Raw genomic sequence first — 57,671 nt, forward strand, 5'->3', positions numbered from 1 at the left:
AACAATATGAGAGATTTCTTGAGCCATTATCTCATCTTCATGTCCTGCTTGATAACGATTGCCTATACTTGCCTCTGTGCTTGCACCACTAGAGATTAAGCCTTGAGTTGAGCCTTCTATCTTAATATATGCTGGTTGTGCCATGATAAGTCCTTTGTGCTGATATTATAGTAAGAGGATTATAACATAAAAAGGGTTGAATGATGATAGATTTCTGAATAATAAGCTTCTTATAATAATCTTTTTTTAATGAAGATTCTTGCGAATAGATTTCTTAACAAGAGAGTCTTACAGATAAGCTTCTTGTGATAGACTTTTATAAGAAGCTATTTACAACATTATTGTGTTAAACTCTATCGCTTTGATAATAGATTCCGTAGCCCAATACTTACTTTACCACCATCAAGTATAGCTTGAACTTCAGAAGCAATAGGAGTATAAAGATTATGTTTTGTTGCAATCTCTGTAATGGATTTTGCACTATACACTCCTTCTGCAATTTCCCCTAACTCCTCTAAAATATCAGATAATTTTTTGTCTTTTGCTAAAGCAAAACCTACGCGATAATTACGCGACATAGTAGAATTTGAAGTAAGAAATAAGTCTCCACTGCCAGATAATCCTAAAAATGTTTTTGTTTTTGCTCCAAAAAACTTACCAAATCTTGCCATTTCTACAAGCCCACGAGATAAAAGCGAAGCCTTAGCATTATTACCAAGTCCCAAACCATCGCAAATCCCACCAGCAATAGCAATTACATTCTTATATGCACCACAAATCTCAGCACCAATAACATCATGTTGTACATAAGTTTTCATAAAATTTGGAAAGCAACTTGCATATTTTTTGCTTAAGACATCGTTATAAGAGTGAATAACAACAGCACAAGGAAGCCCAGCCATTACCTCTTTTGCAAAGCTAGGACCAGCAAGATAGCAAAGATTTTCTTTTGTAAAATAAGCTTCTAAAATGTCATTAACAAATGCACCGCTACCTTGTTCTATACCTTTACATGCAACAAGAATTTTCATATCTTCATAAAAAGGTTGCAAAAACACAGCATTTTCCAAAAAGGAACGCAAAAAAGCACTTGCAATAGCAATCAAGCAAAGCGGATTCTTAGTTTGATTGTAATATTGTCCAAACTCATTATAATCTAGTTGGATTGGCATATTTTCATTTTCTTTGGAATCTAAATCTAATTTATCCATAATTGTATTGGACATATTTTGTTTCACTGCGGATATTGATTCAGGTTGATTAGATAGTTTGCATTGAGTGTTTTTTATAATATTGAAAGATTCTGATGGTTTTTTCGTGTTATTTAAATTTTGAGAGTTGAAATTATTGAGTAGGTTGTGATATTTTTTAGCAGATTCTATCCCAAAATGACTAAGATTCCTACGAGATAAAATAAAAACCCTATTTCTTTTGCTAAGTGCAAATGCAAGAGCCATTCCCCATGCACCGCCTCCAAATATAAAAATACATTGCATTATTGTTCTCCTATCTCCAACAATAAATGTTTATCATTAATTTTTTCGATTTCTTGTTGCAAACGCATATTTTCTTCATACAAAAGATCTTTTTCTATGGTAAGTTTAGATATGGCACGACTTGTATAGTAAATATTGTTTGAGAGATAAATTTTTGGTATAAACACACTTAAAATTAAGAATAAAACACAAAATGCCATAATAAGATGAAATTTTGCTAATCCTTCCTCATTATGTGTAAAATTCATCAGCCCTTCTTTTTCATCATTTGAGATTCTCATGGAATCATTTTGAGAAATATCATTGAAAGAATGCTTTTGTTTTTCTTGTGTCACATATTCTTTTTTATTTTGTTTTTTAGAATCTTGCATGTTTGCATGTTTATCATTTTGTCGCATAATAGTTCTTAGCATTTTATTTTAGTGATTTTACATAACGCCACTATTTAATTATTTTTTTGTATTATAGTAGAATATTATTATTTTTTCTAGAATCTTTTTAAGAATAAAGTTTTTAGCAAAAAGATTTTTAAGAGATAGAGATACAATCAATGACTTTGCAAGACACTTTGATTGTATGATAAATGCTTTTCATATCCTAAAAGGCATGTAAAAGCACATATTATGTTCTTCTTAAGGAAGAAATGTTACTAAGCAAGCTGGGCTTTCAACATCCAAATTGCTTTTTCTAGATGTGCGATTTGTGAATCTGCATATCCCTGCGTTGTTACATCATCTTTGCTACTTGCGGTTTTTGAAAGTTTTTGAAATTTAGAGAGAAAATATTTATAATCTTCTAAAATTGCCTCTAGAACTTCTTTTGATTTAAAATCTGATTTACTCTCTTCTTTAATCTTTGCAACACCAAGTGCCTCTTTAAGCGTTACGCACGGAATCTCGCCAAGTTGAATAATCCTTTCTGCTAAATCATCAAAAATTTCTGCAAATTCCTCATAGATTTTTTCTGTTGCACTATGCACTTGAGGAAAATCCTTGCCCTTTACATTCCAATGAAAATTATGTACTTTCATAAAAAAGACCAGAGAATCGGCTTGCAACTGCTTTAAAATTTTCATTTGTTCCATAAAAACACCTCGCATAAAATTAAAATATCTAGAAGTTTAACATACTTTCTGTAACTTTGCTATAATCTCTTTTATTCTTATTGATATTTTTTCAATAAGGCATTAGTATATTTTATAATTTCTTGTCTAAAACATAAAATGTCATTTAAAGTTTGGGGATATATCTCTTGTTCAAAATATAATAAAGCTTGTGGTATTACTTCAATAAATGCACCAAATGGGATTTTTGCATTTAAGAATAAATCTTGTAATATTTCATTGCTTGTGTTTAATACAATGCCTAAATGTGGTTTCTCAAGTAATAAATTCTTGTATCGCCATAATGGGTAACGATTTGTATCAATTTCTTGAAATTGAATACCACATAATTCTTTTATGCCAATTTTTTGAATATTAAAATGTTCTTTTGCTTTTTTTGTGTCGAGTCCATACGCAATGGGCAAGCACATATCAGCATAGCTTATATAAGCATCTAAAGATCCATCATTACTTTCAACCAATGCATGCACGATGGAGCTTCGTTCGATAAGAGCGTGAATTTTAGTTGTGTTAAAGAGCCAAAAAGCTTCTAATGTTTCATAGAGTTTATTGACCAGACTCGCAGAATCTATTGTAATTTTTTTTCCCATATTCCATGTTGGATGTTTCAAAACATCATTTAACATTGCATGTGGAATTCTTTCAAGTGGAACATCTCGCAAAGCACCACCAGAAGCTGTAATATAAAGTTGATAAAATTTCTTAAAAGAGTGCCTCAAATCGCGACTTATTTTATTTTTGTTTTTATTTGTAATACCATTGTTGCGGGTTATATTCTTATTGTGATAGAGAGAATCTAAAGAATCATGCACCATATTATTGTGTAGCAATGCATACAGGCTAAAATGTTCGCTATCAATGGGAAAAATCCTTTGTAAAAGTAATGTATCCCAGCAATCATGCGATAAAGAATCTTGAAAAGTAGTATTATGTTTTTTAGAATTATGATTTATAGATTGTGGCACAAAATCTTGCAAGATTTTTTCTCTTAGTAATCCTCCAGCAATAACTAAAGATTCTTTATTAGCTAAGATAAGATTTTTTCCCAAGTCTAATGCGTTTAAACTAAATTGTAAACCAGCATATCCGACAACAGCGTTGAGAACCTTATGTGATTGACATTGTTGTAGCATTTTTATAATGCCTTCCTGCCCAACAAAGACTTTAGAATCAAATGGTTGCAATAAGTGTAGGGCAGATTCATCATTTATGCCAACAAACTTTGGATGGAATGTCTTAATTTGTTCATTTAAAAGTTTGATATTATTTCCACAAGATAGTGCTTCAATATTTATTGCAAATTGTTTAGCAACTTTTAAAGCATTCACACCAATGCTCCCTGTGCTACCAAGTATAACCATTTTTTGCCTTTAGATTTTATAATTTTTAATTATTTAATTATTTATAACTCTATATTGTGCCACATTAACCAAAGAAAATCAAGTTTTTCATATCAAGTCTGAAAAGTTTAATAAAATATTTAATAGGTATCAAAAATAAAAGTATTCTCAATTTTTATAGGATAAAAAATCCCATTTCTTTTTCTTTTTTCTATTATTTCTATCAAAATACGATACAATTAGTATTTATAGAATCTCAAATAATAGTTTTTTGTCTTTAGATAAAATAAATATTATAAATATTGCAATATATTGAAAATGTAAAGGTGCAAACATCCTTATGAATAAAAAAATTTCATACAATTTTTGCAAATATATAACCCTTTTTTACTATGGTATAATATGCAACGATTAATCTTTAGTTCTTTTGCGATTATCTTTTTTTTTCTTATTTATTTTCTTTTAAACTCCACAAACTTTGAACGTATTAATCCCACAGTCCAACTTTCTGTTGTTAAGGATAAGTATATCACTTATTTGGTTGATACTTCATTTTATAATCCTGAAAATGACATTAAGTTGAATGCTTTTGATTCAAGTGGTCTTTCTTCATATAGCGTGAAAGTTACTAATAGTCGCGGTGAAGTCCTACTTGAAAATAAGGAGATTTTATTAAGGAAGTCCAAAAAGCTTGAAGTAACACTTCCCAAGCTTTCAAACCTCAAAAATGGAGATGAAATACTTTACAGCGTAAGCGTATATGATTGGAGCAATGCAAATTTTTTTAAAGGCAATAAAACTAATATTACAAGAAGACTTATTATTAATACACTTGCACCACAAATCCAAATTGTTGCAACTTCGGAGCAAATTACCCATGGTGGAAGTGCTTTAATTGCTTTTACAGTAAGAGATTTAGCCCAACATAAACAACAAGATGATAAGCAAAATGAGGGAATCGATAAAGTTATTGTAAGCAACGGACAAAATAACTTTGAAGCCTTTCCATTTATTAATGCACAAGGAAAACTCATTTATATTTCACTTATTGCATGGCCAATTACAAATACTTTCTTTGAGGGAAAAATACAAGTATTTGATAAAGCAATGAACGAACAAAATGTTATGATACCAATTAGCACAAATATTAATCAGATGCGTAGAAAATTGAATTTTGTAATTAATGAAAAATACCTTAGTAAAATTATCAAGAAGCTTGAAGAAAATACAATGATTCCAAATGATTTGGCTACGGATATTGAAAAATTCCAATTTTTTAATGAATCTATTCGTTCTCAAGATAATCAAAGAGTAGTAAGCTTTTTTCAAATTCTCAAACACACAAAAGTTAAAGAAAATATTACTCGTTTGAATGCTTTTGTTCCAATTTCAAACTCAACAATAAGTGGAAGATTTGGTGATGAATATACCTACAAATATCAAAAAGATATAGTGGGTACCAGCACACGTTTTGGTATTGTTCTGTTTAACAATGAAGATTCTGCTGTGATAAGTAGTAATAGTGGCGAAGTAGCTTTTATAGGAAATCTCGGAGAATATGGTAACCTTATTGCACTCAACCATGCTTTTGGGCTTAGCACGATTTATGGTTATTTAAAAGAGTTACCAAATATTCCGGAAAATATAGAATCGCTTGATACTATTGGTTATACTGGGCAAAGTGGATTTGCAACAACTAATAGTGTATATTTTGCAACTCTTGTGCAAGGATATTTTGTTAATCCACAAGAATGGATGAATCCAGAGTGGGTAAATACGAACATTAATCATGTGTTAGAAAAAGTACAACACTTTGGGGTAAGAAATTAGATCAATTCTTTATTACAGATTGGCTTTTTATACATTTTTAGATTCTGTGGAATCCCTCAGAATGTCCGATATTATCAAGGGAACATAGCAATATTCTTAAGTGCTTTATTTTCATCATAGCCAAAACGTAAATTAAGATTTTGTATAGCCTGTCCCGCAGCACCTTTAATGAGATTATCGATTGCCCCCATCATAATTACGCGTTTATTTCGAGAATCTAATCGCACACTTACATCAGTAAAATTACTTCCTCTTACCCATCTTGTTTGCGGTGGTGTGCCATTTTCAAGAACTCTTACAAAATATTTATCATAATAAAATTGTTTGTATATATTATCTAAATCTCTCTGTGTGATTGAAGCATAATGAGATTCTAAATTAGCATATGCAGTAATTAAAATCCCTCGATTCATGGGTATTAAATGTGGTGTAAAACTTATTGTAATGTCGTGTTTTGCAATATTTGAAAGATTTTGTTCTATTTCTGCTGTATGACGATGATTAATTAAACCATAAGCTTTTATATTCTCATTTACTTCACAAAATAAATTATCAAGTTTTGCACTTCTGCCAGCTCCAGAAACACCACTTTTTGCATCAATGATAATGCTTTTTGTATCAATAATCTTTTGTTGTAAGAGGGGGGCAATGCTAAGTGTGCTACAAGTTGGGTAACAACCCGGATTTGCTATGAGTTGTGCATGTTGTATCGCAGTTTTGTTTAATTCGCATAAACCATATACAGAATCTGCCAACAACTCAAGATTTTCATGAACAAAATGATAATACTCTTGATATTTCAATGGATTTTTCAAGCGAAAGTCTGCGGAAAGGTCAATTACAACGCACTGCTTGAGAATTTCTTTATGAAGAATTTTTACAAGAAATTCATGTGGTGTTGCAGTAATAATACAATCGCACTGCGTGGCGACTTCATGAAGGCTAAGATTTTGCATTGTCATATCATTAATGTCATAAAAATTTCCAAGTGTTGTGCCAATAGATTGACCTGCATTTGTGTTGCCACCAAGATAGACTACTTCTACTTCATCATGAGTCTGCAAGATTCTCAAAACTTCGCTACCACCATAACCACTTGCTCCAATGACTGCAACTTTTGTCATATCTCCCCCCTTTTTTCTTTTTATAGTTAGGTTTTTTGAAATACGAATTGAATTTTACTCGAAAAAAATAAAAATTTTCTAAAAATTAGGAATATTTTTGAGCTTTGGGTAGAGAATCTTTTTACCCAAATGTATTCTGTGGTTTATTAAAAATGCAAAAGCATAGTATTTTTGAAAAATAAATATTGTAAAACAAAGAAAAGTTTGTTAGAATCACCACATTGAGTCTTGTAAGATTCTATAAGTTAGTAGAATCGAAATTATACAAAAGGGAAACAATGCAACAAATACTACATAGCATCAATGATTTTAATGAAGCAAAGCAAGTAATTCCAGGTGGGGTAAATTCCCCTGTTCGTGCATTTGGTAGTGTTGGTGGTACACCAAGATTTATTAAAGAAGGTAAAGGTGCATATCTGATTGATGAAGATGGAAACTCTTATGTCGATTTTGTCCAAAGTTATGGTCCTTTGATTCTTGGGCATAGTCATGAAATTGTTGTTAGAGAGATTGTTAAAGCTGTTCATAAAGGATTAAGCTATGGTGCACCAACAGAACTTGAGACAAGTCTTGCAAAAGAAATTATTAGTGTATGCGAAGGTGTTGAGAAAATTCGCCTTGTCAATAGTGGCACAGAGGCAACCATGAGTGCTATTCGCCTTGCTCGTGCTTTTAGTGGGAAAGATGATATTATTAAATTTGAGGGTTGCTATCATGGACATAGCGATAGTTTGTTGGTAAAAGGTGGTAGCGGACTTGCTACATTTGGTGAAACAAGCTCTAAGGGTGTTATAGCTGATATTACAAAACATACACTTGTAGCAAAATATAATAGCTTAGATTCTGTGCGGGAGTGCTTAAGGTTAAGCAAAAATGTAGGGGCAATCATTGTTGAACCAATTGCTGGAAATATGGGATTAGTTCCGGCAACAAAAGATTTTTTACAGGGACTTCGTGAATTATGCGATAAGGAAAATATCGTTTTAATTCTTGATGAGGTTATGAGTGGATTTCGTGCGAGCTTCAAAGGTTCTTACCCATTTTATGGTGTGCAAGGAGATTTATGCACACTTGGTAAAGTCATCGGCGGAGGTATGCCACTTGCCGCATTTGGTGGAAGATCAGACATTATGGATATGCTTTCACCTGTTGGTGGTGTATATCAAGCAGGGACATTAAGTGGAAATCCAATTGCAGTAACTGCAGGACTTGCTACTCTTGGGGTGATTAAGCAAGATTTAAACCTTTATACACATTTAGAGAATCTTGCAAATCGTTTTGTTAATGGATTCCAAGAAATTGCAATGCAATATCATATTGCATTGCAAACATCTGTTCGTGGGAGTATGATAGGATTCTTTTTTGCACAAGATTCTGTGTATGATTGGGATAGTGCAGCAAAAGCGGATACTCAATTTTATTCAATTTTTCATGCAAAAATGCTTGAGAAAGGTGTGAATTTCGCTCCGTCTCAATTTGAAACAAGCTTCCTTTGTGCACCATTTAATAATGATATTATAGATTCTGTTTTAGTAAAAATTGAGGAATCTTTTAAGGAGATAAAGGCAGGGCAATAAAATTGCATAGTTTATTTATTCCATTAAAGCAGAATACTAGATAGCTACAAGAGAATTTTTAAGATTTTCTGTAACTATTACATTAAGTTTTTAGGATAAATTAAGACAAGATTTCAGCAAATATGCTTACATAATTTTTAATGTATTCTATAATTATTTGATATGAGATTTTACATCATAATATGACATTATTTGCAGGAAATAAAGAGTTTTTGCATTGTAGGTAACTCTTATTTACAATACAACCTCTTTCAAAGTATGCTATAATTTGCTTATTTTATTAGGATTATTTTAAGTAAAGTAGCAGCTCAATTTATTCTTTAATAATGCTAAAAAATTTAAAAGTTCTTATACAAAAATTATGGTAAATAGTATTTGTAAAAAATGGAATATAAGTCTTGCAATAGAGCAATGAGGATGATAATGAAAAAAATAATAATGCTTTTATTGTGCTTGAATTGTTTGCTCCTTATTGCAAAAGATTCCTATGCCAAAAAATCTTCTCAATCTAAGCAAGAAAAACAAACACAAGATTCTACACAAAAAGCTCAAATCCAACAATTAAAGCTTCCAAATTTTAATAAATCAAAAGAGGCAAAGGAAACTCTTTATCAAAGTATTTCTCTTCAATTTGGTAACACAAAAAAGAAATATAAGATTCTCAAAAAGGGCATTATTGCAAGCAAGATGACCCATAATCTTTTTAAGGATTCTACAAAAACTTGTAACGAACTTTTACTGATTGCACTTAAAGATATGCAAGAACAAGCAATCAATACAAATGGAACAAAACTTATAAATATCGTAAGTAATTTCCCAAATACTTCTCATAATAGCTCTACAACATTTCAATGTGAAGTTGGTAGCGTTTTTACAATTATTATGCTAAAGGCAAATATTGCACGATAGAGGTAATGGGGAATTAAGATTCATATTATAAGATTTATTTGTCATTTAGAAAAGCAAGATTCTTTGAAGAGTAAATTTCTCATTTTTTCAATTCACAGAATCAATAAAATATACATTATAATAATAGCTCCAATAAAGGAGTGTTATGATTCATTACCCATTTTTGCATACTCAATTTCACAAAGATTCTAGAATACTGATACTTGGTTCATTCCCTTCTGTCAGTTCAAGGAAGTTAGGATTCTATTATCAGCATCCGCAAAATCGCTTTTGGAAAGTGCTTTACAGAATCTTTTCTCAACAAATGCCTTATGATACAAATACAACAAAACTAGATATAATACTTCCTTGCACACAATTTGGAAATCCAAAGAAATATCTTTTTGCAACATCTCAATGTATAGATTCTCAATCCACAATAGCACAACAAAAGGCATTTTTGCAAATTCATAATATCGTGCTATGGGATATTATAAAAAGTTGTGAAATCATAGGTTCGAGTGATACAAGCATTAAAAATATTATACCAAATGATATACGCACACTTTTAGCCCAAACAAACATTGATATAATAGCACTTAATGGCAATAAGGCGGGTAAGATTTTTGCAAAAATATATCATCACACAATCGATCATGCAAAAGACACACATTTTTATAGAATCCTTACACCCAAAAATCATGCTTATACGCTTAAGCCAAATCTTAAGATTTTTCTCCTCCCATCAACAAGTCCTGCAAATGCAAGGTTTGGACTTGAGAATCTCATAGAATCTTGGTGTATTATAGCTACTAAAAAATAGACTTGTTAACAAACTAATAAAAATTTCTTAGGAAATATTCAAGGTTAAAATACATAAATTTAAGAAAAGTATATGGAATCTATAAGGTTGCATTGTGGCACTCTGTCATAAAAAATTAAGAGAGTGAAAAAATAAAATCAGACTCAAAATTTAATAAAAGCAGTGAAGCAGACAAAATTTTTGTTTGAATCCCAAATATAAATGTTATCATTGCACCATAATACCATGTAATGTGCTTCCAATAACCTCATTAATACGCACATTGATAACCTCGCCTATGTCTATAAATTCGCGTATCTTTACCAGGCGGTTCGTATCACTTCGCCCTTCGCTATAAGTTTCATTGAGCAACATTCTATTATTTTCAATAAGCACTTTATGAATCTTTCCAATTTCATTTTGACTATTTTCTTGTAAAATTACTTTGTGCCTCTCTTGCAGTCTTGCCAATCTCTCTTTTGCAATTTCTTTTTTTATGCTTCCTTTATTACCCCATGAATGTGAAAGCGTATTTGGACGTGGTGAATAAATAAAACTATAAAGAGTATCAAAACGCACTTTATCTAATACTTTCATTGTTTCCTCAAAATCTTCATTTGTCTCACCCGGAAAGGCAACAATAATATCTGTGCTGATACCGACATTTGGAACTCTTTGTTTTAAATACTCAATGCGATTAAGATACCAATCTTGTGTATAACCTCGCTTCATGGCTTTAAGAATCTTATCAGAGCCACTTTGTAGCGGGATATGAATACTCTTGCAAATCTTTGGATTTTGTGCGAACTCATCTAAAAATGTATTATCCATGTGTAATGGATGAGGACTTGTAAAACGGATTCTTTCTAAGCCATCAATTTTGCTTAATTCTTGTAAAAGCATAGTAAAATCAATTTTTGGGTGCGGGTTGCTAAAGCGGATTCCGTAGTTATTAACATTTTGTCCAAGCAAGAGAATCTCTTTTGTTCCACCTTGCACTAATTTATGTGCTTCTTTTAGGATTAGGTCTAATGGAATTGATATTTCTTTCCCGCGTGTAAAAGGCACAATACAATATGCACATTTTTTGTCACAACCAATAGAAATATTTAACAATGCCTTGAAATTACTCTTTTTAGAATCTGCAAACATATAAGTGCTATCATCATAATCAATGCCTACTTCAACAGCTTTTGACTTATGGATAATGCTTGTAATTTTTGAGATATTGCGTGCACCAAGGACAAAATCTACATGTGGAGATTTTTTAATAATTTCCTTGCCCATTGCACTTGCCGTGCAACCACATACTCCAATTTTTGCACCATTTTTTTTATATTTTGCAAAATGTCCTATTTCACTAAAAAGCTTTTGCTCAGGCTTTTCGCGTACAGAGCAGGTATTAATCAGAATTAAATCTGCCTCATGCAAATTTGGTGTAAGGGTATACCCCTCTTTTTTTTGTAATTCTGAAATAATATGTTCGCTATCACGCACATTCATTGCACATCCCAGCGTTTCAATATAGAGTTTCATTGAAGATTCTCTCTCCTTAAAATTCATAATAAATATATTGGAATCTGAAATTATAACAACAAGTTTTTAAGAATTTGTAATGTTATTTGTGTCTATACATAAACAATAAAGATTCTGTAAAAATTATTGAAATTTCCATAAAATTGATACAATAGAGTTTATTAATTTATAGCAACTTGGGGAATTATATTTTCTATAAAATTTTTCAAGAGATTGTTAAACAACTTTAGTTTCATTGGTTTTATTATAAGATTTCAAAAGTGTCTTTTATTAAAATGAATGCCTTATATCCCTAGAATCTTGTAGCCATTTTGGGATGAGCTTCATTGGTGAATGATAAAATATCCCCCTTGTATCGCAGTTTTTTGGGGGATTCCACGCATTGAGATTCCCATTAAAGTTACTCCATGCAAACGCCGAATTGAGATTTTTGACTTTTTCTACACGCCAAGTGCTTATATTGCCATTAAACGCCCACGCACCATAAAAAATCCCACGCATATTTACTACATTTCGCGTATCCCATTTATCTAGCGGTTGATTGAAGTTTGTGAGGGCAAACATCGCATTCATATTTTTGACTTTCGCGACATTCCAACCATTGAGAGGTTCATTAAATCGTGCATTGCGATAAAACATCGTGTTCATATCAACAACATTACTCGTGTCCCAAGATTCTATGCCTTTGAAGTCCTTTCGCTCAAACGCCGAATCCACACATTTTTCTAGCCCATCATACACACAAAAGAGATAGCTCATATCCATAATTTGCGAAGTATTGATAGAATCTAGCCTTATTATTTCATTCTTAAGAAGCACGAGCAATTCTTCCTTATTTTTAGGAATATACTGATTATTTTGTCGCGCGATATTTGATAGTATTTTTTCATAATATTTGCTATCTCGAAATACGCCCTGATACCAAATCGGAGGCTTACGCAACCCGCTATTTTCAAACGCCCCTTTATCCTCGATATTTGTAGGCACTTGCATAGAATCCAAATTTTGATTCAAACTCTTTGCCCCCTTGAAAAGCCACGAAATACGCTTCACACTCCCCAGCTTCCACGCATTTATATCTTGATTGAACGATTTAGCGAATGCAAACATTGCGTCGATGTCCTCCACACTCCTCATATCCCATTTATCTAGCGGTTGATTGAAGTTTGTGAGGGCAAACATCGCATTCATATTTTTGACTTTCGCGACATTCCAACCATTAAGCGGCTGATTAAAAGATTTTGCAAGGGTGAACATTCCACGCATAGAGATGACATTACCTGTATCCCACGCACTTATATCTTGATTGAAAGATTCTGCCTCGCGAAACATCGCACTCATACTCTCCACTTTCGCGACATTCCATTTGCCAATGGGTGCATTAAAATCGCGTTTCGCATAAAACATTGCAGACATATTTTTGACATTTGAGGTATCCCAAGATTCTATGCCTCTAAAATCTTTGCGTTCCTTTGCTGAGTCATTGCATCGTGTCCAAATACTCGCACAAAAAAGATAGCTCATATCATCAATCGCATTTGTATCAATAGAATCTAGCTTGATTTTTTCATCTTTGAGCAAAGTGAGAAGTTCGGTTTTATTTTGTGGGAAATATTTGTGCGTTTTAGAATCTTTTGTATGCGATAAAGCCTTAGATTCCGCAAAATCTAAAAGCATAATCCACGCAAATAATACTGCAACAATCTTTTTCATTTCAATCTCCTTTAAAAATCCATATTGACACTAACCCAATAATTCCTACCTTCTTGAATGTAGTTGTAGGTATTATCAACTGATGCACTTGCATCGTTATTATTGCTTTGCCATGCGTATTGACGATAATCGATAAAGCTTTGATTGAGGAGATTGCGAATAGCAAAATTTAATCTCAACTGCTTGTTTATTTTATAGTTTGTTCCCAAGTGAAGCAAAAAATAAGGTTTATAATAATCCCCCAAAATAGCTCTCCTATCCGCACTATCATTCCTGAATCGTTTGCCTTGATACTCACCACGCAAATAGATTCCTAAATCCTTATAAGCATAACTTAAGCGGAATGAAGCAATGTGATTGGCAATATTTGCTATTGGATAACCCTTCATACTGCCACTTAATTGCTGACTATCAATAAAGGTATAAGTCGCATCGATTCCAAAACCATAAAGAGGCTTCATTCCTATAAAAAGCTCTAAGCCCTGTGTATAACTTTTATCGATATTGATAGCTTGATAACATGAGTTAAAACTTGTGCAATTTGCATTATTAGCAGGATTTATGGCTACTTCACTAATTTTATCTATAAAAAGATTATAGAAATAAGTCGCCCCCAAATCAAAATAATCATTATCGCTTATGATACTAAGCTCCGCACTTAGGCTACTCTCTGGCTTGAGGTTTGGATTCCCTACAAGCCCTGCCTGCCCCCGCCTTGTGCTGCCATAAAGCCCCTCAATTAACATATTCATCGCTGGAGCTTTATATCCCATACTCACGCCACCCTTCAAAGTGAGCCACTCGGGAATCGCCTCATAGACGACATAAGCCTTTGGTGAAGTATGGAATCCAAAACGAGAATTCCAATCCTCTCTCACGCCAAGCGTGAAAATGATGTTATCAAGTGCCGCCCATTCATCTTCAGCAAAAAGTGAAAGTGTATGATAAGAAAATTTACTAGGACTAGCGACTTTATCCTGCATATGTGCAAACCAATAACTCCCACCGATAGTCAGGAGGTTGTCTGCAGGAAGTAGGACGAAGCTCTTAGATTCTAGCACAATGTCTTTTCCTTGCAAATCACGAGAAGTTTGAGAATCTTTCATCATGCCATCATTCCATGATTGATTGAATTGAATTGAATTGTCCATACTAAAACTCTCATATTCCCCCTTATGTGCGAGGATATAATTGTTTCGACGGACGACATATTGGCTTGCTACAATATCGTGATTTGCAATTTGTTGAGAAGCATTATCATAAAATTGCTGGGCATAAGAAATATCGAGATAGAGATTGTTTGAAGCGTTTGGATTATAGAGGATTCTACCACCTACATCATAGATATGTGCTTTGCTAGGGCGTTTATCATTACCCTCTATCATTGTCCCTATGCTTGGGAATCCTGTGTCGTTTGTAGGAGGAGGCAAACTGATAGGGTATGAGTAATTGAGATCGGTCGGCTCACGGAATTGATAGCGTCCGCGAAGCTACATACCTAGCGTGTCCTTGATGAAAGGCAATGTCGCAAAGAGATTTGCTGTATAATTTGAGCCATAAGAGCGATTTTCAGTTTGCATTGTCTCTAACCCCATGCTTACGCCGTATTTATCAAGCTTTTTCTTGAGGATAATATTCACTACCCCACCAATCGCATCACTTCCGTAAAGTGTGCTCATCGGTCCTCGTATGACTTCGATTCGCTCAATAGCTGATAATGGAGGCATAAAACTTAAATCGCTTTGTGAATAGCCTGAATTTGTCGTAGCCATATTGCCCGCCACGCCCTGTCTCTTGCCATCTATCAAGATAAGCGTGTAGGTGCTAGGCATACCGCGTATAGAAATTCCTAAGCCCCCCATTCGCCCTTGCTCTGTGCCAATATCGACACTGGGAATATCGGCGAGTGCCTCTGCTAAGTCTTTATGTGGTTTTTTCTCCAAATCCTCCCTCCCAATCACACTGATTGAAGCTGGTGCGTCGATTAGTAGTTGTTCTGTGCCTTTTGCAGTGGTAACAATTTTATCGAGCATGTAAGTTTTTTCTTCTTTTGATGTGTTTGATTGATTGGAATCTTTTGCATGTATTAATTCTTGCGCATGTATTGTGGTAATCATTAACATAATGACAAGAGATACTAAATATTTATTATATTTTTTTATTTTCTTGATAGTTGTCATATGAATCCTTAGTCATCTAAGCATAAATTGTAAGTTAATAGATATTTTGTGGTATAAAATTCATTTGCATTAAATTTCTTTTAATAATTATAAATACTGTCATTATAACTTAAATAATAAATTATAGATTAAATAATAAATTATAGAAAAGTTATAAACTTTATTATTAAAATAAGTTTTTAATATGTAACCAATAGTAATAAATAATATTGTAATTAAGATTCCAATCTCTGTTGTCAAAGCAATGTTTGATATATTTTAGATTCTATAACATTAATAAAGTTTTTATAATTATATTTAGCTTTCTAGCAAGGTTTAGCAATAATGCAAAAAATATAGTATAATTAAAACACTATAAAATGCTTATAATTTAGAGAAGAATATATGCAAAATTTTATCAAATTTTTACAATCACATAATGAGTTAAAAGTTATTGATGAGCCTTTAGATATTGAACTAGAAATACCACATTTGGCATATCTTGAGGTAAAGAAAAAAGACTCAAAAGCCCTCCTTTTTACAAATCCAATTTCTAAAATGCCGAGTTTGACTACAAACAATTCTTTCCAAAATTTATCAAAATCAACTCACGACAAACACTCTATGGAATCTCTTTTTGTTGCATACAATGATAGTGATAAGATTCAAAAATTTCACATTCCCGTATTGATGAATGTTTTTGGGTCGCAGAGACGATTGGAACTTATTGCAACGCATTATCAATGCGATATAAAGGCTCGCTCTTTGGAATCTATCGCACAAGAAATAAAAAATCTTATGAATTTTGCATTACCAAAAAGTTTGAGTGCAAAAATTGCAAAGCTAAAAGATTTATGGAAAGTAAGACATGTGTTTCCAAAACGATACAAAGGTTCTCCTCCATGTCAGACAAAAATCTTTCAAGGAGATACCATCGATTTATTCTCATTGCCAATCTTGAAAACTTGGGAAGAAGATGGTGGTAGATTTATCACAATGGGACAAGTTTATACACAAGGTTTCAATGGTGAATCTCGCAATGTTGGCATGTATCGTTTGCAGGTAAAGTCAAAAGATGAACTTATTATGCATTGGCAAATTCATAAAGATGGTATGCATTTTTTTCATGAGTATAAAAGAGCAAACAAGCCAATGCCTGTTAGCATTGCTATTGGCGGAGACCCTCTTTATATTTGGTGCGGACAAGCTCCAATGCCACCAAAAGTTTTTGAACTTATGCTTTATGGGTTAATTCGTAATAAAAATGCCAAACTCGCACAATGTGTCAGCAATGAATTAAGTGTGCCTTATGATTGCGACATTGTGATTGAAGGATTTGTTGATACTAATTATTTTGCACCAGAGGGAAAATTTGGTGACCACACCGGATTCTATACACCCATTGAATCTTATCCCGTAATGAAAATTAAAGCTATTACAACAAAGCATGAACCTATTTATCTCGCAACAGTCGTTGGCAAACCACCACTTGAAGATAAATATATGGGTTACATGACTGAAAGGCTTTTTTTGCCGTTATTACAGATGACGACACACGGCTTAATCGATTATGCTATGCCTGAAAATGGCGTATTTCATAATTTGATTTTTGCAAAAGTGCAAGTAGATTATCCCGCACAAAGCCTACAAATTATGCATGCTTTTTTTGGAATAGGACAAATGAGTTTTGTAAAACACGCCCTCTTTCTGAGTCATCATGCACCAAGTTTGCATAATGACTATAAGATTCTCACAGATTATATTCTTAATCGCATTGGGACAAAACAGCTTTATGTTACACAAGGGATTTGTGATGCACTCGATCATGCATGTGAAAATTTTGCAATAAGCGGGAAACTTGGTATTGATGCGAGTGGTGAGGAAATTTCATTTGGTTTTAAATCCATAGATTCTGGATCATTATTACAAAAAATGCAAATCATCGCACCAGAAATCAAATCTGTGCATATTTATCCACATAAAAATCCTATTATCATTTGTGGTATTCAAAAAAACACAAAACCAATTTTTGCATATCTTGAGAGATTCTATGGAGAATTATATGAATATGGACAATTTTTTATTTTTGTAGATGACACAAATGATTTAGAAAATTATTATATGTTAGTATGGAGGATTGTAAATTCTATTGATGTGCAACGCGATTTAAAAATTATTTCACACAATACTTATGCCAATTTATCCCAATCTAATCAGAAAAATTCTCACATATTGGATTCTAAAGATTCTATATCACAAAGTTCACATGAACCACAAGTAGCCTTTTTAGATGCTACTGCAAAAAGTAATCTCGAGGGTTACAACCGAGAGTGGCCAAAAGATACCAACTGCACAGAATCTATAATTGTATCATTAAAAAATCGTGGTTTGCTTGATGGTATTGATGAAACATTTTTTAAAAGATTTGGCATTTTAAAATAAAATCGCATGATATTTTTCATTACTTTAATAAAATGAAAGATGAGAAATCCTCAAATATTTTAAATATTTATTAATCAAGAGATATGTCCAAATTTGTAAAGAAAACTAAACGAATATTTTATGAATTGATAGGGGAACTTACCGAATTTGAGAGGAAAATATAATAAATTAATTATTATAATATCCCTAAAAATCTAAAAAATTGGAATTTATTTTATTGTTAATTAAAATCAAATCCACCACTTTTACCTTTATTCATATTCTCATACACATTTTTAACATAAGATGTACGTATGTTGCAATTAAGCAACTCTGTGCAACCAAGACATGAAGTTATTTTTTTATTTATTTGACATTGTTGCAATGTGGTCTTTGCCTGTAAAAATCGTGCGTAATATTCGTCATTTTGATAATTTTGTGTATCCATAAAAATCCCTTGTATCATTAAACTTAAAAAAGAATATTACAATAAAATTCCTAAATCTTAATACTTTTTGCGTGATAATTTCTTATGAATTCAATAGACTATAAATTTTTAGTTAATTATCTAAAATAATCCCGACAGGGCAGTGATCGCTCCCAAAAATGTCGGGATAAATCATCGCTTCTTGCAGACGAGATTCTAGACATTTTGAAAGCAAAAAATAATCGATTCTCCAACCTGTATTATTTGCACGAGCTTTTCCCATGTAGCTCCACCATGTATATGCACTTTCTTTATCGGGATAAAAATAGCGATAAGAATCAATAAAGCCAGATTCTAAGAGCTGACTCATTTTTTCTCGCTCTTCATCGGTAAAACCAGCATTTCTGCGATTTGTTTTAGGGTTTTTCAAATCAATCTCTTTATGTGCCACATTAAGATCACCACACACAACAACGCCTTTTTTGTATTCTAATTGTTTTAAAAATGCACGAAAATCATCTTCCCATTCTTGTCGATAAGATAATCTTTCAAGCTCTCGTTTTGAATTTGGAGTATAAACATTTACAAGATAAAAATCTTTATATTCTGCCGTGATAATTCTTCCTTCTTTATCATGGTGGGAGATTCCCATATCATTCACAACATTTATTGGTTGTTCTTTTGTCAAAATCAATGTGCCAGAGTAACCCTTTTTTTCTGCACTATTCCAAAAGTTATGATAACCTTGAAACTCAAAAGTTGCTTGCTCTTTTTGCATTTTTGTTTCTTGAATACAAAACACATCGGCATTGATAGAATCAAAAAATTCCATAAAGCCTTTTTCCATACAGGCTCTTAAACCATTTACATTCCATGAAATTAGTTTCATTTTGTAACCTTAAATATTTTCTATTAGAAATTTTATTCTAGATTATTTATATAGCATTATTATATTTTTTGAAAATAGTAGTGATTCAGATAAAACTATAAAATATGTAATTATAGATTATAGTAAAAAATATTGTGTAAATAATGATATAATATTTTTTACTACATCAAAAAATTGGATAAATTTCCGCTAAACAATAAACCACTTCGCTAAAATAAATAGTATTTTCGCAAAGAAAAAAGATACTTTTTCTAAATTTTTATTCAAGTAACTTGACAATTGATAGTATTTTTTATATTATTAAACCTAATGTTTTGTTATTAATATTCTATATTCTAGTATTTTAATTTGCAAATAAATTTATTCATTAGGATAAACATTTGAAAAATATATCTTTTAAAATGTGTATTGTTGCTATTATTGCATCTAAAAGTCTCACACAAGTTTTTGCCGATGAAGTTGAAATTATTCAATCACCTGGTTCTACACATATACAAAAGCATAAGCCAAAAATATTTTCTTATGATGGGATGCTTGCAAGCTTTATCAAGGCAGGATTTAATAATGCCAAAGTTGATACAGCAATAGGACAGTATCCAACAGAAAGTTTTGGAACGATTTTTGGTCAATTTAATACCCATTATGATTTTACAGAGATTATTTCTAATGAAAGTGTTAATGTCCTTAAGATTGGTTTAGGAGTTTCTGCTGGTGGATTGTTTATAGATTCTACACTTCGAGATGGTGCATCATTTAATGGAAGTGGATTGAGCGGTGGAAGTGGATTAAACAATAATTATTTTGGTGGGTGGAATGGTTATCTTGGTAATTTAAATGATGACGGTTACCCATATAAACACAATCGCAATTTCGTTGTTCAAAATGCTTATGTTGATTTGCAAACAAAGTATTTTAATTTTAAGGGTGGTCGATATGAGTCAAGTATGGATTATCATAGTGGATATACACAAGGTGTGAATCTTGATGTTCATTTTGGTTATGGTGATAAAGCACGGAATCCTGATAATGAAATAAAAATATGGTGGTTTAGTTCTTTTGGTCGTGCATTCGCATATTCAGAATGGTTTCTAGATTTTTATGCAGTAAAATTTGCTAATATAGATGGTAAGCTAGTGAATCTTGGAATTCATGCGGCAGGGGTAGATATTAAATATGGTGGGCTTGTTGATTCAAATAATTATAAAAAAGGCTCTAGCCTCCTTGTGCGTCCATTTTTGTATTTTTATGCGGGACTTTATGAAGCTCCGGGTTTGAAATTAGTATATGAAAATCAATTTGGCAATGGTTTTGGATTGAAAACTACTTTGCAGGGTTTCTTTTTGCATATACACCCCGCTAATCAACTTAATGCTGATAAGGGTGCAGGAAAAAGCCGTTACAATGAATATATCGATGAATATTCTGGGAATTTAAATTTTATTCTTCAAGCGTTTTTCCATAATCATAATGCACGTGTTGGCATTTACAAAAACTTTGGAAGTGGGAACGCACATTTTGGAACTTATGGTAATCCAATGGGATTTGATTTTTGGACTGCAAGTGTATATGATATAGGTGCTAGTATCAGTGATGTGATTAATAGAAATGCAATTACTGGTTATTTTTCTGGTGGTGGATCATATAATCTTAAATATGGAACGCTTACTTGGGATATTCTTGCAAGGCTCACAAGAAGCCCAAGAAGTGATGAAGAAAGTGTAGCTCTCTATATTTCCCATGCCTTTAAAAACAATATTGCTCTTGGTTTAAAACTCGAATGGTTTCGAGATACAACAAAAGCCGGATATAATCCGGGGGCTACTTTGCCGAAGACTGAAAACTTGACAGTAGCTCGTACAGATGATAGAAGCCATGCGTTTATCACTTTTGATTATAAATTTTAGGTAATAAAACATTGAGAGAAAATTATATTCATTTATTTTGTTAAATATAGAAAAGTTTATATTTTTTGGCATTACATTTGGAATACATAATGTTATGCGATATGTCACACTTCAACACCATTCGACAATCACAACATATTGGCTCACATAGAATCTTAATATAAGCAAAGTAATTTGCTATATTAAACCAAGAGAAGTTTATAATCTAAAAAGTTCTTGTGCATTTTGTGTTGTTTGACTACATAGTTTTTGTTCTGGTATATTGAGGATTTCGCTTATTTTGGTTACAACATATGGCAGAAACTTCGACTCATTTCTTTTTCCACGATGTGGGATTGGGGCAAGATATGGTGCATCAGTTTCTAATAAGATTCTATTTAATGGAATCTTTGGTAATATTTCTACTAGTTTTTTAGCATTTTTGAATGTAATGATACCCCCGATACCATAATAAAAATCTTCATAAAATTCCAATAAAATCTCGTTTGCATTAAAGCAATGAAAAACTCCCCTGAGCTTTGACTTTCCTTGATTTTTTTGATATTTCTTTAAAATACTCGCAACCATTTCACTTGCTTCTTGATTGTCTTTAGAATCTCGCACATGTAGAATCAACGGTAAATCATATTTTAAAGCCTGCTGTATCTGGATTTCAAAACACGCAATTTGAGCTTCTTTTTCTCGTTCAGGATATTCTCCTAAACGGAAAAAATCAAGCCCACATTCACCAATTGCACAACATTTTTTTGTCTGCATTATATATTTAAGATTATAAAGTCGGTTTGTATTGAATTGTTGTGATGTTTTATCATATGTATTATCTGTTATAGAATCTTTTTGATAATCTAATAAAATTTCATCAATATGATAAGGATGGATTCCAACTGCATAAAAGATTTCATCATGTAAATCTGCAATACGTACTGCATATTCCAATGTTTCTAATGAAGCACCTGGAATAATAAATCGGCTAACACCATAGAGTTTTGAACTTGCAATTACCCCTTCTAAATCATTGTAAAACTCCACAGAATCTAAATGTATATGTGTATCAATTAATGTGTTCATGAAATCTCTTTAAACGAAATATTTTGGCAAAAGCCCTATGAAATTATTGATTCATTCTTTGGTAAAAATCATTTGTTGCTCTTACAAAGCCATCGATACTACCACAATCATATCGAATCCCCTTAAATTTGTAACCAATAACACGTCCTAATTTCGCTAATTCTAAAAGTGCATCTGTAATTTGTAATTCCCCATTGATTCCAGGTTTTGTGGTACGTAGAATGTTAAAAATATCCGGTGTTAAGATGTATCTACCAATAATAGCTAGATTTGATGGGGCTTCTTCTTTTTTTGGTTTTTCAATCATATCATAAACCTTATAAACACCATCTTCTACTTCATTTGCGGCTATCACACCATATTTATGCACCTCATCATTATTTACTTCTTCGATAGCAACAACACAACAACGGAATTTTTCGTAAATTTTCATCATTTGTGTCAAAACCCCAACATTGTCATTATAACACAAATCATCAGCTAAGATAACTGCAAAGGGATTATGTCTAACAAGTGTTTCTCCGGTCAAAATTGCATGTCCTAAGCCACGCATTTCTTTCTGTCTTGTATAACTGAAAGTTGCTGTTTCCATAATATTGCGAATTTCTGTTAAGAGATTTTCTTTTGAGGTATCCTTGATTTGGTGTTCTAGTTCATAACTAATATCAAAGTGATCTTCAATACTTCGCTTTCCTCTTCCTGTAACTATAGCCATCGTTCTACAACCAGCATTCAGTGCTTCTTCAACACCATATTGAATGAGTGGCTTTGTGAGGATTGGTAACATTTCTTTAGGCATTGCTTTTGTTGCTGGAAGGAATCTTGTCCCATATCCTGCAGCCGGGAATAAACAAGTCTCTATCATTTAATCTCCTTGTAATAACAAAAAAATAATAAAATAATTTAAGCTATAATTATACAAAAATAAAATAAATTCTATTAAAATAAAATTTTAATAGAATTTACATTCTGTGTAAGCGTTAAAAAAGCCTCTCGTTTATATTAATCAAGGTATCTTAAGTGGAGATGAAAACAAATCATGCAAAAAATATTGTTATCATATTTTGTATTTTTATTTATTCCTTTTAATGCTATTTTGATTTGGGCAACAACGAATGTTATGCAATTTGCAAATTCTAATGATTCTCACAATATCGTTAGTGAATTACAATCAAATGTTCAAGAAAAAAAGACAGATTCTATCAATAAGGAATCTCAATCCAAGTTTAATGATGTGAAATATTTCGCTCGAGACAACCAGCAAATTTCTGCACAGCCAAAAAACACTCCAAACATACAAAGAAATAATAGAGAAATTTCAAAAAGAAATAAGACAGATATACCACATAAAAATATCACTCAAGAACAAAAAATAAGTCCAGAAGCAATGGCAAATAACGAGGAGATTCAGCAATATATCCATACGCATTCATGCAAAACTAAACAAACCCAAATTTGCATAATAGCTATCGATTTGCTTACGAGTTTGAATATATTAGAAAAGATTCAATATAACAATCTTCTTTTGGCATTACAAAAAAAAGAATCCAATCTTAGCACCAAAAGCCTCAAAAAACTTCAAGATAATGTCCGAGCACGTCAAGCACTACAAGAGAAAAAGCGTCTTAATTTACATTCTGTTGGTGATACTGGCGAAGAAATATTGGATTATCATAGGCTGCAAAGCAAGGAAATTGTAGTTGTTACATCTGAAGAATATGGGCAACTTCATGAATCTATGTTAAGATTCTGTGAGCATTTTAAAACTTTGAAAAACTATGACAGAGATATACTCTTTTCTCTCACATGGCACAATAATTTGCTTTTTAAAGATGAAAAAGCGGTAAAAAAATTTTGTAAGAAAAAATTTGATATTACAAAAGAATAAAAGGGATTTATTTCAAAAATGAATATTATTTTTCCATAAACTCACGCACAACGACACCAAGTTTTACCCCCAGAATTTCTTTATGAAGAAGTTCCTCATAAATTGCCTCTGACCCATTCACTAAATCTGAACTACTTACACCATGCAAGATTGATATTCTTGCCTCCAAAAACGCGGTAAGTTTATCACAAAATTTTAGCAATTCACCACAAATAGTATCAAATCTGTTGTGATTAAAATTTGTAAGTAGTGTTGTGGAATCTATATTATATATAACTTTATTATCAATTTTATACTTATTATGAAATTCATTTTCTGTCCAATAAATAATATCTTTTTGAATAAATTGTGGTAGCTTATTGAGGATTTTGCTTTGCATTTCTTCTTGTTCGATTATTTTTAGAAGTTCATCAAGCCCCTCAACAGATTTCTTGATTGGAGAAATAATATCACGCGTTAATATTTCTGGTAAATCATGAAAAAGCCCTGCAAAAAAATGGTTAATTTGTGTTCTTTCACATAGTTGTAAATCAAGACTTAACAAATATCCACATATTGCCACCATAAGTGTATGCCCTAGAACAGATGTTTGAGGGATTCTTGGGGTTTGACTCCATCGTTTTTGAAAACGCAATTCCGCAAACATACCTACAACTTCGCGTATATCTTGATGCAAAATAAGGTTTTTCATACCAATTAAATCATAAAAGTTTTCATTTTGAGAATCTATAATATGTCTAATATTTTCAACATCATAGAGTTTTGGATTGAAATGATAGATAATATCAAATTCCCATTTTGAAGCATAAAAATGTGCTGCATGTAAAATTTTTGTTTCTATTTTTTCATTTTTATTTGCAAGATAATCTCGCATAGAATCAAAAAATGCAAAATTCCCAAGATCATCTTTTAATTGAGATTCAACAAATTCTGCAAGTTTCCCACCATGCACTTTTTTTAGTTTATGGAAAATTGGCGGTTTAATATCGGTAAGAACAACACGTTCAAAAAATTCAAACAAAAATTGCTCAATGAGTGTTGTATAATTAATTTTTATTCCCTCATTTTCTTCATATTTTGCAAAGATATAGGCAAGAATAATTTTATGTGCTTGTTTATCCAGTTCAACAAACTCAAGAGGTGTTGCCTTGTCGTTCCAACGCTGAATAGACGCACTAATAAAAAGCCTTTGTAAAAGCTTTTTATTTAAGTTTGATTGTTTAAGTTGTCTATTTTGTTTCATAATATTGCTCCATATATCCATAAAGTTTTTATTACCAAATAAATTCTAAAAACTTTAGTAATCTATTTGATATTTTCTTTAAGAATCAAGATATAACACAACCCAATACTCGCATTCTTCATGAATATAAATCTATTGCATAGGTTTTATCAGAGGCAATTTAGAGGTAAAGTTTTAATTTTTGCTTATTAAAATCCGGATAATCCATGATAGAAAGTGGGATCTGTGCTGCAAATTTTGTTTCAGTGTTGAAAACGATAGGGAATAGATAGTTAATTTCAGAATGTTCTAGGGGGCTATTAAGATCGAGAGGACAATATACAAGAATTTTACTTTTTGGAGTGATATTTAAAATAATTGTAATGTATTCTGGTATTCCAAAAGAATAATTACGCAATTTGTATGGATTGACAACAACCAAAGCATTTTGTTCTTTCACATTTTCTTTTTTTTGTATTTCATGGTTGGTATGTATTTGTATAGAATCTTTGTTGTTTGCTACTTGTTTGATTGTTGTGTCTGGTGCAATGAGATTTTGTAGCTCTGTAAAATGTGTTTTTAACTCTAAATTATCTTGCGTGAAATGACTATGATTTGCCGAATCTTCTTGAAAAAAATCTTTATTGATTTGATTTGGTGTCCAGCTTGGAAGTTTATTATTGGTAGAATGCAAATGTTTTGAAAGAATTTGTGTTTGTTCTTTTTGTTCTTGAAGTGCAATTTGATTGAAAAATTGTTCCTGATTTTGTGGATTTGTATTTGCTTTTTGATTATATTTTTTAATTGCCTCATCATCACTATAATTCATAAAAAGACTTTTTTTGCTTAATAGATTTAAACCCTTTACATGTGATAAGATTCCTTGTGCTTCATGAGTTTTGTTTCCATTGTTGTAAAGAATCTTAGCAAATACAGAATCAATGTGTTCTAAAATAATCTCACTATTGTCTTGACAAATGATTCTGTGGTCATTATTAATGCTCGATTTAAGAATATACCTATTTTTCATTTGTAACCTAAACTACTAAAATTTGAAAATTCCACATGTTAAAGCAAAATATGTGCCTTTAATTATAAAAAAGATTTATATATGATAATATATTCAAGATTATATTTTATTAATAGAAAAAGTAGATATATTAATGTAAAAAATATATAATATTAGATTTTAAAGGTATAATATATGCGATATGTAAAAAAATTTTTTATTGGAATATCCATATATTTATTTTTCATTTTATGTGGTTGCACATCAAATGATCGTTTGAATTTAGGCACACTACAATCTTTTATTCCCTCACATAGCCCTCAAAGCAAAAAACCAAAAACACAAATTGCTAAAATTTGTTATAATTATAGTATCTTTAAACGAGATAAAGTTTATGAAATTCTTACACTAGAAAATCTCTTGAAAGAGGCTTTTAGACAAACAGGGAAAAATATTTTTTATAATGTTGGTATATGGCAAAGTAGCATTAATGTGATTTATCTCTGGCAAAGAAGATGTCTCATACTGGGAAAATGAAATGAAACACTTTGTAATTATCTTTTTTCCTCTTGTTGGCTTTTTATTAAACTCTTGCTCCATACCAATTACAAACTTTGAAACTATTAGCATACAAAATGAGGAAGATTCTCTATCATACAGTGAGGATGCCCCAAATAATTTAATATCGAATGTTCATCAAATAAAATCACAATCTCATCTTATACCATTTTTACTTTATCGCGAATGTACTAAAAGTGGTGGTGCATGGCTTTTTATTTGTCAAAGTGTTGGTCTGCGTTCTCTCTATCAGACAATTCTTTTAACAAATCCGCAGATACGAGAGATTAAAAATATTAAGATTTTTTATTACCCTAAAAAATCATATCTACGTTTTGAAATGTATGGAGATTTTAGCCATTACTAAGATTTAATACACACAATGAAGAGAATCTAAGTTAAGATTTTAGTTTGATATAGACTTATGAAATTTTGCAATCAATGTTCTATCAATTATTGATTGCTGATGTTTTCTGTCGTAAAAATCGAGAATCTTCATAAAGATTCTATAAATAAACTTCTAAAATGTAAATCATGATTTGTGACAAATTATAGAAATGGTGTTTATATTGATTATGATGAGGTATAGATGATTCTTATTATGAAAGAAAAGAGTTGCATAACATATAAACGGTTTTATATGGAGTAGTTTTAAAGTTTTTTGAACATTGAATACAACAAATGCTCCCTAGTAATTAACTATAACGTATATTTGTATATTCCTTTGGAATAAAGTGGTCCTGAAGTTTCAATAATGATGGATAAAAACCAGCATTATAACCAATTGCGTAAAGTTTTTCTAAAGCTTGTATTTGTATATCACTCATTGTGTGCGAATGTTCATTTGCATAAAGTTGTAAATAAGTGTCTAATTCTTGTGCATTGACACGTACAAGATGATTATCAAGAAGCATTTTTGAAAGCAGGGGCTTATAACGCAAACCAATTTGAATAGCTTTTGTTAGAATCTTTTCTAATACAATAGCACGATTTAATGGGATAGAACGACGCAATGCCATACCACCTAGCGGCAGGGGTAATTGCTCTTTTGCCAAATCTTGCCACATATCCCATATAAAAGCTTCAACTTCAAGTTCATGTGAAAAATTGAGAATAGACTCATGTATTAAGACACCGGCATCAACAACTCCATTTAATACACCCTCTTCAATTTCTAAAAAATTCATATAAACAGGGTAAGCATCAGGATATGTCAAACGAAAAATCATTGCATTTGTTGTGTATTTTCCGCTTAGTGCAACTTTAAAATTACGTTTGAGTTTAGCACCTTTTTTTTTGATTAATTTTGGACCATATTGTTCACCAAAACTCATTCCTGTTTGAAGTAACACATAATGATTGCAGATAAAAGGATAAAGTGCAAATGAAATTGCACTAATGTCATATCGTGCTTCAAAGCACGCGAGATTAAGTGTTTCAATATCAAGAGCAAGATTATAAAGCTTGTAGGGCGTAGTAATCCAACCAAACTTAATAGCATAATACATAAATATATCATCAGCATCAGGGCTGTGTGCTATTGTATAGGCATTATCAATGTTTATGTTGCCCATGTGCTGAATCTGATTATGCATATTGAAATCCTTTATTACGGTTGCAATATTTCATTACATTGTATCTACATAAGTTTCTAAAAAATTACTGCATATTATTGGTAGATTTTAAATCTTTAAGGAATTGAAAGATTCTATAATAAATAAAGTTCAATAAACTAATATCTATAATTTAATTTATACTAACCTGCTACATTATACCTGAAAATAGAAGCACTTTAATCTTCAATAATTTAATGGATTATATTGCATGATATTATAAAATATGCACTTCATAAATATAATCTTTACTATCCATAGTGAAATGCAATTCACGCACAAGGACAGCACGTTTTTTCTTTTTAAAGAAAGCTTCGAGTTTCTTAATATCTTTTTCTTGATTATCTCTATCAAGATAAAAAACTGCACCTTTCTTCCCATTTTTTTCTATAATTTCTGCCATTTTATCAAATGTTATACTTTTGGTTGCGGTTTCGCTTTTAATCGAAGTCTTGGCAAGTTTCAGCTCTTTTAGTTCCATAATCTAAATCCTTCAATAATAAACCTTAAATTTGAGATTGCATATTATGCCAAATTTTTATTAAGAATTCATTTACTCTTCTTTAACAAATCCCACAACCCATAATCTACTCTTTGTCATAAGTGCTTTAAAATCCCTATATACTCACTCATATTAAGATTTTCTACACTCGCACTAAAAATGCAATATGGCTCTAGCACCTCACCGCCAAGATATTTAAAAGAACTCTCTAGCGGTGAAAGCAATGTCTTTATATCGTATCCGTGATGCCCATCATAGCTTGATTTTGCTCCTCCAATAGTCGTAATGACTTGAAATTTCTTACCCTTTAGTATCGTAGAATCCGCACTATATGCGATAGTCGTTAGCACTTCATCTTGCCATTCTTTCATCAAACTAGGTGTGCTAAACCAAAAGAGTGGGAATTGAAAGATGATTTTATCTGCATTTTTAAGCAGCGTGATTTCAGCTTCTTTATCAATCTTACCATTTGGATAAAGGGCGTTAAGATTGCGTATCTCTACATTTTTTAAGCTCTTAGCAGATTCTAAAAGTGCTTTATTGACTTTAGAATCTTGAAAATATGTGTGTGAAAAAATCAAAAGTGTTTGCATAGTTCTCCTTTAGGTTGTTATTTTAGAATCTCTAGTTTGAGGGTTTATGAAATCTTAGCATATTCTATTCATTATAATTATAAAATCTTTACATTTCTTTAGAATCCTATTTGGATTATGTTAGAATCTTATGAGAGAATAATGAGTCTAGCATAAAATAATCAAAAAGGAAAGAATATGGTAAAAATTACATTAGCCCATAAAGATTCTCTAATTGCTTTTTTAAGGAATGAAGTGGCAAAACGAGGATTTCAAAAAGTTGTGGTGGGATTAAGTGGTGGCATTGATAGTGCTGTGGTTGTAGCATTATGTCAAGAGGCATTTTCTCAAAAGGATAATATACATAATCAAAAAGCTATAAACAATAAAAATATTCATCAAGAATCTGTGCAATACAATGATACTCTCAAAGCTATCCTCATGCCTTCTCTTAGTTCATCAGAAGAAAGCATAATTGATTCGTTAGAACTTTGTCATACGTTGCATATTTGCTATGAGATTCTACCAATTACGCTACTTGATAAAGTCTTTTGTGAAAATTTAGCACAAAGAAATAGGGAAGAAATGGCTATTTCATGGTTAGATTCCATTCAGATGCAAACAAAAAATAAGATAAAATCTTGTCCTCAAGAAATAAGAATGAATTGTTCTACTACAACAACTATATCAGAGGAAGAATACATGCTTGCTCGTGGAAATTTTTGTGCAAGAATGCGTATGGCGACACTTTATCATATTTCACAAATTGAACGACGATTAGTTATTGGCACAAGCAATAAATCTGAAATTATGTTAGGATATAGCACACTTTTTGGCGATATGGCTTATGCGATAAATCCTATTGGGAATCTTTATAAAACACAAATTTATGAGTTAGCTAAACTCCTAAATATTCCTGAAACTATTCTGAAAAAAGCACCAAGTGCAGATCTCTATAATGGTCAAAGTGATGAACAAGATTTAGGATATAGTTACTCAGAAATCGATAAATTTTTAGAGGCGTATGAGTATTATGTAAAATCAAATCAAGATATTTACAATATAGAATCTCAAAAAGAATATTTAGAACAATATTTCCCTCACGAAATGGTAAGGAAACTCTCTCATAGAATATATATGAACGCTTTTAAACAGAATCCTCCAACTATCTTTCAAGGGGATTTCTAATCGACGAGTAAAAGCAAGATAAGAGTATAGCGACAATAAATCGTGCATCATCTACGATTTTTGTTAATATTATAAAATTTGGAGATGTGAGACTTAAGCGTTTCTATTTTAAAGAGTAATATAAAATTTTTGACAAATATAAACAAGAGAATCTTTTGATATTAAAGTAAATCTTTGAGGCTATATTTTTGAAATTCATGTATGAATGCATCTTTTGCTCGATGTATAATAGACTTTAGATTACATACATCGTGATATGGGCAATCAGTATGTTCTATATTGTGTTTAAGGCATTCTACAAAATCTGTATTTACTTCTGTATAAAGTAGCACATCGGAGAGTCGAATATCTTGTGGATTTTTGACAATTTTAATACCACCATCTCTGCCCTTAAAAGATTCTATAAAGTTTCCTTTTGAGAGCTTATGGATAATTTTTTTAAGATGATTTTGCGATATTTTTAGTTCATTTGCCATTTGCTCAATAGTTGTTAATTTGTCATTGTTTTTAGCAAGATAAATTAATGCTCGGAATGAATAATCACTGAATTTTGATAACTGCATATTTTTCCTTAATCATGCAATATAAAAAGCAAATTCTACCATAATCTCTTAAAAAATAAGTAAAAATTAAAAAACTCATTGTGTATAATTGATTATATTTGGGAGTTTATAATGCGTTCTCCAATTCATTTTTTATATATAAAATACTTTTTGTTAAGGAAACTATTGCTGTGATAAAAGATACATTTTTCTCACGATTCTTTAGAATCTGGGAATTTGTCATCAAGCATTTTACAGATTCTCATAGAAACTAGCACAACAAGCCACGACACATAAATCCACAGAAAGACAAACATAATGATTGATACAGAACCATAAATATTGCTATAAAATTTATTATATGTCATATAATAAAAGAATAATATTTTAAGCAAATACCATGTCCCTGCACCAAGAAAACTGCTGATAAGCAATACGATTGTATTGAGTGATTTATTTGCTGCGATACGAAAAAGTATTGCAAATGCAAGCCAAGTAGTAAGCATAGGTGTGGTGGAATAAAGCTGTCTTAGAATGTCAGAATATTTATCAGAAATCATTGTATTAAAATAGATAGAAGTTGCAAAGAAAAGTGGAATTAAAGTGATTAAGAGCCAATAAATAATGAACGAATCAAAGAAACTTCGTTTTTTTGCAGAAAATATCCTAGCAGAAATATCATCAAAATTACGGAAAAATATAAATGAACTAATCAATGAAACTAAAAAACCTAAAAACCCCATTTCTTTCCCATTAGATAGAAATCTATCAAGCATGATAGAGATATTTTCGGAATTATCAGGTAAAATATTTATAAGAATTGTTTCTTTGAAAGATTGAATGTGTCCCTGAAAGCTAGGGAAACTTGAAACAATCGAAAAAAGCATAAGAAATAGCGGGATAATAGAAAAAATATTATAAAAGCTTAATGATGAAGCATAATGAAAGATTTTATCTTTATCTGTAAGATTATGGTAGCATTTCTCAATTTTATCATAACATATATAATAAGTTTTTTGCAATATATGATATTGCCTTTTAAGCATAGACATTTTTGTATTTTTTTGTGTATTATCTATTTTGGGATTAAGCTCTTGAATAAAGTGGGAATTTGTAATTTCTTTTTTATTTTGTAGTTTGTTGGTTGTGATTTTTGTATGATTTCCCACATTCATAGAGAGCCTTTAAAGCCAAAATATCCAACAATAAAATAGCATCGGATTTTATTGATCTAAATATTTTTGTAATATAAGTTTTCCATAATAATATCTTAAAGCTTCAAGTTTCTTATCATCATAGAGCGTATAAAGCCAGTTATGTAATACACCCTTTTTAAAGTTTGCATGTAACGCTTCATCATATTGATTGTATTGCTTAAAAGAACCATCAAGCATACCATTTTTATAAAATCCTGTGAAATATATATTTCCATTTGGGTAAAAATGTGTGAATTTTCCATGTAATATGTTGTTTTTAAAATGCACTTCCCATGCTAACATACCATTTTTATGATAACCAATGAATTTTCCATGCTTTAGGATACCTTTACATGTTCCTTGTAAAGTAGTTTCATCAATGATGGTAGTACATGTTGGAGATGAGTATAGAAATGCTGTGTAAATACAAAGGATGGAAAAAAATCTTTGAAACATGAAATTCCTAATTCTACACGAGAGAAAATTAAATGAAAATAAGATTAAGAAGATTCTGCCCTATAGAATTTAAACTATATTGCAAAAATGAAGCTATAGGAACTTCAAAATGTAGTAAGGTTTTATCTTATTTCACCCTTAAGACAGCGTTTATGTCTTTAATCTTTTTATCTTCTAAAAGATAACGCAAATTGTGTTCATCTTGAAGATTTTTTCTAAGATCTTCTTGTTTTTTTGCAATTCTTGAGAGAATATCCATTGCTTTTGTTGTATTTCTCTCTGATTGTGCTTCTTCAAGATCTAATCTCAAATTTTTTATATCAAACTCAACAACACTGCGGTACTCTTTGTATTTTGCAGTTTGAGCTTTAATTGCTTTTTTAGTATCAAAATCAATTTGTAGAATTTGTCGTTTCTGTTGAATATTCGCTGTGTCGTATAGTTCTTTAAGGACGCCTTTTGGAGCTTTTACACTTACACCCTCTCCATGACCTTTCATATCAGGACATGCAAATAATAATCCTGTGGTTACAATAGAAACACATAATAACTTGTTTAAAACTTTCATAGTTTTCTCCTTAGCATTCGTGAAAATAAAAACTAGGTTGTATTCTATCGAAAATTTAGTTAATATTGTCAAGTTCATGCCTAAAAATTTGATAAATTATTTATTTTTTAAACAGAATATTGCGAATATTATTGTAATTTTCAGAGAAAGACTTATTAAAAATACTCAACGCCATATTATAAAACTTAATAATGGGGTTATCACAATAATGACAAACTATATTTGCATGGAAAGCTAATTACTAAAACATGAACAAATTGCATTATTTGAAAAATCTTTAAATTTTTTCGGTAAATTTCACAAATTATAATTTTTAGTTATTAAGGAAGATTCTATGAATTTTATTTTGATTGTTCTATCTGGGATTCTTGATATTTTTGCTAATCTTGCCTTACAGAAGTCTAATGGTTTTCGTAAAATGGCTTGGGGACTATTAGCCCTCGTGTTTGTTGGTGGTGCATTTTTGATTTTAGCTATTGCAGAGGAACGCGGTATGGACCTACCTATTGCTTATACTTTATGGGGTGCAATAGGAATTTTGGGCAGTGTTGCTGGAGCATATTATTTTTTTCACCAAAAATTAAAACCGATTGGATATATTGGAATCTGTCTTGTAATTCTTGCAGTGTTTTTATTGCAAGTTGAAATAAATTGGCAAAAATTTTTTAACTAAAATATTAAAAAATCTATGAAGATGAGATTTACACAAGTATATACACAGAAATATTTTAGGATAGTGAATATATCTTTATTTTAGTGTTGTATAATATAGTCTTGTTGCGTTACTAACGACACTTATAGAACTTAAACTCATCGCAAGACTTGCCATCATTGGATTAAGCACGATGCCAAGTCCACTTAAAGTTCCCATCGCAAGAGGGATACAAATAATATTATAAAGAAATGCAAAACCAAGGTTTTGTTTGATATTACGCAATGTAGAATTTCCAAGCGTAATAGAATCTGCTATATGTGAAAGATTTTGATTAAAATAGATTATATCACCATATTCAAGACTCATTTCACTACCACTTGCCATGACAATTGATACATTTGCTTGTGCAATTGCTATTGCGTCATTTGTGCCATCACCAATCATAATTACTTTATGATTTTGTGCTTGAAGTTGTTTAATATAATTGAGTTTATCTTGCGGAGTGCATTGTGCGTGATAGTTAATATTCAGAACCTTAGCAATTTTTGCGACATTATTTTCATTATCCCCGCTTAGAATTTCGCATGTAAATCCCATTTTTTGTAAGGATTGTATAAGATTTTGTGAATCTTCTTTAAGATTTTCTTCTAAAAGAATATACCCAAGCAAGATATATAAGCCCTCTTCTCGATTAAATTGTGCAAGATAAATATAGATTCCCTCCTTTGATGATTCTTGAGAATCTAATTGTGATACATTTTTTAATGGGTATGAGCGCATAAAGGAATCGTTGCCGAGTATAAAATCAAGATTTTTAGAATCTTTAGTAATGCTTGCTTTCATACCTTGATTTAAAATACTTTGAGATTGAATAATTGGATAAAGTGGAAGATCTTTTGTGCTTTTACAAACAGATTGAGCAATAATGTGTGTGCTTGTATTTTCAATAGAAGCAGTGATTCTAAGGATTTCTGCTTGTGTGCAATAATTTTTATCATTAGAATCCAAGAAAGTCTCAATTTTTTGAATCTTAAATTCTCTATTAGTAAGTGTGCCTGTTTTGTCAAATATAATCATATCGCATTTTGAAATATTTTCTAAACTTTGTGCATTCTTAAAAAATACCCCCATTTTATTTGCTCTTGCATTTGCAAATAAAATTGCCATTGGAGTGGCAAGTCCTAAGGCACAAGGACATGAGATAAGTAAGGTGCTTGCAAAGAAATTAATTGCTGTTGCTAAATCAGCATAGAAAAACCAAAAGAGACCTGACAAAGTTGCTAAGGCAATGACAATTGGCACAAATATACCAGAGATTTTATCAGCAAGTTGTGCTATTTTTGCCTTGCTTTCATATGATTGTGCAATAAGAGAATGAATTTTTGCTAGGGTTGAATCTTTTGTTGTGCTAGTCGCACGCATAATGAGTGTTGTTTCAAGATTGAGTGTACCCGCATGAAGAATATCATTTTGGTTTTTTGTGATTGGCAAACTTTCCCCGCTTAGCATACTTTCATCAATTTGAGCTTGCTCTGAAAGTATAATACCATCAACAGGAATAAATGAATGCTCTAGCACCCGAATATAATCCCCTTTTACAAGGAAGTCAGGCGAGATTTCTTCAACTTGTAAAACTGAATCTTTTTCTTGTATTGTGTGTGGGTTTAAGATTCTATATACTTTTTCTGCTTTATGTGAAAGTAAGTTTTGTGCATTCTTAGTTGCTTTATTTTTAGCACTTTCTTCAATATACTTTCCAAGCATAATGAAACTTAAAATTACACAGACACCTTCGAAATATAATTGATGTAAAAACTCGATTTGATTTGTATGAAATCCTAAAGTAAAAATATATACGCTATACAAAAATCCTGCCAAGCTTCCAACGGCTACAAGGGAATCCATATTTGGTATGCCATGATAGAGTGCTTTTAACCCGCGAATATAAAATGTTCTGCCAAAGTGCATAACACAAAGAGTGATAAAAAGTTGGATTGAGGCATTGATGCGAAAATCTTGTAAAAAATAAGGTAGCGGTGCCTGAAACATATCATGCAACATACTCATATAGACAACAATAAAAGAGCAAATAAGGCTTAAAAGAAGTCTTCTTTTTGAATTCAGAATCTTTGTCTCAAAAAATCTTAAAAAATTACTCAATCGTTGGAATAAATTTTGTGGGGATTGTTGTATTGTTTTATCTCTACTAGAATCTTGCATGTTTTGTTGTGATAAAAGGTTGTTTATTTGTGTTATTTTAGTCTCAACTTGTGCTGTTTGCAACGATGGTTTTTGAGTTTGGGGGATTGTAGATATATTTGTTTTCATCTGTAAAGTTGGTTTCAGAGATATTTTATTTGGTATAACTGGCATTTGATTTTGCATCTTAAATAAAGAAAACTCTTGAGGTTTTACAGGGGATTGAAATATGGGTGCATCTTCTTGTGATTTTGCCTCATAACCGATGTCATGAATTATTTTAATAATTGTATTTATATCAATTTTGCTTGGGTTAAACTCTACTGTCGCACTATTACTAAGCAAAAATACATTTGCTTTTATAATAGAATCTTGTTTCTTTAAGGTGCGTTCGATAGCAGCAGAACATGATGCACAACTCATTCCTTCAATTTTTAATCGTAATGTTTGCGATTGGATATTGGTATCAGGATATTCTTGATTTCCCTCTTTGTTTAAATTGTCCCCATTGTTTGTATTTTGTTGATTTTGGTTAGAATGTGAATGTTGCATAGTATTTACCTTTGAAATTGAATAATTTTTTAATTTTCAGCAATGTTTATTGTAATTTTATAGTTTTAATATTTTGCTAATTTTTTGAAGTATTCTGGGAGTAAAATAAGATTCTGTTACTTAAAGAAAAATAGACTTTCAATCATTAAATTTCTATTGATGTAGTGCTTCGCATTTAGTTTGTGTGTTCAATAACTCAAGTTCAATTACATAATTTCTATGTTAAAGTCTTAGCAAATTCCTAAGCTAATTAAAGCTAAAAATATTATCTCTATTATTTTAATCTTTTGATATGAATAATAATTTATACAACATAGATTAGGTATTTAGTCAGATAATAAGAAAAATTATTTATATTTTATAAATAAGATTATGTTAGAATAACCATTGTAATAAATTAAAAGAAATTAAGGATTATAATGCGAGTGGTATTAACTGTTGGACGATATTTTAGACAAAGATTTGGACAGAAAGTGCGTAAGATTCCCATTTCATTGACAGGTTTTACTTGTCCAAATATTGATGGAAGTGTGGCAAAAGGTGGCTGTATTTATTGTAAAAATGAAAGTTTTTCGCCTTCTCTTGTTATGAAGAAAAAAGAAAATCAAGAAGCAAAAAATATTTTTACCGAATCATCATACGCCAAACAAGCGGATTCACATATTCAGGAATTAGAAATTATAGATTCCGTTCTTCCACAGAATACACAAGACAACAATGAAGAAACCACACACAATCAAATGAAAAGTGGAACAGCACAAAAGCTACCAAAAATCAAAATGAATTTTACACTTACCAATAATCCTCTACTTTCTCACCAATTGGGTGAATTAGAATCCCAATTTGCTTACCATTCTGCATTTCATAAAAAAAAATTTGGTATCACAAAATACATGGTATATTTTCAAAGTTTTACAAATACTTATGCACCATTTGATACACTTAAAGCCCTTTATACTCGTGCTCTAAGTTTGCCAGATGTCGTTGGTATGAGTATCGGGACACGTGTTGATTGCGTAGATTCTAAACTTCTTGATTTTTTAGGAGAATTTGTAAAAAATGGCAAAGAAATATGGCTTGAATACGGAATCCAATCAATTTATGAAGAAACGCTTAAGCTCACAAATCGTGGGCATACTATGGAAGGTGTTAAGGAGCTTTTTCAAGAAACGCGTAAAAGGGGCATCAAAGTATGTGCCCATTTAATTTATGGGTTGCCAAATGAGAGTATAGAAATGATGATACATTCATTACAAACTATTCTTGAATATGGTGTTGATTCTTTAAAAATTCATCCGCTTTATGTTGTTGAGGGAACAGCCCTCGCACGTTTATATAAAAAAGGTAAATATAAACCAATCTCACTTGAAGATTATGGTGAGGCAATCGCACAATCTCTTAAAATTATTCCCTCAAATATTATTGTGCAAAGGGTAAGTGCAGGTGCGCATGATTCTAGTCTTTTAGCACCAAAATGGTGTTTTGATAAAAATATTCAAATGCGATATTTACGCGAACGATTAAGAAAAGAAGGGGTTGAATATTAAATTCAATTTCCAAAAATAATCAGAAAATAATATTTTATACAAAAATATTAATAATACAAGGAAATTGCTACAAGTTCGAATTGGACTCTTTTTTGCTAGAATCTCAATAATAAATATTTCATACAAAAGGATTTCTATGAAATTAGAGGATAATTGGAAATTACTTAAGACATGTATTATTGTTGCCAATCTCATGTTTGCAACAGCACTATTTGCAAATAATCCTTTTATGATTAATACAAATCAACGGGATTTTCAAGCACAACAAAAAAATAAAGGTAAAAAACATCTCACAACTGAAAATATTCAGTTACCAAGCAATGCCCGTGAGTTGAAGAGTGTTTCGCTCACTTTTCAGAATCTTGATGGCACAACTGAAACCCGTGAATTGAAGGTTGATAAAACAATCGATTGGCATTATCCAATCAAAATCACACAGCAAGAGGCGATACGCAATATTTCTAAACGTTATTTTAGTTTAAATGATTTTGAGTTTCTTATGGAGGGTACAACAATCGTTATTAGCTCACCAAAACATAGAATCATAAGGCACTTCCTCCTTGCTTCGCCGACAACTATTATTGTTGATTTTAGTCGCGATGGTGGAAATGTATATGATGGGAAAGTAGGTACAGGAGAGCAGTATTTCTCTGAAGTAAGTGTGAATGCAAGAAAAGATTTTTATCGTGTAACAATTACACTTGATGGAATCTATAAATATAAACTTAAAAGTGGTAAAAATAATACACACACCATTACCCTAGAATAAAATTTGAATTTCATAGAATCTAAAATCTACTAATTAAATAGAGATTCTATAAGCAAAATTATGGATTCTTCAGTCTTGCTTCATAACGATACTTTTTTCTCTGTAATTTCACATTGTTTTTGTGTAATATTTCTTTGTGTCCTTTATTAATATGTTTATTTAACATACTTTTTTCTTGTGAAGTAGTAAATTTTATGTATCATATATTTATAATTGAAAAAATAGTAAATTAATAAATATTTAAAACAAAATTTTATAATTTACAAAAATTAATTAACATTACTATGATATAATCCATATCTTATTTTTTATTTTAAGGAAGTATCTAAATGAGAAAGTCTTTGCTTCATTTGTGTGTTTTTTTAATTAGTGCAAATATTGTTTGTGGTTCATTTGTATTTGGAGCAAACAAAAAAAATAGTGGTTTGGGATATGGTAGTGGCAATGCTTTTGTGGGTGCAGAAGTTGGTGTTGGCACATGGAATAGTATCAGTGTTGGTGTAATAGCTGGTTATCAGCATTATTTTAAAAGTTCATGGCAATTTGCAAATATGCGACATGGTGTGCGTGGATATGGTGCATTAGGATGGGGTTTAAGTTGGGGTAGTGCTAATAGTTTGCTTATACGTGTTGGTGCTGATTGGACAATTGATTTTAACCCACAAAGTAAAAATGTATGGGGTGCATTCGCAGGGCTATCTCTTGGGTCATATGGCGTATTCTCCAATCCAAGCATTTTTTTACTTGGATGGGGTGCGAATATTGGTGGTTCATTTGAAATCAATAGAACACATCGTTTTGAAATTTTGCTCGGAGGTGGATATCATTTTTTATCTGCTCGTTATTTATTTAAATTTTAAAATATACAATTATTTTAATGATATTTATACAAAATAGTAATTTATCAAGATTTTAGTATAGAGTAATGATTAATAATCTTATATTATTGTTATTATAAATATACAATAAACAAATATCTTTGATTTTACGCTAATTGCTTTATGTGTTCTAGACTATAAACTTTTGATTTAAATCCATAATAAAAATTTTTATTTTTATTTCTATATCCCTAAAGTCTTTTATTATTTTTATTCGTAAAAACCTTAGTTGTCATAAGTGATTGAAAAGCCATATAATTGAAATTTTTTAAGCAAATTGTGGAAATGATTTTTCTAAATAGTTTGTCTGGTTTAGGGAATTTCATAAAGCCTTAAGGAATTATTAGATATAATAAAAATTTTTAAGGAGATTACAAAATATTATGGGGAATCTATTAGATAATACAACTATTAAAGAAGTTCGCATTGATGATTCTATAAAAGAAAGTTATCTTGATTATTCTATGAGTGTCATTGTTGGTCGTGCATTACCAAATGCTAGAGATGGTTTGAAACCTGTACATCGCAGGATTCTCTATGCTATGGATAATCTTAATCTCTCACATACTGCAAAATATAAAAAAAGTGCGAGAATTGTTGGGGATGTTATAGGTAAATATCACCCGCATGGTGATACTGCTGTATATGATGCACTTGTGCGTATGGCACAAGATTTTTCTATGCGACTGATGCTTGTTGATGGACAAGGGAATTTTGGTTCTGTTGATGGGGATAGAGCTGCCGCTATGCGTTATACTGAAGCAAGAATGACTCATGCTAGCGAAGAAATGTTGCGTGATATTAAGAAAGAAACTATTGATTTTGTGCCAAATTATGATGAAAGTGAAAAAGAACCAAGTGTCTTACCCACACGCATTCCTAATCTCCTTGTGAATGGATCAAGTGGGATAGCTGTTGGTATGGCTACTTCTATCCCACCGCATAGAATTGATGAAATTATTGATGCACTTTTATATCGCATCGATAATCCAAGATGTGATATTGGTGAGATTTTAGAATTAGTTGAAGGTCCAGATTTTCCAACAGGTGGTATTATCTTTGGTAAGCAAGGTATTGTCGAAGCATATACCACAGGACGTGGAAGAATAAAAGTCCGTGCGAAAGTGCATATAGAACAAACTAAAACAAAAGAAAATATTGTTGTTGATGAAATTCCTTACCAAGTTAATAAAGCACGTTTAATTGAACAAATTGATACACTTGGAAAAAATAAAATTATTGATGGAATCTCTGATATTCGTGATGAATCTGATAAGGAAGGAATGCGCATTGTTATTGAACTTAAACGAGAGACAATGCATGAGGTAGTATTAAATCATCTTTATAAATCAAGTGCAATGGAGCAAACTTTCGGTATTATACTTCTTGCGATTGATAATAATGAACCAAAGATTTTTACACTTTTAGAACTACTTGATGTTTTTATCTCACACCGAAAAACAATCGTTATTCGTCGCACTATTTTTGAACTCTCTGAAGCAAGGGCAAGACTGCATATTCTAGAGGGGTATCGTATTGCCCTTGAGCATATTGATGAGATTATAGCACTTATTCGACAAAGTAGTGATGGCGAAGTTGCAAAAGCCTCACTGATGTCGAATTATAATCTTTCGGAGCTACAAAGTCAGGCTATTCTCAATATGCGTTTGCAACGTTTGACGGGATTGGAGATTGATAAGGTGGAGAATGAATATCAAGGGTTGTTGCCAATCATTGAGAATCTCGAGTCTATTTTGCAACATGAAGAGAAATTAAATAGCGTAATCAAAGAGGAGCTTGAGGAAGTAAAGAAAATCTTTACAACTCCGCGCAGAACAACCATAGAAGAAAATTACGATGCAATTGACATGGAGGATTTAATCCCCAATGAACAAGTTGTTGTAACAATGAGTCATCGAGGATATGTCAAACGCGTTTTACTGAAAACTTATGAGAAGCAAAATCGCGGTGGTAAAGGAAAAATTAGTGGTAATACACATGATGATGATTTTATCCAGTCATTTTTTGTGGCAAATACACATGATACGATTATGTTTATTACAAACAAAGGGCAACTCTATTGGCTTAAAGTATATAGAATCCCAGAAACAGGTAGAACAGCTATAGGTAAAGCTGTTGTAAACCTCATTAATCTTCAAGAGAACGAGAAAATTATGACGACAATTACTACAAGTGATTTTGATAATAATAAATCTCTTGTATTTTTTACGAAAAAGGGTATTGTAAAACGCACCAATTTAAGCGAATATAAAAATATTCGGAATGTTGGGGTTCGTGCTATTAACCTCGATGACGATGATGAATTGATTAGTGCAAGTATTATAGATTCTCAAGTGCGTGAGCTTTTTATTGCAACGCGAGAAGGGCAATGTATTCGTTTTGGGGCAGATTCTATCCGTGATATTGGGAGAGCTGCACGCGGTGTAATTGGGATTAAATTTAAAATGTCAAATGATAGTGTTATTGCTGGAACCACAATTAGCAAAGATGAAGATAAGCTTTTGAGCATCAGTGAGTTAGGAATTGGAAAGCAAACAATCGCTGGAAGTTATAGTATCATCAAACGAGGTGGAAAAGGTGTTATCGCAATGAAACTTACCAATAAAACAGGTAAGCTAGTAAGTGTATTAAGCGTGAATGATTCTAATATGGATCTTATGGTGTTAACAACTTCAGGAAAAATGATACGAGTACCTTTAGATTCTATTCGTGAAGCGGGACGCAACACAAGTGGTGTAAAGATTGTAAGTCTTGGTGATAAAGATAGGGTTGCATTTGCAGGTATTTGTAGTAAAGAAGAAAAAGAAGATGGTATATTTGAGGAAAAAGAGTAAATTTATAATTACTTGCTTTACTGGTTTTTATACTAAAATTACCGATCAATAAATCTTTAATTTCTCTTTTGTTATTTTTTATAATTTTAGAAAATCTTTAGTTATCTTTAGATTTGTAACTTCAAAAATAAAATGCATAATTAAGAAGCATAATGATGAGGATTGGTATTATGATATTTATCTAGGTATTTTTATATATACACATTGACAATTTTCTTGCACGATAACTTTACATAAAAATGAAGATAATAAATTAATAATATCAATAATATATAATATAAAGCCACTAAAAACCAAAAAATGCAAATATAAACCACAATAAATATAAAAAATGTTTGATTTTTTGCCTCTATTCAATTGCTCTTAAGAAAGTTTTATAAAATTATAATATTAATTATATTTTATTTCAGTATTTTATGTTGAGGCTTTATATATTGTGTTCATTCTTCTCCAATTTACAAATTTCGTATGCTTTTATTCATTGATTGTATTGCAAATTAGTGTTGCTGGGTTCTTATAATGGTCCCAGCAACTTTTACTTTTCTGATCTATTTTTTATAATTTCATATTATCTATTTTGATTTGGCCAATACCGAACAGCTCTAATGTCATATTGATTTACAATATCAAAAAAATGTTGTTGTATAAGATCATATCCTCTAACTTCATTTTTAGAGTATTTTACCATTCTTTCAACCTCATCACCAAGATTAATTGGTTCTCCATTTATTTTTTGTGCAGTGATTTTTACACTTCTCTTATGCGAATTTGGATCAAACAACTTTGCATATTCATTTACGATTTTTACAAAATTTTTCTTAAGGTTATCGTTAAGATATGGGCTTTGATTGATGAAAGTAATACTTGCTGCTCTACTAGCCTCGATACTTGAATAGTAACCGGCGGTAATTTCTTTCTTTTCCTCTTCGCGTGCTTTTCTTTCTTTTTTAGAAAGTGGTATATTCTCATTAAAGTCTAAGAAATCATGTGCATAAAGTCCGAAAGTAGATTCAGCAAGTTTTTTAGTTCGGAGGTATAATCTTGCTTCGCGTAAGTCAATATTATAGTTTTTTAACCATACAATAAATTCATCGACTACTCCTTGTGTTGCTTCTTGATACTCTTCGCGTAATTCGTCATAGTCTTTCTCATAAAATTCTCGCACTTTTTTCATTTCCGCCCTATTTTTCATCAATGAATTATGCAGAGAAGTTTTATCTTGTGTAATTCCTCTAGAATCGTTACATATTTTGTGATTATCGCAACCACAAGAGTGCCTTGTATCTGAATACTTATTTGTTTGTGTGATATGTTGTAAGTCATTTTCAAGATTCTCGTGTTCCGTGTAAAGTTCTTTCATTTCATTATCGCGTTTATCACGCAACTGTTGTAACTTTACTCTATACACAGAATCCATATTGTTTATTTTCTCATTATAATGATAGGCTTTGGCAAGTAACTCTTGAAGAATGCTAAACATGGTTTTATATCGAAAATTTCGCGATTGCAACAAAGTATCACTATCGAATTCTAAGGTGGCGACATCTGATGCAACAAAACATTTTTCATTTGTTACAATTTCACGATTTATAAGGTCAGAATCATTCTGACAAGTAATATTTTTAGGGATAAATTCTGCGTACTGTACTTGTCTTTTAAAATCTGTTTGCACATTGGCAGAAATCTTTTGAGTATATTTAAAATCTGAAACTTCTAGCTCAAACTGTGCATTTTTAATTGTTGCATGCACAAATGGCAATACAATATCTCTAAATTGACATTTTGCTTGCGTATCATCTCCAAAACACCTGTATTCAATGCCTAAATCCTGCATACTCTTTAAACTACTTTCTGCGATATCTAAAGCTCTTGTTTTACCAAAACTCACTCCAGAAGAAATTGCACAAATGACACCAAACATCAACATCTTTTTTAACATATGTTCAATCCTTTCATATTTTTAGACTCATTAAAAATAAAATACTTAATCATATTGTTTTTTCTATTAATTTTCTATTAATTTTTAATAAAATAAAATATTTTTTTATATTTTCTTAAATATTTAGAATATATTATGGTTTTTTAAGGCTATTTTTAGCTAATAAATATTTTAATATATTGAAACAACTCATGTTTGCTTTTCTGTCCATACTAAAGTATTTGAGTTTTATAGAAGTGCCAAAGACTTGGTTATTAGAAACAATTCTGTTTATTTTTATAAATACTACAATAATAAATGTTTCTCTAAAGCTTTATAATAATTTTAATATCATGGTTATTTGGTAGTTTCTTTGCAATTATTATGTTAGAATCTTAATAAGTTTGCGAGATTTTATTACAAAGATTTTCTGTGCTTTTTTATCACAATACTTTAGCTATTCCTTGCCAGTATGTTAGAGGACTTTCATTTTTGGAAGTTCTTATCTGTCTCATCATTTTATCAATTTTTGCTATTTTTATGATAAAACCTTATTCACAAGAAATCATTGCAATCGAAGCGGCAAGCACACATGTCCAAATGCTTCAAAAACAGCTAAATGAAATTTCTTATCAAGCATTTTTGCAAAAACAAAAAATTAATATTGGGACAATTAATGCACTTTTACAAAATGCACAAACAAATAATAATCTTTTCACTTTTACTTTGCGTGGGGATGACTTTACATTGCGTATCAAAAGCAAACAATTAAAACTGAATCTACGCGAAAATTCAAATGGTTCTTATACCATTGCATGTAATCCCAGCAACGAACTTTGTCGTAAAATATATCACAGAAAACACAAAAAATGAAAGATTAAAACTCTTCTAGTAGTCTTTTAGTAAGATTAATAAATATGATTTTTCAATCAAAATTAATATAAATTATTTCTTAAATTGTATTAGCAATAATCAACAAAAAATTTTGTTGTAATACATTTAGCTTATATTGAGAGTTAGTAAATAATCTTATTTGCTCTCATTATTTGTTCTAGCACAACTAAGAATACTAAAAAAACTTGAACCACTTCCACTAAAAAAAACCTTGTTATATTGTTTTGCAAGTGTTGTTTGAATATGTTGTAATCCATGATAAAGATTGCATGCTGGTAGATATAAATCATTTAATTCCTCAATAGAATACTTCTCTAAAATATCTTGTGAATCAAGACTAAGACAAATCTCCTTTATGGTATCATAATTTGAAGTCATTATGTTTTGTGATGATATAGGTGTATGGGAATCAACATTTTTAGATTCTAAGCGGTTGATTTCTTTTGTAATATATTGTTCATTGCGAGAACTTTGCATTTTTTCTTCCTCACGAGAATCAATACATGTTCTATATCCTATACTTTTTTGTGTATTTGTTTGTAACTTGTCAAATTCCCTATAAACTTCTCTTGTATCACATGCAATATTATTGCAATGAATGCGAAAATGCACAATATCTTCATAAAATGGTTCTATAATTTCTCCTGTGCCAGAAACATTTGCACTTAAAAAAGCAAGTTTATTTTTATTATCTTTGGTTTCATTTTTGAGTTGGAGACAATCCGCAGAATGAAATTGACGAAAAAATGAGTTGATATTGTATTCTTCCACTAAGTTCTGAATCTTTTTTCTGTATTCATATTCATTGATTGAGATTTGTTGCTGAAAAAATGGTGAGATATTGTCATATCCTTGAGAATATACAATAAGAAAAAATGGGACATCACTTCCAAGTTCTTTTGCAAGTTGTAATAATATTGAAGAATTATAAAAAAATCCACATATTTGATTTAATACAAGCAGAGTAATTGCAGCATTTGCACTCCCACCACCAAGCCCACTCCCAACCGGAATCTTTTTATTGACAATAATAACCAAAGATTGTTGCTTACTTTGTGTATTTTTTCCCTCTTTTTTTGCATAAGATTGTAATGCTACATAGGCTTTATAAATCAAATTGGATTCCAAAGCACAATTAAATTGTCCCACTAAATAAAATTTTTTATGCTTATTTTGCGATATTTTATTTATTTCATCTATATTGCTGTTACTCGACAAAATATTATGTATGTAAGATTGTGTATCATCAAAACAAACAAAAGCCATTTCATCGTATAAATCACCCAGTGCAAGAAAAAACCTTGAAGTTAATGGATGAAGATTTCCAGATTTTTGGTGAATTTTAAGAAAAATATTAAGCTTTGGATAAGCACGAAGAAGCGATATTGTATAATCTTGCATAGAATCAATAACCTATTTTTGCTTACCTTGTTCTTTTTTAAAGGCATCTTTAGCATTAATTTCTTTTGAATACTTACTTTTTAAATGCACTCCTAATGCATCTAGAATATCTTTGCCAATAGCATCACCTGTTGCTTTTGCGTTTTCACTTTTTACTGCCTCTGTAAGCTCTGCACGTAAAATTAAAGTTTTTGGCGGTGCTTCAAAGCCAAGCTTTACGCTTCCTTTATCAACACTCACAACTTTTACAATAATATCATTTCCAATCACAACACTTTCTTCTTGCTTTCTGGACAAAATTAACATTTATCAATCCTATTTAAAATATATTTTACTTTACCATTTCGTGCTATTTCAAGGATACTAAAATGCCCTCCAAAATCAGCCAAAAAAGTTCGAGTATCGTGCAAATTACTATATTTCCTTAGAATATCTTGCGAATCTTTTTCATTCTCTTTGGTATGAGATTCCCCTTTTATTTGTTCCTTATCCTTTCTTCTTAAAGGTTTTTCAAAGAGATAAGAACAGATTTGAGAATCTAAAGTAATTTTTGCACCGTTAAAAGATTCTTTTGCATATTTTAAAAGGCTAATTGTATCATATTTTAGTGTATTTTGCATGTCTATTACAATAAGTTTTGTTTTTTGTGCCTTATTCTTATAAAGAAAATCAAGTTCAAGAATTGTATTTGGACGCAATAGAGTAATATTGTGTTGCATAGATTGTGTTTGATACTTTTCTTGTAAAGAAAGTATGTTTATCTTATGAGAATCCTTTCTGTTAAAGGGTTTATTTTGAAAATTGTGCTGTATTCTATTATGTTCAATATTTATAAGCATATCATGATAGTTTAAAGAACCCTCGCTTATTCGTTCTAAATCGCATAAGCCCCCTTTTACACCAAGCCCCTTTGCAATCAACTCTCCGATGCTACGCACATACCCACCTTCACTTACACACACTTCAAAACTTAGGAATGGGTGATTGTATGCAAGAAGATTGAGAGAATAAACCTCCATTGTAATAATTGGAAGCTCAAAGTTAATTTGTGTTCGTGCTAATTCATAGGCTCGTTTGCCATTAATATGTTTTGCACTAAATTTTGGTGGAGTGTAAGAAATAGTCCCATGTAAGGATTCCAGAATTTGCTCTATTTCTTCTAATTTTACCTTTCTCACTTCTTTTATATCAATAATATTTTCTGTATCAAGGCTAGCACTTTCTAAGCCCAAATGGAGTGTTGCCCTATATGTTTTATAATCTTTTTGAATATGCCTTAAAAGTTTTGTGTAAGAATTTACCCCAAGTATAAGTTGCCCTCTTGCAAATGGATCAAGTGTGCCTGAAAAACCAATTTTTGTAATCTGAAATCCCTGTTTTTTTAGTGCTGATTTAATCGCATTGGTAAAATTAAGACTTGACATATTTGGAATCTTATAGGCAAGAGCTAAGAAGTTTGGTTGAAATTTATTTTGCAAGAAAATAACCTTGATTTTTGAATTGAATATAACGATATTTTACTATAGATTAGTTATAATTCATATTTGATATTTTAGATTCTAAGGAGTTTGTGTTGGAAATTCAAGGAAACGAACTCATTTTGCAAGAAGGTAGTTTAATTACTTCTAAAACTGACTTGCGTGGTTATATCACTTATGCAAACTTTGATTTTATACAATTTAGTGGTTATGACGAAGAAGAATTAATAGGCAAAAATCATAATATAATCCGCCACCCAATTATGCCAAAAATTATTTTTAAAGTTTTGTGGGATACTATACAAGGTGGCAAAGAAATCAATGCTTTTGTTATCAATCGCAACAAAGAAAATTATGATTATTGGGTGTATGCGAATGTTACACCATCGTTTAATAAAGATGGAAGCATTATAGGTTATTACTCTGTGCGAAGAAAACCAAATCCAAAAGCTATCCCAGTTGTTAAGGGAGTTTATGCTAAACTCTTGCAAGCAGAAAACGATGCACATTCACAAGGAAAAAACCCTATGGTAGCAAGTGGGGAACTCCTTAACAAAACCCTACAAGATATTAATATGAATCATCAATTATTTTTTATTACATTGCAAAAAAATGGTTCATTATAAAATAAAAAATATTTGGTTTATGAAAAGAGTTTAAAAAACAACACTTAATATAAAGATTTTTTGATTTTATTTTATAGAAGGAATATATATGATATTTGTTGATGCATGTTTACGAAAAAAAACGCCCTATACACCAATATGGATGATGAGACAAGCAGGTAGATATTTAACTGAATATAGAAATACTCGTTTAAAAGCAAAAAATTTTCTTGATTTATGCCAACAAGTTCCTTTAGCCACAGAAGTTACTCTACAACCAATTGAGATTCTTGATGTTGATGCGGCAATACTCTTTAGTGATATTTTAGTAGTCCCTTATGAAATGGGGTTGGAGCTTGAATTTAAAGAAAATTTTGGACCAAAATTCTTACAAACTATTCAGGGAAAAGATTCTCTTCTTACATTAAGAGAAAATGCCTATAAACGACTAGAGTATGTTTATGATTGTGTATCTTCAGTGCGTAAGAAACTCTCAAAAGATAAAGCACTGATTGGTTTTAGCGGTGCACCTTGGACGCTTGCAACCTACATGATTGAGGGTTGTGGCTCAAAAAGCTATGAAAAAAGCAAAAAAATGCTTTATAGTGACAAGCACACAATGCACACTCTTTTAGAAAAAATAAGTAGTGAAATTAAGCAATATTTAGCTATGCAGATAAAGGCGGGAGCAGATGCCGTTATGCTTTTTGATTCTTGGGCAAATGCACTTGAAGCAACAAAATATTTGGAATTTGGCTGGAAATATTTACAAGATATTACGAGTTATTTAAAAACAGAATATGGAGAGATTCCAATTATTATTTTTCCGCGTGGTGTTGGTGCATTTTTAGAATCTTTAGAAGGTAAATTTGATGTCTTAGGGATTGATTGGCAGATCAGCATGAAAGAAGCAAAACGCAAAGTTGGTTCAAAATTTGTTTTACAAGGAAATCTTGAACCAGCACGACTATATGATTACAATGAAATGGAGCAGGGTGTAAAAGAGATTGTGGAAGTTATGCAAAATAGGGGACATATTTTCAATCTTGGACATGGAATGATTAAAGATTTACCGCGTGTAAATGCTATTCAATTAGTAAAACTTGTGCGTGAAATATCAAGTAAATACGCCTAAATATTTATAATAATATTGCATTTTATAAAATACAAGAAAGATATTATGGAAGCAAATAAACAAAACAACAAAGCTATACAACAAAGAGATTTTTTTTATCAATCTTTTCATAACAAACAGCCTCTATTTGTTTTGAGTAGTCAACGTTCTAAAAATATTTTTTACAATAATTTTTCAAAAAATATTTCATTTTATAGGAATATTTTGCAGTCATATCCTGACTTTCTTCATCTTTGTGAATGCCAAGACACACGCTCACTGAATATGGATTTACAAGAACGCTATTTTAAAATATTTAAAAATCCTGATTTTAACACTGCTACACAAAATTCTCATGAAAATATTAATTCATTTTTACCTCAAGCTTTTACAATCTCTGAATTTTTCTCTCAAATGACATATTCATTATATATTCTTGTGCCACAAAAATTTCGTAGTTTTTTTATGAGCCAAGCTTTGAAAATTGTGAAAGAAAATGACAAAAATAAGTTTTATGATAAACAAAATTTCTTACATAAGAATTTGGAATCTGAAGATTCTCAGAAGATGTATTCTCATAAGAGTTTTCTCTCATTTCTTGAGACTTCTAATATTTTGCTTGATTTTTATGATGAATTACGCGAACATAAGATTCCAATTACAAAAGAAAAGCTTTGGGATTTTTGCAAATATGACACTTATGATGATTATTCTTTGCAGCTTGAAATTCTTGCAGAAATTTATGGACAATATCAAGAAATTTTACAAGCAAATAATCTCTGTGATGCCATTTATAGCAATACCATTGCAAAAAATTATGAAATTTCTACACATTTGATAGAATCTTTTTGTGCCATTCATATTGATCTTGAGGGATTTATCTCATTTTTAGATTATGAGAAAATAGAGGCTGTCGCACAAATTACACCACTCTTTTTGCATTTTACAACAGATTCATATAATCTTACAAATTTTAAATTTCTACAAAAAAAGTTAGAGCCACATAAACAATATATTTATTGTGTGCATAGTAAGAAACTTTTATCACAAGAAATTCCAAAGATTCACTTAAGCTCCATACAACTTTATAAAACAAGCAAGGTTTTCAATCAAGCCAATCTCGCATTAGCAAAAGCATATCAATGGCAAAAAGAGATTTTGCAAGGAGCAAATGAAAATGACTTTGCTATTATTTTGCCAAATGAAAATTTTTATAGTCATCTTCTTACACTTGATACAATTTTTAAAAATAATAAAGATGGTAATCTTACCTTAGATTCAAAGAAATTTTTTAATTTTGCGATGGGGATAAGTATTGATAGCTTAAAAGAATATAGTCTTTTAGAGAATCTCTATAAAAAATTCATACAACAACAAGTTTTTAATGTAGAAGAAATAATTCAATATATGCAAAAACATATACATCTTGATTCTATATCTCAGGCAAAAAAAAATACAACAAGAGATTCTAATCAAAATTTTAATCTATTAAATAATATAGGAATAACACAAACAAATCTTGTGCAGCATATCAATAATTATTTTGGAACTTTAGCCCATCTTTTTGAGCAAGATTCTTGTGAGATTACACCTTTAAATCTTGAAACTTATGGTTTGGATATTTTAGAAAAGCTTTTACATCTTTTATTTTGTTTTGATAAAAATATTCTTGTTTATGGAATCGATATATTATCCAATCTTAAGTTTCTTACCCAAAAACAATTTTTATACACACAATCTCTGAATTTTCAGAATCTTTTTATGTTATTTATGCGAGATTTTTCCCAATTAAGCGTTGATGATGTGGGTGGTGGAAAAATCCGCGTTATGGGTACACTTGAAGCTCGCAATCTTCTTTTTAAAGAAGTGTTAATCTTAGATTTTACGGATGATTTTATTCCCAATATTTCCTATAATGATATTTTTTTAAATTCAAATATTCGTTCCATATTTCTTATGCCAACGCGTCAAGATAAAGAAAATCTTTATAAACATCACTACTATAATATTTTACGAAATACAGAAACTACACATATTTGTTTTGTAGTAAATGATGAAAAGATTCCATCAAATATGCTTTTAGAATTACATTGTGATATTGAAGATGCCTTGAATATCGATGATATATATGTTTATTATGATTATTCTAAAATTTTTGAACAACATACAAATCAAATAACACCAGAAGAATTCCCAAAATTTGATTGTAGTGGTAACAATAAAATAAGTTTTAGTGCAACTTCATTCAATGTTTATCAATATTGTACGCGAAGATTTTATTATCAATACATAGAGAATCTTCAAGAAGAAATAAAAAATACTATACCACTCAATATTGGTAATATCATACATGCTATGTTATATGAATCTTATAAAGATTTTGTCCAAACAAATGAATTTTTAAAAAAAGAAGACATAGATTGTGTTGAGCAAAGATTCAACACTTTATTTCAAACAATTTCCACATCTTTTTTGAAAAAAATAAAATGGACAAGCGAACAAGAGATTCCTATTCATGCAGATCTTTTCTCAAGAGAAAAAAATCTTATTTTGAATATGCAGACCTATATTGATTTAGATAATATGGTAAATGTCAATATGCCAATTTATTTTGCATGTGAAAAAATGCGTGTAACAGATAATAGAATCAAGATTCTTGGACTTGAATATAATATTAATATAGCTGTTGAGAATCTTGGTTTTGATACACATGACAATCTCAAGCGTAAAAAATGTAAGGGTTTTATTGATAGAATTGATATAGTGAATGACGAGATTATTATTTATGATTATAAAACGGGCAGTAAACCTAATAAAGAAGATTTGCAAATGCCTTTTTATGCTCTATGTTCGCAACATTTAGATATTTTGCAAGATTACAAAACTTATAATAAACAATATATATATATCCTCTTAAAAGAACTAAAAGACATTGCATTATCAAATGACATAATAAACCATGATAATATTTCTCAAAATATGCACAAAGTTTTTGCAATGAAAAAAGAAGATGAGATACAAAATGGGCAAGAGAAAATTCATGAAATTTTTACTACATTTGGACAAGCAAATATCATGACAGATGATATAAGAAAGTGTGATTCTTGCCCATATACAATTTTATGTGGTCGAGAATAATACTCTAAAATTCAAAGAAGTCAATGAAAAATATTTTTTAATATGAAAAGCAGAATTTTTCTTTTAAAAGAAGTATTTAAATTACAATAAGAGATTCGCAGATATTTTGTGGAGTGCTTATAATTTGGTCCAAAAAGTAAGTTTATATGGGATATGATTTTAAGGAGATTATATGAGGATTGCGATTATCCGTTTATCTGCACTAGGAGATATTATTATTGCCTCAAGTATGCTTGCTGGGTTAAAGTCGCTTGGTGATTATCACATTGAATGGTTTGTTGATGAGAGATTTGAGGGAATTTTAGAATCTTCTCCTTGCATCAATAAGATCCATAGTTTGCCTTTTAAAAAACTTTTAAAAGGTGTGGGTGGGATTTTAGAAATCCGACAATATTGCAAAAACTGCGGCGATTATGATATTGTGATTGATATGCAGGGACTAATGAAATCCGCATTGGTTGGAAAATGTCTCAATTCAAATGTGTTTGTTGGATTTTCAAAAAAAAGTGCAAGGGAGAAATGGGCAAGTTATTTTTATACCCACAAAGTAGAGATTCCTTATGATGAAAATATTTTACAACGTAATTTTAAAGTTTTGTTTGATTATTTTACAAAAGATACAAACTCAAATATAAATAGAAACAAGATATTAAATATGAAAAATCAGAGCTTAGGAATCAATTTTCATTTGCTTCATGATGATATTATCAAACAATTCAAAAAAGATTCTGTGAATATAAATTTACAAGATTCTGATAATACAACGAAATCATACAAATTTCTTTTTGTGCTTGAAGCATCTATACAAGAGAAAGTCTATCCAATTGAGAAATATGCAATTTTAGCCCATTCTTTACAAACTTTCTTACAACAATGCGAATTCTATTTAATATGGCATGATGACGAAGAAAATGCCAACAAACTCTATAATCTTTTAAGAAAAGATTCTCTCAAAGTACATAAATTACCAAAACTCAATTTTAACTCACTAAAATTTTGTATCACACAAATGGATTGTGTGTTTGGAGGTGATACGGGTGTTACACACTTGGCATGGGCTATGGGGGTAAGTTGTATCACTTTATATGGTAATTTAGATTCTACAAATGGGAAAAATATGCGCAATACTAAACTTGAACGCGTTTTACTTGGCAATCCCTATGTTGTTTCTAAAAGTAATAAGTTTGAAATAGCAAGTATTAATCCGCGTGAGATTTTTGAAAAATTTAAATATGAAATCTATGAAAATACTTCGCATGGGTAGACTTCAATTATTGTTTATTCAATAAATTGACCTCTCATTATTATAAAGACCAATGATAGAGAATCTAAAAACTTTTTCTCAAAGATGTTTAAAATATTACGAATCGTTTCCATAGAAACAAATACATAAAAGATTTGTATCCTTATAAGAATATAGGCTTGAGATTTACCTCCCAATTTCGTTATAATACAAAGCTTAATACATAAAAATAAAAAGGAAAAGCATGTTTGCAATATTGAGAACTTTTTTACTTCAAACAATGCAAAATATTCGAATCTATATAGATAAATTAATTCTTATCTCATGTATATTGGTAAGTGTTTGTATTATCGCTTTTCATTTAAGTTATGGCTTTGAGGATATAGGGGTACGTTTGCAAGAGATTCTCAATAAAGCAAAAAAGAGTGCATTAGAGCCAATTTTAGAATCTAGCAAATTATCGTCGTTACAAAAAAGTATGTTTGTAAAATCGGGCTTTACAATGAGTAAAGAACAACTTGAGTTGGGGAAGATTCTCTATTTTGATCCTCGTCTTAGCGGGGATAAACGACACTCATGCAATACTTGCCATAATCTCGCACTTGCTGGCACAAGCTATATTGACAATAGCAGTGCTAATCCACAAAAGCTTAATGCACCAACGCTTTATAATGCTATTTTTAATGATGTTGCATATTATAGGGGTGCGATTAGTCGTCTTGATAAAGCAGATAAAAATACTACAAATTTTTTAAGCAAAAATGTTCTTGCACGTGCAAGTTTGCATGCTCTTAGTGCAAGCAATGAGATGAATGCTAATGTCGATAAAATGATTGCTATGATTGCTAATTCTGATGAGTATATGGCATATTTTAAACGTGCTTTTGGCTCAAAGGTAAAAGTGAATGCAGATCTTATTTCTCAGAGTTTAGCTGGATTTATCATGTCTTTAAATACTTTTAGTCGATATGATGATTTTTTAATGGGAAATTTGCGTGCATTAAGTCTTGAAGAGGCACAGGGACTAGAATTATTTATTGATAAAGGTTGCGTGGCGTGTCATAATGGAATCAATCTTGGTGGAACGATGCAGCCTTTTGAGGTAATGAGAAAATATCAATTTAGTAATATTGGGGGTTTGCAAAGCGATGCCGACAAAATGCTTAAGGTATCAAGCTTACGCAATATTACATTAAGTGCACCATATTTTCATAATGGTGGTTTTGAAAAATTAGAAGATGCGATTAAAGAAATGGGGCAAATGCAGTTAGGAATAGATTTGAGCAACAAAGAAATCAAACAACTTATACTATTTTTAGAAACATTGCGTGGTAATCTTGATTCTATAAATTTACCAAATCTCCCTCGTATGTAAAATTGGGTTATAAAATAATTATTTTGTGTAGGTAAATGTTCTTTTTTGTATTTTTTGGCAGATATGCTGAACTTTTACTTAGGCTCAATAGTTTTATGTTGCTTTATTTTGGTATGTCTTTTCAAGGAGTAGATTATATTTTGTTTGTTAAATTTATTCTAGATTCTTAATTAGAATATTCATATTTCTTTGTATTGCATCATTGAATCAGATTTTATAATTTTAAAAATAAATCATCAGTCAAATATTTCATATAAAAATGTTTGTTATTTTGTCAGTTCAGAATATAATCTTTCTAATTGTTCTTTCTCACCAAGTAGGATAAGGCTCATATTTTCTTGTATAAATTCTCTATGTGTAATTTCTATGTGGTATTGTTGTGCTAGATATACAATCAAATTATATCGCGAAGCCTTTTCTTGTATGATAATTGTGGTAAGTTGTTTATATTCAATAATTATATTTTTTTCATTTGCTTTACAACAAGCATTGAGGATTGCTTGACTATAAGCACGTACAAGCCCCCCTACACCAAGCTTTGTCCCACCAAAATAACGCACACAAATACATAAAATATTAACCATCTCTTTCCCACGTAAAACCTCAAGCATAGGCACACCAGAACTCCCTTTTGGTTCACCATCGTCGCTACTACCCTCAATAATATGCCCATGCTGATTTAAGATTCGAAAAGCCTCAACAAAATGACATGCCTTTTTATGCTCATCGCGCAAAACCCGCAAGATAGAATCTTTTCGTTGTTTGAAAAAATTTGTTATATCGGAATTTTCCGTATTTTCGCATACATGTGACAAACATGAGTCCATGTTATAGAGATAGGCGAAAAATTTTGATCCTTTAACCTCATGTACCCCCAATGGATTATCACTTGTAGTTTTTTTTAAACAAAACATAACTTTATACAAACCCTTTTCCAACTCTACCAATATTTTGTATTGTAAAATTCAAACTTTCAGTATAAATACTATCATCAATAAACACTTCTTTTGCCTCAAGAATAAGAGTAGCTTGCGTCTCGCTAAAATGTAAAATATCGCGAAATTCACAAAAAAATGCTACTAATGTTCCATGCACCATAGGAGGAAAATCGGGAGATAGAGTTTCTAAGGGAATATTATATTTATCTGCCTCACCAATATTATAAGGTAGTTCGGTGCTTGTTTGTTGCATACATTCTAAAAATTGTGGTTGCACGGTTGAAATAGTGGCAACTTTTGTAAGTTTAGCATTTACAAGTGTATCTTTTGGTTCACCATTACTTTTATTCATAATATTAATACCAAAAATCACAGGTGTAGCACAAAGCGGTGAAAAGAAACTAAAAGGAGCAATATTTATAACTCCAGCACGGCTGATTGTGTTTACCCATGCAATAGGGCGGGGTGTGATAGAATTACTAAGAATCTTATAATTTGCAA

General features: G+C 30.9%; 50 protein-coding genes and 1 pseudogene (1 of these 51 running past the window's edge). 21 read left to right on the forward strand and 30 right to left on the reverse strand.

Going from position 1 to position 57,671, the window contains the following annotated elements:
• The 5 genes and pseudogenes from CQA53_RS13265 to CQA53_RS05255 form a co-directional block, all read right to left on the reverse strand.
• Window positions 1-144, reverse strand: a pseudogene (locus CQA53_RS13265) (type VI secretion system tube protein Hcp); the annotation flags it as partial.
• Window positions 145-353: 209 nt separating this feature from the next.
• The gene (locus tag CQA53_RS05240) at window positions 354-1,496 is read right to left on the reverse strand and encodes an NAD(P)H-dependent glycerol-3-phosphate dehydrogenase (protein WP_115542975.1); all 1,143 of its coding nucleotides are present in this window, start codon (window positions 1,494-1,496) and stop codon (window positions 354-356) included.
• Window positions 1,496-1,894: a hypothetical protein gene (locus CQA53_RS05245; protein ID WP_245945682.1), complete on the reverse strand. Its 399-nt coding sequence runs from the start codon at window positions 1,892-1,894 to the stop codon at window positions 1,496-1,498. Before CQA53_RS05245 ends, CQA53_RS05240 begins: the two co-directional genes overlap by 1 nt.
• A gap of 251 nt (window positions 1,895-2,145) precedes the next feature.
• Entirely contained in the window at window positions 2,146-2,580 is a 435-nt protein-coding gene (locus CQA53_RS05250) for a Dps family protein (protein ID WP_115542976.1), read from the reverse strand.
• A gap of 77 nt (window positions 2,581-2,657) precedes the next feature.
• Window positions 2,658-3,980, reverse strand: coding sequence for a 1-deoxy-D-xylulose-5-phosphate reductoisomerase (locus CQA53_RS05255; RefSeq protein WP_115542977.1), 1,323 nt, complete (start codon window positions 3,978-3,980; stop codon window positions 2,658-2,660).
• Between the two features lie 381 nt (window positions 3,981-4,361).
• On the opposite strand from CQA53_RS05255, the gene CQA53_RS05260 reads away from it, so the two are divergent.
• A complete protein-coding gene (locus tag CQA53_RS05260; protein WP_115542978.1) occupies window positions 4,362-5,789 on the forward strand; it encodes a M23 family metallopeptidase in 1,428 nt (475 codons plus the stop codon).
• Window positions 5,790-5,863: 74 nt separating this feature from the next.
• Here CQA53_RS05260 and argC read toward each other — a convergent pair whose 3' ends face one another.
• A complete protein-coding gene (argC, locus tag CQA53_RS05265) occupies window positions 5,864-6,913 on the reverse strand; it encodes an N-acetyl-gamma-glutamyl-phosphate reductase (RefSeq protein WP_115542979.1) in 1,050 nt (349 codons plus the stop codon).
• Window positions 6,914-7,191: 278 nt separating this feature from the next.
• On the opposite strand from argC, the gene hemL reads away from it, so the two are divergent.
• The 3 genes from hemL to CQA53_RS05280 all read left to right on the forward strand — a co-directional run bounded on the left by hemL (window position 7,192) and on the right by CQA53_RS05280 (window position 10,201).
• Complete coding sequence (gene hemL / locus CQA53_RS05270; protein ID WP_115542980.1) at window positions 7,192-8,490, forward strand: glutamate-1-semialdehyde 2,1-aminomutase; 1,299 nt, start codon at window positions 7,192-7,194, stop codon at window positions 8,488-8,490.
• Between the two features lie 423 nt (window positions 8,491-8,913).
• On the forward strand, window positions 8,914-9,399 hold the full coding sequence (locus tag CQA53_RS05275) for a hypothetical protein (protein WP_115542981.1): 486 nt from the start codon (window positions 8,914-8,916) through the stop codon (window positions 9,397-9,399).
• Window positions 9,400-9,544: 145 nt separating this feature from the next.
• Window positions 9,545-10,201 carry a uracil-DNA glycosylase family protein gene (locus CQA53_RS05280; protein ID WP_115542982.1) on the forward strand — a complete coding sequence of 219 codons (657 nt, stop codon included), beginning with the start codon at window positions 9,545-9,547 and terminating at the stop codon, window positions 10,199-10,201.
• Window positions 10,202-10,408: 207 nt separating this feature from the next.
• Here CQA53_RS05280 and miaB read toward each other — a convergent pair whose 3' ends face one another.
• From miaB to CQA53_RS05300, 4 genes are all read right to left on the reverse strand, one after another.
• Entirely contained in the window at window positions 10,409-11,716 is a 1,308-nt protein-coding gene (gene miaB, locus CQA53_RS05285; protein WP_115542983.1) for a tRNA (N6-isopentenyl adenosine(37)-C2)-methylthiotransferase MiaB, read from the reverse strand.
• Window positions 11,717-11,986: 270 nt separating this feature from the next.
• Entirely contained in the window at window positions 11,987-13,429 is a 1,443-nt protein-coding gene (locus tag CQA53_RS05290; RefSeq protein ID WP_115542984.1) for a BspA family leucine-rich repeat surface protein, read from the reverse strand.
• An 11-nt stretch (window positions 13,430-13,440) separates the two neighbouring features.
• A complete protein-coding gene (locus CQA53_RS05295) occupies window positions 13,441-14,859 on the reverse strand; it encodes a TonB-dependent receptor domain-containing protein (RefSeq protein ID WP_181882365.1) in 1,419 nt (472 codons plus the stop codon).
• A 60-nt stretch (window positions 14,860-14,919) separates the two neighbouring features.
• The gene (locus CQA53_RS05300; RefSeq protein WP_115542986.1) at window positions 14,920-15,609 is read right to left on the reverse strand and encodes a TonB-dependent receptor plug domain-containing protein; all 690 of its coding nucleotides are present in this window, start codon (window positions 15,607-15,609) and stop codon (window positions 14,920-14,922) included.
• Between the two features lie 384 nt (window positions 15,610-15,993).
• On the opposite strand from CQA53_RS05300, the gene CQA53_RS05305 reads away from it, so the two are divergent.
• Window positions 15,994-18,030, forward strand: coding sequence for a menaquinone biosynthesis decarboxylase (locus tag CQA53_RS05305; protein ID WP_115542987.1), 2,037 nt, complete (start codon window positions 15,994-15,996; stop codon window positions 18,028-18,030).
• A 220-nt stretch (window positions 18,031-18,250) separates the two neighbouring features.
• Here the strand turns inward: CQA53_RS05305 and CQA53_RS05310 are convergent, their stop codons facing one another.
• Together CQA53_RS05310 and CQA53_RS05315 are read right to left on the reverse strand one after the other, a co-directional pair.
• On the reverse strand, window positions 18,251-18,457 hold the full coding sequence (locus CQA53_RS05310; protein ID WP_115542988.1) for a hypothetical protein: 207 nt from the start codon (window positions 18,455-18,457) through the stop codon (window positions 18,251-18,253).
• 112 nt (window positions 18,458-18,569) lie between these two features.
• On the reverse strand, window positions 18,570-19,325 hold the full coding sequence (locus CQA53_RS05315) for an exodeoxyribonuclease III (RefSeq protein WP_115542989.1): 756 nt from the start codon (window positions 19,323-19,325) through the stop codon (window positions 18,570-18,572).
• Window positions 19,326-19,705: 380 nt separating this feature from the next.
• Here CQA53_RS05315 and CQA53_RS05320 point away from each other — a divergent pair, with 380 nt between their 5' ends.
• Complete coding sequence (locus tag CQA53_RS05320; RefSeq protein ID WP_245945684.1) at window positions 19,706-21,229, forward strand: outer membrane family protein; 1,524 nt, start codon at window positions 19,706-19,708, stop codon at window positions 21,227-21,229.
• Window positions 21,230-21,427: 198 nt separating this feature from the next.
• On the opposite strand, the gene CQA53_RS05325 is transcribed toward CQA53_RS05320, so the two are convergent.
• Entirely contained in the window at window positions 21,428-22,297 is an 870-nt protein-coding gene (locus tag CQA53_RS05325) for a TatD family hydrolase (RefSeq protein WP_115542990.1), read from the reverse strand.
• A 43-nt stretch (window positions 22,298-22,340) separates the two neighbouring features.
• Window positions 22,341-23,162, reverse strand: a complete 822-nt coding sequence (galU, locus tag CQA53_RS05330) for a UTP--glucose-1-phosphate uridylyltransferase GalU (RefSeq protein ID WP_115542991.1) — start codon at window positions 23,160-23,162, stop codon at window positions 22,341-22,343.
• Between the two features lie 174 nt (window positions 23,163-23,336).
• On the opposite strand from galU, the gene CQA53_RS05335 reads away from it, so the two are divergent.
• On the forward strand, window positions 23,337-24,185 hold the full coding sequence (locus tag CQA53_RS05335; protein WP_115542992.1) for a hypothetical protein: 849 nt from the start codon (window positions 23,337-23,339) through the stop codon (window positions 24,183-24,185).
• Between the two features lie 25 nt (window positions 24,186-24,210).
• Here the strand turns inward: CQA53_RS05335 and CQA53_RS05340 are convergent, their stop codons facing one another.
• Window positions 24,211-25,428, reverse strand: a complete 1,218-nt coding sequence (locus tag CQA53_RS05340; protein ID WP_115542993.1) for an HD domain-containing protein — start codon at window positions 25,426-25,428, stop codon at window positions 24,211-24,213.
• A gap of 160 nt (window positions 25,429-25,588) precedes the next feature.
• Complete coding sequence (gene fliW / locus CQA53_RS05345) at window positions 25,589-26,437, reverse strand: flagellar assembly protein FliW (protein WP_115542994.1); 849 nt, start codon at window positions 26,435-26,437, stop codon at window positions 25,589-25,591.
• Between the two features lie 174 nt (window positions 26,438-26,611).
• On the opposite strand from fliW, the gene CQA53_RS05350 reads away from it, so the two are divergent.
• Together CQA53_RS05350 and CQA53_RS05355 are read left to right on the forward strand one after the other, a co-directional pair.
• Entirely contained in the window at window positions 26,612-26,953 is a 342-nt protein-coding gene (locus CQA53_RS05350) for a hypothetical protein (RefSeq protein WP_115542995.1), read from the forward strand.
• Window position 26,954: 1 nt separating this feature from the next.
• The gene (locus CQA53_RS05355; RefSeq protein ID WP_115542996.1) at window positions 26,955-27,341 is read left to right on the forward strand and encodes a hypothetical protein; all 387 of its coding nucleotides are present in this window, start codon (window positions 26,955-26,957) and stop codon (window positions 27,339-27,341) included.
• A gap of 328 nt (window positions 27,342-27,669) precedes the next feature.
• Here the strand turns inward: CQA53_RS05355 and CQA53_RS05360 are convergent, their stop codons facing one another.
• The 3 genes from CQA53_RS05360 to CQA53_RS05370 form a co-directional block, all read right to left on the reverse strand.
• On the reverse strand, window positions 27,670-28,569 hold the full coding sequence (locus tag CQA53_RS05360; protein WP_245945685.1) for a menaquinone biosynthesis family protein: 900 nt from the start codon (window positions 28,567-28,569) through the stop codon (window positions 27,670-27,672).
• 235 nt (window positions 28,570-28,804) lie between these two features.
• The gene (locus CQA53_RS05365; RefSeq protein WP_115542997.1) at window positions 28,805-29,068 is read right to left on the reverse strand and encodes an HP0268 family nuclease; all 264 of its coding nucleotides are present in this window, start codon (window positions 29,066-29,068) and stop codon (window positions 28,805-28,807) included.
• A gap of 116 nt (window positions 29,069-29,184) precedes the next feature.
• Window positions 29,185-29,682 (reverse strand): NAD(P)H-dependent oxidoreductase, encoded by a 498-nt coding sequence (locus CQA53_RS05370; protein ID WP_115542998.1) that lies wholly within the window; start codon window positions 29,680-29,682, stop codon window positions 29,185-29,187.
• A 177-nt stretch (window positions 29,683-29,859) separates the two neighbouring features.
• On the opposite strand from CQA53_RS05370, the gene nadE reads away from it, so the two are divergent.
• Window positions 29,860-30,849, forward strand: a complete 990-nt coding sequence (gene nadE, locus CQA53_RS05375) for an NAD(+) synthase (RefSeq protein ID WP_115542999.1) — start codon at window positions 29,860-29,862, stop codon at window positions 30,847-30,849.
• Between the two features lie 161 nt (window positions 30,850-31,010).
• Here nadE and CQA53_RS05380 read toward each other — a convergent pair whose 3' ends face one another.
• The 4 genes from CQA53_RS05380 to CQA53_RS05395 all read right to left on the reverse strand — a co-directional run bounded on the left by CQA53_RS05380 (window position 31,011) and on the right by CQA53_RS05395 (window position 33,611).
• Window positions 31,011-31,412 carry an RrF2 family transcriptional regulator gene (locus CQA53_RS05380; protein WP_115543000.1) on the reverse strand — a complete coding sequence of 134 codons (402 nt, stop codon included), beginning with the start codon at window positions 31,410-31,412 and terminating at the stop codon, window positions 31,011-31,013.
• Between the two features lie 191 nt (window positions 31,413-31,603).
• On the reverse strand, window positions 31,604-32,566 hold the full coding sequence (locus CQA53_RS05385) for a YihY family inner membrane protein (protein WP_245945702.1): 963 nt from the start codon (window positions 32,564-32,566) through the stop codon (window positions 31,604-31,606).
• Window positions 32,567-32,614: 48 nt separating this feature from the next.
• A complete protein-coding gene (locus CQA53_RS05390; protein ID WP_115543001.1) occupies window positions 32,615-33,043 on the reverse strand; it encodes a toxin-antitoxin system YwqK family antitoxin in 429 nt (142 codons plus the stop codon).
• A 127-nt stretch (window positions 33,044-33,170) separates the two neighbouring features.
• On the reverse strand, window positions 33,171-33,611 hold the full coding sequence (locus CQA53_RS05395) for a hypothetical protein (protein WP_115543002.1): 441 nt from the start codon (window positions 33,609-33,611) through the stop codon (window positions 33,171-33,173).
• A 334-nt stretch (window positions 33,612-33,945) separates the two neighbouring features.
• On the opposite strand from CQA53_RS05395, the gene CQA53_RS05400 reads away from it, so the two are divergent.
• Entirely contained in the window at window positions 33,946-34,284 is a 339-nt protein-coding gene (locus tag CQA53_RS05400) for a DMT family transporter (RefSeq protein ID WP_115543003.1), read from the forward strand.
• A 75-nt stretch (window positions 34,285-34,359) separates the two neighbouring features.
• Here the strand turns inward: CQA53_RS05400 and CQA53_RS05405 are convergent, their stop codons facing one another.
• Complete coding sequence (locus CQA53_RS05405) at window positions 34,360-37,017, reverse strand: heavy metal translocating P-type ATPase (RefSeq protein WP_115543004.1); 2,658 nt, start codon at window positions 37,015-37,017, stop codon at window positions 34,360-34,362.
• A 419-nt stretch (window positions 37,018-37,436) separates the two neighbouring features.
• On the opposite strand from CQA53_RS05405, the gene CQA53_RS05415 reads away from it, so the two are divergent.
• From CQA53_RS05415 to gyrA, 4 genes are all read left to right on the forward strand, one after another.
• Window positions 37,437-38,564 (forward strand): TIGR01212 family radical SAM protein, encoded by a 1,128-nt coding sequence (locus CQA53_RS05415; protein WP_245945704.1) that lies wholly within the window; start codon window positions 37,437-37,439, stop codon window positions 38,562-38,564.
• Between the two features lie 136 nt (window positions 38,565-38,700).
• On the forward strand, window positions 38,701-39,333 hold the full coding sequence (locus CQA53_RS05420) for an AMIN domain-containing protein (RefSeq protein ID WP_245945705.1): 633 nt from the start codon (window positions 38,701-38,703) through the stop codon (window positions 39,331-39,333).
• 329 nt (window positions 39,334-39,662) lie between these two features.
• Window positions 39,663-40,193, forward strand: a complete 531-nt coding sequence (locus CQA53_RS05425; RefSeq protein ID WP_115543005.1) for a hypothetical protein — start codon at window positions 39,663-39,665, stop codon at window positions 40,191-40,193.
• A gap of 401 nt (window positions 40,194-40,594) precedes the next feature.
• Complete coding sequence (gyrA, locus tag CQA53_RS05430; RefSeq protein WP_115543006.1) at window positions 40,595-43,066, forward strand: DNA gyrase subunit A; 2,472 nt, start codon at window positions 40,595-40,597, stop codon at window positions 43,064-43,066.
• Window positions 43,067-43,634: 568 nt separating this feature from the next.
• Here gyrA and CQA53_RS05435 read toward each other — a convergent pair.
• Window positions 43,635-45,005: a hypothetical protein gene (locus CQA53_RS05435; RefSeq protein WP_115543007.1), complete on the reverse strand. Its 1,371-nt coding sequence runs from the start codon at window positions 45,003-45,005 to the stop codon at window positions 43,635-43,637.
• Between the two features lie 411 nt (window positions 45,006-45,416).
• On the opposite strand from CQA53_RS05435, the gene CQA53_RS05440 reads away from it, so the two are divergent.
• Window positions 45,417-45,857 carry a hypothetical protein gene (locus tag CQA53_RS05440; protein ID WP_115543008.1) on the forward strand — a complete coding sequence of 147 codons (441 nt, stop codon included), beginning with the start codon at window positions 45,417-45,419 and terminating at the stop codon, window positions 45,855-45,857.
• A gap of 156 nt (window positions 45,858-46,013) precedes the next feature.
• Here CQA53_RS05440 and CQA53_RS05445 read toward each other — a convergent pair whose 3' ends face one another.
• From CQA53_RS05445 to CQA53_RS05455, 3 genes are read right to left on the reverse strand one after another with little or no spacing between them, the layout of a single operon-like run.
• The gene (locus CQA53_RS05445) at window positions 46,014-47,279 is read right to left on the reverse strand and encodes a GHMP family kinase ATP-binding protein (protein WP_115543009.1); all 1,266 of its coding nucleotides are present in this window, start codon (window positions 47,277-47,279) and stop codon (window positions 46,014-46,016) included.
• 12 nt (window positions 47,280-47,291) lie between these two features.
• Window positions 47,292-47,585 carry a carbon storage regulator CsrA gene (csrA, locus tag CQA53_RS05450; protein ID WP_115543010.1) on the reverse strand — a complete coding sequence of 98 codons (294 nt, stop codon included), beginning with the start codon at window positions 47,583-47,585 and terminating at the stop codon, window positions 47,292-47,294.
• Window positions 47,579-48,757, reverse strand: coding sequence for a pseudouridine synthase family protein (locus tag CQA53_RS05455; RefSeq protein ID WP_245945706.1), 1,179 nt, complete (start codon window positions 48,755-48,757; stop codon window positions 47,579-47,581). The genes csrA and CQA53_RS05455 overlap by 7 nt, the downstream gene beginning before the upstream one ends.
• 92 nt (window positions 48,758-48,849) lie before the next feature.
• On the opposite strand from CQA53_RS05455, the gene CQA53_RS05460 reads away from it, so the two are divergent.
• From CQA53_RS05460 to CQA53_RS05480, 5 genes are all read left to right on the forward strand, one after another.
• The gene (locus CQA53_RS05460) at window positions 48,850-49,383 is read left to right on the forward strand and encodes a PAS domain-containing protein (protein WP_115543011.1); all 534 of its coding nucleotides are present in this window, start codon (window positions 48,850-48,852) and stop codon (window positions 49,381-49,383) included.
• Between the two features lie 88 nt (window positions 49,384-49,471).
• A complete protein-coding gene (gene hemE / locus CQA53_RS05465; protein ID WP_115543012.1) occupies window positions 49,472-50,497 on the forward strand; it encodes a uroporphyrinogen decarboxylase in 1,026 nt (341 codons plus the stop codon).
• A 45-nt stretch (window positions 50,498-50,542) separates the two neighbouring features.
• Window positions 50,543-53,614, forward strand: coding sequence for a PD-(D/E)XK nuclease family protein (locus CQA53_RS05470; RefSeq protein ID WP_115543013.1), 3,072 nt, complete (start codon window positions 50,543-50,545; stop codon window positions 53,612-53,614).
• Window positions 53,615-53,786: 172 nt separating this feature from the next.
• Window positions 53,787-54,878 carry a lipopolysaccharide heptosyltransferase I gene (gene waaC / locus CQA53_RS05475; protein ID WP_115543014.1) on the forward strand — a complete coding sequence of 364 codons (1,092 nt, stop codon included), beginning with the start codon at window positions 53,787-53,789 and terminating at the stop codon, window positions 54,876-54,878.
• A gap of 223 nt (window positions 54,879-55,101) precedes the next feature.
• Entirely contained in the window at window positions 55,102-56,232 is a 1,131-nt protein-coding gene (locus tag CQA53_RS05480; protein WP_245945707.1) for a cytochrome-c peroxidase, read from the forward strand.
• Window positions 56,233-56,498: 266 nt separating this feature from the next.
• Here the strand turns inward: CQA53_RS05480 and CQA53_RS05485 are convergent, their stop codons facing one another.
• Together CQA53_RS05485 and CQA53_RS05490 are read right to left on the reverse strand one after the other, a co-directional pair.
• Complete coding sequence (locus CQA53_RS05485; RefSeq protein WP_245945708.1) at window positions 56,499-57,146, reverse strand: IMPACT family protein; 648 nt, start codon at window positions 57,144-57,146, stop codon at window positions 56,499-56,501.
• Window positions 57,147-57,150: 4 nt separating this feature from the next.
• On the reverse strand, window positions 57,151-57,671 hold the 3' portion of the coding sequence (locus tag CQA53_RS05490; RefSeq protein WP_115543015.1) for a flavin reductase family protein. 31 nt of this gene lie beyond the right edge of the window; only the last 521 of its 552 coding nucleotides appear in the window; its start codon lies beyond the right edge, outside the window; it ends in the stop codon at window positions 57,151-57,153.

This window comes from Helicobacter didelphidarum (assembly GCF_003364195.1).
GTDB classification, from domain to species: Bacteria; Campylobacterota; Campylobacteria; order Campylobacterales; family Helicobacteraceae; genus Helicobacter_A; species Helicobacter_A didelphidarum.

Excerpts from the sequence above, each read along its gene's own strand:
- CQA53_RS05240 (WP_115542975.1), bottom strand. The coding sequence starts at position 1,496 with ATGCAATGTATTTTTATATTTGGAGGCGGTGCATGGGGAATGGCTCTT.
- CQA53_RS05245 (WP_245945682.1), bottom strand. The coding sequence starts at position 1,894 with ATGCGACAAAATGATAAACATGCAAACATGCAAGATTCTAAAAAACAA.
- CQA53_RS05250 (WP_115542976.1), bottom strand. The coding sequence starts at position 2,580 with ATGGAACAAATGAAAATTTTAAAGCAGTTGCAAGCCGATTCTCTGGTC.
- CQA53_RS05255 (WP_115542977.1), bottom strand. The coding sequence starts at position 3,980 with ATGGTTATACTTGGTAGCACAGGGAGCATTGGTGTGAATGCTTTAAAA.
- CQA53_RS05260 (WP_115542978.1), top strand. The coding sequence starts at position 4,362 with ATGCAACGATTAATCTTTAGTTCTTTTGCGATTATCTTTTTTTTTCTT.
- argC (WP_115542979.1), bottom strand. The coding sequence starts at position 6,913 with ATGACAAAAGTTGCAGTCATTGGAGCAAGTGGTTATGGTGGTAGCGAA.
- hemL (WP_115542980.1), top strand. The coding sequence starts at position 7,192 with ATGCAACAAATACTACATAGCATCAATGATTTTAATGAAGCAAAGCAA.
- CQA53_RS05275 (WP_115542981.1), top strand. The coding sequence starts at position 8,914 with ATGAAAAAAATAATAATGCTTTTATTGTGCTTGAATTGTTTGCTCCTT.
- CQA53_RS05280 (WP_115542982.1), top strand. The coding sequence starts at position 9,545 with ATGATTCATTACCCATTTTTGCATACTCAATTTCACAAAGATTCTAGA.
- miaB (WP_115542983.1), bottom strand. The coding sequence starts at position 11,716 with ATGAAACTCTATATTGAAACGCTGGGATGTGCAATGAATGTGCGTGAT.
- CQA53_RS05290 (WP_115542984.1), bottom strand. The coding sequence starts at position 13,429 with ATGAAAAAGATTGTTGCAGTATTATTTGCGTGGATTATGCTTTTAGAT.
- CQA53_RS05300 (WP_115542986.1), bottom strand. The coding sequence starts at position 15,609 with ATGACAACTATCAAGAAAATAAAAAAATATAATAAATATTTAGTATCT.
- CQA53_RS05305 (WP_115542987.1), top strand. The coding sequence starts at position 15,994 with ATGCAAAATTTTATCAAATTTTTACAATCACATAATGAGTTAAAAGTT.
- CQA53_RS05310 (WP_115542988.1), bottom strand. The coding sequence starts at position 18,457 with ATGGATACACAAAATTATCAAAATGACGAATATTACGCACGATTTTTA.
- CQA53_RS05315 (WP_115542989.1), bottom strand. The coding sequence starts at position 19,325 with ATGAAACTAATTTCATGGAATGTAAATGGTTTAAGAGCCTGTATGGAA.
- CQA53_RS05325 (WP_115542990.1), bottom strand. The coding sequence starts at position 22,297 with ATGAACACATTAATTGATACACATATACATTTAGATTCTGTGGAGTTT.
- galU (WP_115542991.1), bottom strand. The coding sequence starts at position 23,162 with ATGATAGAGACTTGTTTATTCCCGGCTGCAGGATATGGGACAAGATTC.
- CQA53_RS05335 (WP_115542992.1), top strand. The coding sequence starts at position 23,337 with ATGCAAAAAATATTGTTATCATATTTTGTATTTTTATTTATTCCTTTT.
- CQA53_RS05340 (WP_115542993.1), bottom strand. The coding sequence starts at position 25,428 with ATGAAACAAAATAGACAACTTAAACAATCAAACTTAAATAAAAAGCTT.
- fliW (WP_115542994.1), bottom strand. The coding sequence starts at position 26,437 with ATGAAAAATAGGTATATTCTTAAATCGAGCATTAATAATGACCACAGA.
- CQA53_RS05350 (WP_115542995.1), top strand. The coding sequence starts at position 26,612 with ATGCGATATGTAAAAAAATTTTTTATTGGAATATCCATATATTTATTT.
- CQA53_RS05355 (WP_115542996.1), top strand. The coding sequence starts at position 26,955 with ATGAAACACTTTGTAATTATCTTTTTTCCTCTTGTTGGCTTTTTATTA.
- CQA53_RS05360 (WP_245945685.1), bottom strand. The coding sequence starts at position 28,569 with ATGCATAATCAGATTCAGCACATGGGCAACATAAACATTGATAATGCC.
- CQA53_RS05365 (WP_115542997.1), bottom strand. The coding sequence starts at position 29,068 with ATGGAACTAAAAGAGCTGAAACTTGCCAAGACTTCGATTAAAAGCGAA.
- CQA53_RS05370 (WP_115542998.1), bottom strand. The coding sequence starts at position 29,682 with ATGCAAACACTTTTGATTTTTTCACACACATATTTTCAAGATTCTAAA.
- nadE (WP_115542999.1), top strand. The coding sequence starts at position 29,860 with ATGGTAAAAATTACATTAGCCCATAAAGATTCTCTAATTGCTTTTTTA.
- CQA53_RS05380 (WP_115543000.1), bottom strand. The coding sequence starts at position 31,412 with ATGCAGTTATCAAAATTCAGTGATTATTCATTCCGAGCATTAATTTAT.
- CQA53_RS05385 (WP_245945702.1), bottom strand. The coding sequence starts at position 32,566 with ATGAATGTGGGAAATCATACAAAAATCACAACCAACAAACTACAAAAT.
- CQA53_RS05390 (WP_115543001.1), bottom strand. The coding sequence starts at position 33,043 with ATGTTTCAAAGATTTTTTTCCATCCTTTGTATTTACACAGCATTTCTA.
- CQA53_RS05395 (WP_115543002.1), bottom strand. The coding sequence starts at position 33,611 with ATGAAAGTTTTAAACAAGTTATTATGTGTTTCTATTGTAACCACAGGA.
- CQA53_RS05400 (WP_115543003.1), top strand. The coding sequence starts at position 33,946 with ATGAATTTTATTTTGATTGTTCTATCTGGGATTCTTGATATTTTTGCT.
- CQA53_RS05405 (WP_115543004.1), bottom strand. The coding sequence starts at position 37,017 with ATGCAACATTCACATTCTAACCAAAATCAACAAAATACAAACAATGGG.
- CQA53_RS05415 (WP_245945704.1), top strand. The coding sequence starts at position 37,437 with ATGCGAGTGGTATTAACTGTTGGACGATATTTTAGACAAAGATTTGGA.
- CQA53_RS05420 (WP_245945705.1), top strand. The coding sequence starts at position 38,701 with ATGAAATTAGAGGATAATTGGAAATTACTTAAGACATGTATTATTGTT.
- CQA53_RS05425 (WP_115543005.1), top strand. The coding sequence starts at position 39,663 with ATGAGAAAGTCTTTGCTTCATTTGTGTGTTTTTTTAATTAGTGCAAAT.
- gyrA (WP_115543006.1), top strand. The coding sequence starts at position 40,595 with ATGGGGAATCTATTAGATAATACAACTATTAAAGAAGTTCGCATTGAT.
- CQA53_RS05435 (WP_115543007.1), bottom strand. The coding sequence starts at position 45,005 with ATGTTAAAAAAGATGTTGATGTTTGGTGTCATTTGTGCAATTTCTTCT.
- CQA53_RS05445 (WP_115543009.1), bottom strand. The coding sequence starts at position 47,279 with ATGCAAGATTATACAATATCGCTTCTTCGTGCTTATCCAAAGCTTAAT.
- csrA (WP_115543010.1), bottom strand. The coding sequence starts at position 47,585 with ATGTTAATTTTGTCCAGAAAGCAAGAAGAAAGTGTTGTGATTGGAAAT.
- hemE (WP_115543012.1), top strand. The coding sequence starts at position 49,472 with ATGATATTTGTTGATGCATGTTTACGAAAAAAAACGCCCTATACACCA.
- CQA53_RS05470 (WP_115543013.1), top strand. The coding sequence starts at position 50,543 with ATGGAAGCAAATAAACAAAACAACAAAGCTATACAACAAAGAGATTTT.
- waaC (WP_115543014.1), top strand. The coding sequence starts at position 53,787 with ATGAGGATTGCGATTATCCGTTTATCTGCACTAGGAGATATTATTATT.
- CQA53_RS05480 (WP_245945707.1), top strand. The coding sequence starts at position 55,102 with ATGTTTGCAATATTGAGAACTTTTTTACTTCAAACAATGCAAAATATT.
- CQA53_RS05485 (WP_245945708.1), bottom strand. The coding sequence starts at position 57,146 with ATGTTTTGTTTAAAAAAAACTACAAGTGATAATCCATTGGGGGTACAT.